At 49.2% G+C, this 57,671-nt stretch carries 56 protein-coding genes and 7 pseudogenes (2 of these 63 only partly in view); 17 read left to right on the top strand and 46 right to left on the bottom strand.

Annotation, left to right across the window (positions count from 1 at the left end; all coding sequences use genetic code 11):
* The 3 genes and pseudogenes from L0M14_RS01110 to L0M14_RS01100 form a co-directional block, all read right to left on the bottom strand.
* A protein-coding gene (locus tag L0M14_RS01110) for a phosphotransferase enzyme family protein (protein ID WP_235120280.1) crosses the window boundary here: on the bottom strand, window positions 1-846 show its 5' portion. Its footprint begins 102 nt before the window's first position; only the first 846 of its 948 coding nucleotides appear in the window; it begins with the start codon at window positions 844-846; its stop codon lies off the left edge, out of view.
* A gap of 355 nt (window positions 847-1,201) precedes the next feature.
* Window positions 1,202-3,525, bottom strand: a pseudogene (locus L0M14_RS01105) (ATP-dependent helicase).
* 17 nt (window positions 3,526-3,542) lie between these two features.
* The gene (locus tag L0M14_RS01100; protein ID WP_235120279.1) at window positions 3,543-3,947 is read right to left on the bottom strand and encodes a GNAT family N-acetyltransferase; all 405 of its coding nucleotides are present in this window, start codon (window positions 3,945-3,947) and stop codon (window positions 3,543-3,545) included.
* A 235-nt stretch (window positions 3,948-4,182) separates the two neighbouring features.
* Here L0M14_RS01100 and L0M14_RS01095 point away from each other — a divergent pair, with 235 nt between their 5' ends.
* Window positions 4,183-5,310: a phosphatidylinositol-specific phospholipase C/glycerophosphodiester phosphodiesterase family protein gene (locus L0M14_RS01095; RefSeq protein ID WP_235120278.1), complete on the top strand. Its 1,128-nt coding sequence runs from the start codon at window positions 4,183-4,185 to the stop codon at window positions 5,308-5,310.
* 264 nt (window positions 5,311-5,574) lie between these two features.
* On the opposite strand, the gene L0M14_RS01090 is transcribed toward L0M14_RS01095, so the two are convergent.
* Entirely contained in the window at window positions 5,575-6,192 is a 618-nt protein-coding gene (locus L0M14_RS01090; RefSeq protein ID WP_235120277.1) for an MBL fold metallo-hydrolase, read from the bottom strand.
* Window positions 6,193-6,331: 139 nt separating this feature from the next.
* On the opposite strand from L0M14_RS01090, the gene L0M14_RS01085 reads away from it, so the two are divergent.
* A complete protein-coding gene (locus L0M14_RS01085; RefSeq protein WP_235120276.1) occupies window positions 6,332-6,928 on the top strand; it encodes a TetR/AcrR family transcriptional regulator in 597 nt (198 codons plus the stop codon).
* Between the two features lie 123 nt (window positions 6,929-7,051).
* Here L0M14_RS01085 and L0M14_RS01080 read toward each other — a convergent pair whose 3' ends face one another.
* The gene (locus tag L0M14_RS01080) at window positions 7,052-7,465 is read right to left on the bottom strand and encodes a MarR family winged helix-turn-helix transcriptional regulator (protein ID WP_235120275.1); all 414 of its coding nucleotides are present in this window, start codon (window positions 7,463-7,465) and stop codon (window positions 7,052-7,054) included.
* A 136-nt stretch (window positions 7,466-7,601) separates the two neighbouring features.
* Between L0M14_RS01080 and L0M14_RS01075 the strand changes: the two genes are divergently transcribed.
* Window positions 7,602-9,056 carry an MDR family MFS transporter gene (locus L0M14_RS01075; RefSeq protein WP_235120274.1) on the top strand — a complete coding sequence of 485 codons (1,455 nt, stop codon included), beginning with the start codon at window positions 7,602-7,604 and terminating at the stop codon, window positions 9,054-9,056.
* Window positions 9,057-9,204: 148 nt separating this feature from the next.
* On the opposite strand, the gene L0M14_RS01070 is transcribed toward L0M14_RS01075, so the two are convergent.
* Both L0M14_RS01070 and L0M14_RS01065 read right to left on the bottom strand, forming a co-directional pair.
* The gene (locus L0M14_RS01070) at window positions 9,205-10,026 is read right to left on the bottom strand and encodes an alpha/beta hydrolase family protein (RefSeq protein ID WP_235120273.1); all 822 of its coding nucleotides are present in this window, start codon (window positions 10,024-10,026) and stop codon (window positions 9,205-9,207) included.
* A gap of 53 nt (window positions 10,027-10,079) precedes the next feature.
* Complete coding sequence (locus L0M14_RS01065; RefSeq protein ID WP_235120272.1) at window positions 10,080-10,502, bottom strand: MarR family winged helix-turn-helix transcriptional regulator; 423 nt, start codon at window positions 10,500-10,502, stop codon at window positions 10,080-10,082.
* Between the two features lie 259 nt (window positions 10,503-10,761).
* On the opposite strand from L0M14_RS01065, the gene L0M14_RS01060 reads away from it, so the two are divergent.
* From L0M14_RS01060 to L0M14_RS01045, 4 genes are all read left to right on the top strand, one after another.
* Complete coding sequence (locus L0M14_RS01060; RefSeq protein ID WP_235120271.1) at window positions 10,762-11,451, top strand: helix-turn-helix domain-containing protein; 690 nt, start codon at window positions 10,762-10,764, stop codon at window positions 11,449-11,451.
* Window positions 11,448-11,876: a toxin-antitoxin system TumE family protein gene (locus tag L0M14_RS01055; RefSeq protein WP_235120270.1), complete on the top strand. Its 429-nt coding sequence runs from the start codon at window positions 11,448-11,450 to the stop codon at window positions 11,874-11,876. The genes L0M14_RS01060 and L0M14_RS01055 overlap by 4 nt, the downstream gene beginning before the upstream one ends.
* A gap of 244 nt (window positions 11,877-12,120) precedes the next feature.
* Window positions 12,121-12,498 carry a GNAT family N-acetyltransferase gene (locus tag L0M14_RS01050; RefSeq protein WP_235122768.1) on the top strand — a complete coding sequence of 126 codons (378 nt, stop codon included), beginning with the start codon at window positions 12,121-12,123 and terminating at the stop codon, window positions 12,496-12,498.
* Between the two features lie 69 nt (window positions 12,499-12,567).
* Window positions 12,568-13,440 carry a hypothetical protein gene (locus tag L0M14_RS01045; RefSeq protein WP_235120269.1) on the top strand — a complete coding sequence of 291 codons (873 nt, stop codon included), beginning with the start codon at window positions 12,568-12,570 and terminating at the stop codon, window positions 13,438-13,440.
* 287 nt (window positions 13,441-13,727) lie between these two features.
* Here the strand turns inward: L0M14_RS01045 and L0M14_RS01040 are convergent, their stop codons facing one another.
* From L0M14_RS01040 to L0M14_RS01000, 10 genes and pseudogenes are all read right to left on the bottom strand, one after another.
* On the bottom strand, window positions 13,728-14,792 hold the full coding sequence (locus tag L0M14_RS01040; RefSeq protein WP_235120268.1) for an NAD(P)-dependent alcohol dehydrogenase: 1,065 nt from the start codon (window positions 14,790-14,792) through the stop codon (window positions 13,728-13,730).
* 311 nt (window positions 14,793-15,103) lie between these two features.
* A complete protein-coding gene (locus tag L0M14_RS01035) occupies window positions 15,104-16,732 on the bottom strand; it encodes a response regulator (RefSeq protein WP_235120267.1) in 1,629 nt (542 codons plus the stop codon).
* Window positions 16,733-16,848: 116 nt separating this feature from the next.
* A complete protein-coding gene (locus L0M14_RS01030; RefSeq protein WP_235120266.1) occupies window positions 16,849-18,159 on the bottom strand; it encodes an ABC transporter substrate-binding protein in 1,311 nt (436 codons plus the stop codon).
* Window positions 18,160-18,215: 56 nt separating this feature from the next.
* Window positions 18,216-19,130 carry a sensor histidine kinase gene (locus L0M14_RS31320; RefSeq protein ID WP_311198886.1) on the bottom strand — a complete coding sequence of 305 codons (915 nt, stop codon included), beginning with the start codon at window positions 19,128-19,130 and terminating at the stop codon, window positions 18,216-18,218.
* A complete protein-coding gene (locus L0M14_RS31315; RefSeq protein WP_311198809.1) occupies window positions 19,127-19,996 on the bottom strand; it encodes a hypothetical protein in 870 nt (289 codons plus the stop codon). Before L0M14_RS31315 ends, L0M14_RS31320 begins: the two co-directional genes overlap by 4 nt.
* A 101-nt stretch (window positions 19,997-20,097) precedes the next feature.
* Window positions 20,098-20,938, bottom strand: a pseudogene (locus tag L0M14_RS01020) (carbohydrate ABC transporter permease).
* Window positions 20,935-21,911: pseudogene (locus L0M14_RS01015) on the bottom strand (carbohydrate ABC transporter permease). The pseudogenes L0M14_RS01020 and L0M14_RS01015 overlap by 4 nt, the downstream one beginning before the upstream one ends.
* A gap of 134 nt (window positions 21,912-22,045) precedes the next feature.
* Window positions 22,046-22,849: a Nif3-like dinuclear metal center hexameric protein gene (locus L0M14_RS01010; RefSeq protein ID WP_235120265.1), complete on the bottom strand. Its 804-nt coding sequence runs from the start codon at window positions 22,847-22,849 to the stop codon at window positions 22,046-22,048.
* 9 nt (window positions 22,850-22,858) lie between these two features.
* Window positions 22,859-23,512 carry a polysaccharide deacetylase family protein gene (locus L0M14_RS01005; RefSeq protein WP_235120264.1) on the bottom strand — a complete coding sequence of 218 codons (654 nt, stop codon included), beginning with the start codon at window positions 23,510-23,512 and terminating at the stop codon, window positions 22,859-22,861.
* 164 nt (window positions 23,513-23,676) lie between these two features.
* Window positions 23,677-25,762: pseudogene (locus L0M14_RS01000) on the bottom strand (alpha-glucuronidase family glycosyl hydrolase).
* Window positions 25,763-26,156: 394 nt separating this feature from the next.
* Between L0M14_RS01000 and L0M14_RS31770 the strand changes: the two are divergent.
* The gene (locus tag L0M14_RS31770; protein ID WP_350340487.1) at window positions 26,157-26,291 is read left to right on the top strand and encodes a cyclic lactone autoinducer peptide; all 135 of its coding nucleotides are present in this window, start codon (window positions 26,157-26,159) and stop codon (window positions 26,289-26,291) included.
* 250 nt (window positions 26,292-26,541) lie between these two features.
* Here L0M14_RS31770 and L0M14_RS00995 read toward each other — a convergent pair whose 3' ends face one another.
* From L0M14_RS00995 to L0M14_RS00975, 6 genes are all read right to left on the bottom strand, one after another.
* Window positions 26,542-27,234, bottom strand: a complete 693-nt coding sequence (locus L0M14_RS00995) for a CPBP family intramembrane glutamic endopeptidase (protein ID WP_235120263.1) — start codon at window positions 27,232-27,234, stop codon at window positions 26,542-26,544.
* A gap of 13 nt (window positions 27,235-27,247) precedes the next feature.
* Window positions 27,248-27,679, bottom strand: a complete 432-nt coding sequence (locus L0M14_RS00990; protein WP_235122767.1) for an accessory gene regulator B family protein — start codon at window positions 27,677-27,679, stop codon at window positions 27,248-27,250.
* Between the two features lie 90 nt (window positions 27,680-27,769).
* Entirely contained in the window at window positions 27,770-28,570 is an 801-nt protein-coding gene (locus L0M14_RS00985) for a hypothetical protein (protein WP_235120262.1), read from the bottom strand.
* Window positions 28,571-28,572: 2 nt separating this feature from the next.
* A complete protein-coding gene (locus L0M14_RS31765; RefSeq protein ID WP_350340503.1) occupies window positions 28,573-28,755 on the bottom strand; it encodes a helix-turn-helix domain-containing protein in 183 nt (60 codons plus the stop codon).
* The gene (locus L0M14_RS00980) at window positions 28,703-28,936 is read right to left on the bottom strand and encodes a hypothetical protein (protein ID WP_235120261.1); all 234 of its coding nucleotides are present in this window, start codon (window positions 28,934-28,936) and stop codon (window positions 28,703-28,705) included. The genes L0M14_RS31765 and L0M14_RS00980 overlap by 53 nt, the downstream gene beginning before the upstream one ends.
* Window positions 28,937-29,009: 73 nt before the next feature.
* Window positions 29,010-29,924, bottom strand: a complete 915-nt coding sequence (locus tag L0M14_RS00975; protein WP_235120260.1) for a DMT family transporter — start codon at window positions 29,922-29,924, stop codon at window positions 29,010-29,012.
* A gap of 230 nt (window positions 29,925-30,154) precedes the next feature.
* Between L0M14_RS00975 and L0M14_RS00970 the strand changes: the two genes are divergently transcribed.
* Window positions 30,155-30,454, top strand: coding sequence for a hypothetical protein (locus L0M14_RS00970; RefSeq protein ID WP_235120259.1), 300 nt, complete (start codon window positions 30,155-30,157; stop codon window positions 30,452-30,454).
* Window positions 30,455-30,553: 99 nt separating this feature from the next.
* Here the strand turns inward: L0M14_RS00970 and L0M14_RS00965 are convergent, their stop codons facing one another.
* Both L0M14_RS00965 and L0M14_RS00960 read right to left on the bottom strand, forming a co-directional pair.
* Entirely contained in the window at window positions 30,554-30,799 is a 246-nt protein-coding gene (locus L0M14_RS00965; RefSeq protein ID WP_235120258.1) for a hypothetical protein, read from the bottom strand.
* 146 nt (window positions 30,800-30,945) lie between these two features.
* A pseudogene (locus tag L0M14_RS00960) lies at window positions 30,946-31,745 on the bottom strand (helix-turn-helix domain-containing protein).
* Window positions 31,746-31,972: 227 nt separating this feature from the next.
* On the opposite strand from L0M14_RS00960, the gene L0M14_RS00955 reads away from it, so the two are divergent.
* Together L0M14_RS00955 and L0M14_RS00950 are read left to right on the top strand one after the other, a co-directional pair.
* On the top strand, window positions 31,973-32,380 hold the full coding sequence (locus L0M14_RS00955; RefSeq protein WP_235120257.1) for a VOC family protein: 408 nt from the start codon (window positions 31,973-31,975) through the stop codon (window positions 32,378-32,380).
* Between the two features lie 318 nt (window positions 32,381-32,698).
* Window positions 32,699-33,979 (top strand): ArsB/NhaD family transporter, encoded by a 1,281-nt coding sequence (locus tag L0M14_RS00950; RefSeq protein ID WP_235120256.1) that lies wholly within the window; start codon window positions 32,699-32,701, stop codon window positions 33,977-33,979.
* 12 nt (window positions 33,980-33,991) lie between these two features.
* Here the strand turns inward: L0M14_RS00950 and L0M14_RS00945 are convergent, their stop codons facing one another.
* The 9 genes and pseudogenes from L0M14_RS00945 to L0M14_RS00905 all read right to left on the bottom strand — a co-directional run bounded on the left by L0M14_RS00945 (window position 33,992) and on the right by L0M14_RS00905 (window position 39,378).
* Window positions 33,992-34,468: a ferritin-like domain-containing protein gene (locus tag L0M14_RS00945; protein WP_235120255.1), complete on the bottom strand. Its 477-nt coding sequence runs from the start codon at window positions 34,466-34,468 to the stop codon at window positions 33,992-33,994.
* A gap of 358 nt (window positions 34,469-34,826) precedes the next feature.
* On the bottom strand, window positions 34,827-35,213 hold the full coding sequence (locus L0M14_RS00940) for a rhodanese-like domain-containing protein (protein WP_235120254.1): 387 nt from the start codon (window positions 35,211-35,213) through the stop codon (window positions 34,827-34,829).
* A 23-nt stretch (window positions 35,214-35,236) separates the two neighbouring features.
* The gene (locus tag L0M14_RS00935) at window positions 35,237-35,497 is read right to left on the bottom strand and encodes a metal-sensitive transcriptional regulator (RefSeq protein ID WP_235120253.1); all 261 of its coding nucleotides are present in this window, start codon (window positions 35,495-35,497) and stop codon (window positions 35,237-35,239) included.
* Window positions 35,498-35,608: 111 nt separating this feature from the next.
* Window positions 35,609-35,689, bottom strand: a pseudogene (locus L0M14_RS32305) (DsrE/DsrF/DrsH-like family protein); the annotation flags it as partial.
* Between the two features lie 300 nt (window positions 35,690-35,989).
* Window positions 35,990-36,301 carry a hypothetical protein gene (locus L0M14_RS00925; RefSeq protein WP_235120252.1) on the bottom strand — a complete coding sequence of 104 codons (312 nt, stop codon included), beginning with the start codon at window positions 36,299-36,301 and terminating at the stop codon, window positions 35,990-35,992.
* 18 nt (window positions 36,302-36,319) lie between these two features.
* A complete protein-coding gene (locus tag L0M14_RS00920) occupies window positions 36,320-36,535 on the bottom strand; it encodes a hypothetical protein (protein ID WP_235120251.1) in 216 nt (71 codons plus the stop codon).
* 120 nt (window positions 36,536-36,655) lie between these two features.
* Window positions 36,656-37,642 (bottom strand): vWA domain-containing protein, encoded by a 987-nt coding sequence (locus L0M14_RS00915; protein WP_235120250.1) that lies wholly within the window; start codon window positions 37,640-37,642, stop codon window positions 36,656-36,658.
* Between the two features lie 113 nt (window positions 37,643-37,755).
* Window positions 37,756-38,871: an AAA family ATPase gene (locus L0M14_RS00910; protein ID WP_235120249.1), complete on the bottom strand. Its 1,116-nt coding sequence runs from the start codon at window positions 38,869-38,871 to the stop codon at window positions 37,756-37,758.
* A 27-nt stretch (window positions 38,872-38,898) separates the two neighbouring features.
* Window positions 38,899-39,378: a DUF6530 family protein gene (locus L0M14_RS00905; protein WP_235120248.1), complete on the bottom strand. Its 480-nt coding sequence runs from the start codon at window positions 39,376-39,378 to the stop codon at window positions 38,899-38,901.
* A gap of 268 nt (window positions 39,379-39,646) precedes the next feature.
* On the opposite strand from L0M14_RS00905, the gene L0M14_RS00900 reads away from it, so the two are divergent.
* The gene (locus tag L0M14_RS00900) at window positions 39,647-40,675 is read left to right on the top strand and encodes a potassium channel family protein (RefSeq protein WP_235120247.1); all 1,029 of its coding nucleotides are present in this window, start codon (window positions 39,647-39,649) and stop codon (window positions 40,673-40,675) included.
* Window positions 40,676-40,894: 219 nt separating this feature from the next.
* Here the strand turns inward: L0M14_RS00900 and L0M14_RS00895 are convergent, their stop codons facing one another.
* The 3 genes from L0M14_RS00895 to L0M14_RS00885 are packed head-to-tail and all read right to left on the bottom strand — an operon-like array spanning window position 40,895 to window position 43,673.
* Window positions 40,895-42,076, bottom strand: coding sequence for a cation:proton antiporter (locus L0M14_RS00895; protein ID WP_235120246.1), 1,182 nt, complete (start codon window positions 42,074-42,076; stop codon window positions 40,895-40,897).
* Window positions 42,077-42,095: 19 nt separating this feature from the next.
* Entirely contained in the window at window positions 42,096-42,374 is a 279-nt protein-coding gene (locus L0M14_RS00890; RefSeq protein ID WP_235120245.1) for a hypothetical protein, read from the bottom strand.
* 18 nt (window positions 42,375-42,392) lie between these two features.
* Entirely contained in the window at window positions 42,393-43,673 is a 1,281-nt protein-coding gene (locus L0M14_RS00885) for an ArsB/NhaD family transporter (protein ID WP_235120244.1), read from the bottom strand.
* A 231-nt stretch (window positions 43,674-43,904) separates the two neighbouring features.
* On the opposite strand from L0M14_RS00885, the gene L0M14_RS00880 reads away from it, so the two are divergent.
* The 4 genes from L0M14_RS00880 (at window position 43,905) to L0M14_RS00865 (ending at window position 48,192) form a co-directional block, all read left to right on the top strand.
* Complete coding sequence (locus L0M14_RS00880) at window positions 43,905-44,615, top strand: hypothetical protein (protein ID WP_235120243.1); 711 nt, start codon at window positions 43,905-43,907, stop codon at window positions 44,613-44,615.
* A gap of 199 nt (window positions 44,616-44,814) precedes the next feature.
* A complete protein-coding gene (locus L0M14_RS00875; RefSeq protein ID WP_235120242.1) occupies window positions 44,815-46,818 on the top strand; it encodes an ABC transporter transmembrane domain-containing protein in 2,004 nt (667 codons plus the stop codon).
* A 174-nt stretch (window positions 46,819-46,992) separates the two neighbouring features.
* Window positions 46,993-47,502, top strand: a complete 510-nt coding sequence (locus L0M14_RS00870; RefSeq protein WP_235120241.1) for a hypothetical protein — start codon at window positions 46,993-46,995, stop codon at window positions 47,500-47,502.
* A 210-nt stretch (window positions 47,503-47,712) separates the two neighbouring features.
* A complete protein-coding gene (locus tag L0M14_RS00865) occupies window positions 47,713-48,192 on the top strand; it encodes a hypothetical protein (protein ID WP_235120240.1) in 480 nt (159 codons plus the stop codon).
* 139 nt (window positions 48,193-48,331) lie between these two features.
* Here the strand turns inward: L0M14_RS00865 and L0M14_RS00860 are convergent, their stop codons facing one another.
* The 6 genes from L0M14_RS00860 to L0M14_RS00835 form a co-directional block, all read right to left on the bottom strand.
* Window positions 48,332-49,579, bottom strand: coding sequence for an MFS transporter (locus tag L0M14_RS00860; RefSeq protein ID WP_235120239.1), 1,248 nt, complete (start codon window positions 49,577-49,579; stop codon window positions 48,332-48,334).
* A gap of 175 nt (window positions 49,580-49,754) precedes the next feature.
* On the bottom strand, window positions 49,755-49,976 hold the full coding sequence (locus tag L0M14_RS00855) for a hypothetical protein (RefSeq protein WP_235120238.1): 222 nt from the start codon (window positions 49,974-49,976) through the stop codon (window positions 49,755-49,757).
* 520 nt (window positions 49,977-50,496) lie between these two features.
* A complete protein-coding gene (locus L0M14_RS00850; RefSeq protein WP_235120237.1) occupies window positions 50,497-51,360 on the bottom strand; it encodes a formate/nitrite transporter family protein in 864 nt (287 codons plus the stop codon).
* Window positions 51,361-51,588: 228 nt separating this feature from the next.
* Window positions 51,589-52,695, bottom strand: a complete 1,107-nt coding sequence (locus tag L0M14_RS00845) for a PAS domain-containing sensor histidine kinase (RefSeq protein ID WP_235120236.1) — start codon at window positions 52,693-52,695, stop codon at window positions 51,589-51,591.
* A complete protein-coding gene (locus tag L0M14_RS00840) occupies window positions 52,688-53,341 on the bottom strand; it encodes a response regulator (RefSeq protein ID WP_311198808.1) in 654 nt (217 codons plus the stop codon). The genes L0M14_RS00845 and L0M14_RS00840 overlap by 8 nt, the downstream gene beginning before the upstream one ends.
* Before the next feature lie 81 nt (window positions 53,342-53,422).
* A complete protein-coding gene (locus tag L0M14_RS00835) occupies window positions 53,423-53,914 on the bottom strand; it encodes a GAF domain-containing protein (protein ID WP_235120235.1) in 492 nt (163 codons plus the stop codon).
* Between the two features lie 334 nt (window positions 53,915-54,248).
* Here L0M14_RS00835 and L0M14_RS00830 point away from each other — a divergent pair.
* Window positions 54,249-55,000: pseudogene (locus L0M14_RS00830) on the top strand (Crp/Fnr family transcriptional regulator).
* 297 nt (window positions 55,001-55,297) lie between these two features.
* Here the strand turns inward: L0M14_RS00830 and L0M14_RS00825 are convergent.
* From L0M14_RS00825 to L0M14_RS00815, 3 genes are all read right to left on the bottom strand, one after another.
* The gene (locus L0M14_RS00825) at window positions 55,298-56,866 is read right to left on the bottom strand and encodes an IS1182 family transposase (RefSeq protein WP_235120234.1); all 1,569 of its coding nucleotides are present in this window, start codon (window positions 56,864-56,866) and stop codon (window positions 55,298-55,300) included.
* Between the two features lie 203 nt (window positions 56,867-57,069).
* Window positions 57,070-57,297, bottom strand: coding sequence for a hypothetical protein (locus L0M14_RS00820; RefSeq protein ID WP_235120233.1), 228 nt, complete (start codon window positions 57,295-57,297; stop codon window positions 57,070-57,072).
* A 178-nt stretch (window positions 57,298-57,475) separates the two neighbouring features.
* Window positions 57,476-57,671 carry the 3' portion of a hypothetical protein gene (locus L0M14_RS00815; RefSeq protein ID WP_235120232.1) on the bottom strand. 92 nt of this gene lie beyond the right edge of the window, so only the last 196 of its 288 coding nucleotides appear in the window; its start codon lies beyond the right edge, outside the window; it ends in the stop codon at window positions 57,476-57,478.

Below are 57,671 nucleotides of genomic sequence, written 5' to 3'. Positions count from 1 at the left end.
AACCTCCGTGCGCAGCCACCAGATGGATTCGATCAAGTAGAGCATTCGCATGGCTCGGTCGAGTACACTTTGATCCAGCTGTACATACTGCCGGTATCCGTTCATGAATGCTGCGGCTGTTGCCGAACATAGCTTTCCATCTCTGAGTGCCCCCGACAAAATAGCGCGGGCCACATCGACTTCCGGGTAGCCCATAGCCATCCGATCAAAATCAACAATACCAACCAAGCCACTCTCATGAAGCAATACATTATCCACCCATAAATCCCAATGCAGCCACCCGGTTGGAGAAGCGGCAAACATGGTAAAGTCTAGGGAATCCACTATGCTGCGCGACCGTTCAAGCCATCCAATTACAAGATGATCCTCTGCCTCTTGCGCTTTCTCCCAGTTCTCCTGCCACTCCTTCATATAGGCTTCCTTATCCGGCACCCAGGCAGGTCTATCCAGAGGAGCAATGCGCTGCAGCCACTTATGCATATGACCGGTCGCCATCCCGAGCTCATACATCTGGTTCTCATTCATGCTCCCGGCTTCCACTGTCCGGCCGTCTAACCAATCCGATACTGCATAGCATAAGCCCGATGGTGTTTCTTGCATACATTGGCCGTTAAAAAGGAAGATGTCCGGACAAGGGACACCGGCACTGCTTAACCCATGCTGCAGCTGCAAGGCATGCTCAAGTGCTTTTCTCCTGCGGGAGTTCACGTGCAGCTTGTACCTATCCGGATGATAATACTTAACGAATACAAGGCCGTTATCCGTCTCCATTCTCCACTTGAGGTTAAGCCAGCCTTGATCATTCAATACTGCAGTTCGAACTGTTGCTCCGAAACATGCTCTCATATGGGCACTTATCTCCTCAACTATACCGTCCATGCGTTGCACCCTATCCTTCCTGCACCTCATTGAAGATCCAAACTTTCGGATCTTGTTATTCTTTAGACACGATCAGCTGCTGCTCCATCACGGTATTGGAAAAATCAACATGCAGGAAACTACCCAGAGCGGTGTCTCACCGATAAAAAGCAAGAAGGATAAGAACTTCAAACATACGGGGTCGTAAAAAAGAAAACAGCGGGAGTCCGGGATCACTCAGGCCCCCTAAGACTGCCGCTGTTATTCAAGCGCGATGCGCCGCCTACGCTAGGCAAGATTCAAAATCAAAGAATGACGCCCATGGACCTGGCCGAACGCAGGTCTAACTGGCATGCCCCGAGCCGCCAGGCTCCAGCAACCCTCTCTCCAAGCAGGCGTTGACGGACAGCTTCTTGAGACCCGATTCGAAGCGGATCTCCACCATATCCGCCCCCAGCATGCTGACGACCCCGTCGCCAAAGGCGCCGTGTCTCACGGCGCAGCCCACCTGCAGGCCGGACAGCTCCCGAATCGCCCGCGGATTCACCGGAACGATCGGCTTGCCGCCGCTCCTGGCTCTCGGCCTGCCGCTGGAGCCAGCGCTGGCGCTGCTGCCGGTTGAACTGCTGCCACGCGCCGCCGCACCAGCGAAGCCATCGCCGGCAGCGCTTCCCCGTGCCCCCGCCCCGGCAGGCACGTCCAACTTGGGCGGGCTGATAATCAGCCGCACGTCGGTCACAAACTGAGACTCGGCGGTCTCCTCACCGTCTCTGGACCTGTACGAGAGCAGCTCCAGATGCTTCCGCGCCCTCGTCATGCCCACGTAGAAGAGCCTAGCGGATTCTTCCATCTGCTCTTTCTGCCCTTTTGCGAACTTCTGGATATCGTCGGACGCCGGAAGGACTCCTTCAATCAAATCGATCATGTACACCCGATCGAACTCCAGACCCTTGGAGCTATGCAGCGTTGATAGCGTAACGGCATTCTCATTTTTGTTAAACTTGGAGGTTTTCAAAGCCCCTTCCAAATGCTTGAGCCTTGCCGCGAATTCCTCCATCGTTTCGAGCGTTTCGGCAATTGCTTCCAGCGTGTTAAGAATGCCGATGAGCAGATCCCGGCGAAACCCGAACTTCTCGCACATTTTATCAATCGACTTCTCATAGCCGAGCTTGCCCCGAATTGTCCGCAGTGCTTGCAGAGGAGCCATGCCCCGCATCTGCTCGAACGCTTCCTTGCTATCCTGCAGCTGCTTCACCTGATAATCCTGCAGAGGAACATGCTCGACCAACAGATCAAAGACCGATTTGCCGCTAAGCGGCAGCTCCATCAGCGCAGCCATCTGCTTCTTTGTAATATAACCGCTGCACTTGGTATGAATCTTCTGGAGCAAATCCGGACGCCGGTCATTAAAGCTCATCCGCATGAAATTCAGTACATCCTCCACGACCCAATGAGAAAAAAAGCGGTTATCCGTATCCTTCATGTAAAAAGGAATGCCCGCACGGTCGAACTCATTCATCAGCATAATGGACGAAGCATTGTTGCGATACAACACGGCAATCTCGCTAAGGTTCACCTGTGTGGCAATTTGCCCGACGACATATTTGGCTTGAAACTTGTAATCGGTCAAATTCTTAATTACGATCGGCTTATGCTTAGGATTGTTGGTGAACATATTTTTATCATAGCGGTTCTTATTCCGCTTGATAAAACGGTTCGCCGTCTCCACAATCTCCTGCGAGGAACGATAATTCTGCTCCATCATCAGTGTCGCCGCCTGCGGATACACCCTCTTGAAATTCAGCAAATACTCCGGCTCCGCCGCCCGCCACGTATAGATCGACTGATCGTCATCGGCCACTACGCACAAATTGCCGTGCGAGCGAACGAGCTTCTCGATGATGGCATGCTGTACGAGAGACGTATCCTGGCTTTCATCGGTCAGCACATAATCGTAGCGGCGCTGGTACTTGGCCAGCAGCTGCTTATCACTCTCCAGCGCCTGATTGCCGTAAGTCAGCATGTCGTCGTAATCGACGAGCAGCTTGTCCGCTCCGGTGCGCTTGAACGATTCGTACTCCTTCAGCACCCGCTCCGCCTGCGGAACCTCACACTTGACGTCAGCCCACTGCGCCTCCGGCAGCAGCTTGTTCTTTACGAAGCTGATGTACGTCGTCAGCTCCTCCATTTGATCATCCGTGATGTTCTCTCCGGTAACGGTCTGAAACAAATGACGCAAAATAAACTTCTTATGCAGAGGCATCTGATCAGACGCCAGATCCTCCATCTCCTCAGCGCTCACTTCGCCTTCAATCAGCTTGTAAGCCGTCCCGGTCTTGCGAAAATGCTCCCGCATCACTTCAAAGGCAAGACTGTGGATCGTCGAAAAATCAACCGGCGGCAGCCCGGGAAACAGCTTTTAAACCGCTGCTGCATATCCCCTGCGGAGGCCCGGCTGAACGTCACCGCCTTGATTCTCGCGGGATGGACACCCTTTTGCTCGATCAGATAGCCGATCCTCATCATGAGCGTCGTCGTTTTCCCTGAGCCGGGCGAAGCCAATAGAAGCAGCGCTCCATCCGTGTGCAGCACCGCTTTCTTTTGGGCCTCGTTCAGATCGACGCCATTTTCTCGTTTTTTCCTATCAAAATACGCTTCGCTTGCCATTGCTCTGCCCTCTCCACTTACAAAGCTTTTTCCATGATCACATACGATACATCTTCTTTAACAAAGACCTGGCCGGTCGGGATCATCCCAAATCTCTGATAGAACGGCGCTTTATCCTGTCGCGCATTGCACCAGACTCTTTTGATACCTCTATGCTCTAGCTCCTTTAATATGTAAGCCAGCAGCCTGCTGCCATAGCCTTTTCCCTGCTCCTGTTCGAGGGTCGCGAACTTGCGAAACTGGGCTTCCTCGCCCTCTACGAATAGCGAAATCACGGAGACAAGCTCCTCTCCAAGATAGACGCCGTAATGCACACCCTGTGCATCTTCCTCCAACTGAACATAGGCGATATCTTTGCTCGGCCAGAGCACTCGCTGCCTGATCGACCATGTCATTTCTTGGCCAATTTGTTTGATTTCCATGTATGTCCCACCTGCTATCCAAATCTCTAAATATCGTATTCTTGCATGATACTTGCACCAAATGCTACTCCGTAACATTGGATAGTATAACATGCTTCACCCTACACGTACCTCCCCATGAAATTGGAAATAGCTTGATCTCCGGTAATTTCAGCAAGTATTCAGGATATACACGCAACATGATCGATACCATGTAGGGTAGCAGGTTAACCGCACAGAGAGAGGAGAAGATCGTATGAAACGACTCTTATGCTTTGTGATTGCCGCTGCACTTAGCGGAATGTTGATCCTGTCAAGCTGCTCAACGGCCCAAGCGCAAGCGCAGGAAGTGCAGGGTTCACCTGAATGGACATCTAATCGGATGATTGCTCATGGCATGGGCGGAATTAGCGATACGGCTTATACGAATTCGTATGAAGCTTTTGTGTTGAATTATCAAAAAGGGCATCGCGTCTTCGAGGCTGATTTGATATTGACGGAGGACGGGAAGTTGGCTGCTCGGCATGACTGGCTGCCTTATACCGCAGAAAGGCTGAAGCTTGACTTACCCGAGTCCCAAATCGGTGAGCCTCTGGATATGAACGAATTCAAGAAAGTGAAAATATTAGGCAAATTTATGCCGCTCTCCTTCCGGGATATCGTCAGGCTCATGCACCTCTATCCCGACATCTACTTCGTCACCGATACGAAGGAAACGGATCTGAACCTCGTGCGAAAGCAGTTCGAGCAAATCAAACAAACGGCCGACCGTATCGACCCTTCCGTTCTGGACCGGATGATCCCCGAGCTGTACACACAAGACATGTACCATGAGGTCATGGACATTTATCCTTTTCCAAACAAGCTGTATTCCTTATATTTATCCAATGAATCCCAAGAAGAAACGGTCAAGTTCGTGAAGGAGAATGGCATTCAGACGGTAGCGATGCCTGTAGAGCGGGCGCAGATGATGCCTGAGTTGGTGAAGGCTTTAAACGAGGAAGGAGTCCGCACGTATGTGCATACCGTGAACGCACAGGAAGATATCGATGCCATGCTGAAGCTTGGTGTGTACGGCATCTACACGGATTATTTGCCCAATGACTCAGATATGTTCGGTGAGGGCAGCAATGGAGAGATGCAAGGCGGCAATCTGCAGGCAGGAGATTCAAGCAGTTCTTCACCAGGAGCAAGCAGCACGGGAGCTTCGAATTTGAGCAGTTCGAAAGCTGAAGCAGCGAATTTGAGCAATTCAAAAACCGGAGCTGCTCTTCCCAGCAAGTTGCTGGTTATGAATCTCTTGCCGATCCTGATTGCAGTAGGCATATTCATAGTGCTATGGATCATGGAGCATCGCAGGAACCGTAAACGTAGGGGGCGTTGAATAGAGAATCGATAAGTGTGAAATTCGATATCTATGGAAATTTGGAGCTAATCGGGCTTCAGCGGCTTTTCTCCGAGCGCGGTTGACTACTGAAGCCCCTCATCTTCCTTTATCAACAATCAGTAACTACCTACTGTCTGCGGGTCAGCTATTTGTTTGCAGGAAGTTTCGCCAGCATCTGGGCATGACGCTTCACCTCACGAGCATGTAAAGGACCGCCGTGCCCCATATAAAAAGTTTCCACTCCTGATTCCAATAGACGGTTTAGTTCACGCGCAACCATGTGAGGGTCATCTTCAAAAGGCGGACGTATCGCACGTGAGGTTCTGACAATCCCCCTAGCAAGATGCCCGAAGCAACCAGGTCTCCGACTAGCGCCTGATTCGACTCAAGCTCTACCGAGATGGAGCCTGCGGTGTGCCCGGGCGTATGTCTGATCTTCCCCGGAATCCCGTATCGGTCCAAGCTAATCACGGACTGTCTTGTCACTTGGATATCGGCTTCAAAAGGTACATACGGTTGAAAAATAAACGGTGTCTTGATAAACAAACGGCTCACCCACCCCGTAGGGCAGAAGGTCATAGGGGTTTCCCGGCTAAAATGCTTGGCATCCCCCTCATGAGCCAGTATCGGCGCTCCCGATTTTTCGCGGAGCACTGCCGCACTCCCGGCATGGTCCACATGCGCATGAGTCACAACAATAAGCTTAATATCCTTGAAGGTTAGCCGTTCCTTAGCCAAGGCTCTCTCGATCTTATGCTCGGAACCGGGCACCCCAGCATCGACAAGTATGCATCCGTCAGGTCCGACAATGAGATGGGCATTCACCATGTACATGGGGAGAATCGGAATACGAACAATTTTGATATGACTCATCATCATAAATAACCACCCTTCTTCTTTTGAAAAACCGAACCGAACCGTTCGGTTCGGTTTCATCTTACTTGATTATGTCTTTACATGCAAGAGAAATGTTACAATAGATTTCAAAAAGGAAAACGGACTTACACGGAGGATTCCCATGCGTAAAGACGAAGCGACACGGAAACATATCATTATGAAATCCGCAGAGCTATTTAATCAAAAGGGATATGCAGGTTCATCGATTCAAGACATTATGGATATCACGGGCTTAACAAAAGGGGGCCTCTATCGAAGATTCTCGAACAAGGATGAAATCGCCGTGGAGGCATTTGAATACGCGGGGCGGGTATTATTGGAGCAGATGTCTGCAGCCATTCAAAACTCAGATACGGCCATAGACAAAATCATGTCCGTCTGTCAGGTTCACATCGATCCCGTCCACAATCCGCCGATTAAAGGAGGGTGTCCTCTGCTCAATACGGCTGTCGAAAGTGACGACACATTTCCGCTGCTTCGGGAGAAAGCTTTGGCTGCCTATGAGTACATGCTGCTTCTTATTGGGGATATTTTAAGGGGAGGCATCTCTTCCGGGGAGTTCCGGTCTGATCTGGACGTGGAATCGGTCGCGTCCTTCATCGTCTCCTCTCTGGAGGGCAGTGTCATGGCGAGCAGATTAAGCAGAGACGGCAAGCATGTCCGGTTTATCATGGAGCAGCTTCAGGTTCTGCTGCATACTTACCGCAGTGTTCATTAGATCCCCCTAAGAGCAGCCTGTTAGCTTCGAAGCTAATTCAGGTATGCTTTAAGGATCCCGATTTTAATAGAGAAAAGGACTGTTCCCGTAAACGTCTCTGTGGGGACAGTCCTTTGTATTTAGCTAAAAGGTGCGGTTCAACCTAGCCAAAAGCTCACCAAATTGCCGCCGCTCCGCATCCGTCCAATCTTGAAATAGCTGCGCATGCCTGGCAAGCCGAGCTTTTTTGGCCTCTTCCAGCTTGCGCATCCCTTCCTCCGTCACTTGAAACTTGCTGGATCGACCATCTGTGGGATCTTGAAGCCGCTGCACATACCCCTTGCTCTCCAGGACAGTTGTTTGCCTGCTGATCGTTGACACATCCAATCGAAACTCGTCAGCCAGAGCTTTGACCCCTGCCGGTCCACCGCTCTTGGATAGCTGCGTAAGCAGCGTATATGTCGACCTGTCCAAGCCCCCTAGCTCCTTATCCAAGGAACATCTGCGTATAAAAACAACGAGTTCGTAATCGATCAGCTCCAAATCCTTTTCATCCATAGCGATTCACTCCCCGTCACTTCTCTAACTTCTATTGACTTACAACTATATAGTTGTATAATACAAGTACCGTTAATTGATTGTATCATACAACTATATATAAAAAAAGCTTTTATACAGAAGAGGTGGAGAGGCAGTGGCAGCAAAGAAAGGCAGTACATCAACGTTCTGGCTTGTGATGTTAGCAATTTTTTTCGGCAATTTCATGTCCATTCTAAGCTCGACAACAATTAATGTAGCATTCCCAATCTTCCTCAAAGACTTTCATGCCGAATTGGGCGAAGTCCAATGGATGATAACCGGATTTTTGCTGGCAACAGGCGTAATCGCTCCGGTCGTAGGTTATTTTGGCGACAGATGGACCTACAAACGGCTGTATATTTTCGCGTTATCCGGCTTCACCTTGTTCTCTGCGCTCTGTACGCTAGCATGGAACATTGAAGTTTTAGTGCTTTTTCGAATTTTGCAAGGTGTGTTCAGCGGTCTGATCATACCGACTACTTTAACCATGGTCTACCAATACATTGAAAAAGATCGGCAGCCGTTCGCAATGAGCCTATGGAGCTTATCCTCCATGCTTGCTCCTGCCTTTGGCCCGACACTTGGAGGCTGGATGACCGAGTATTGGGGGTGGCAATCCTTATTTCTTCTGAATGTGCCGATTGGCGTGGTCGCTATCACTGTTGCTGCCAAATGCCTGCCCCATCAGCAGGCCAAACCCTCAAAAACATTCGATCTTCCCGGCTTCGTTACGGTTTTACTGAGCAGCACCTTGTTTATTTTATCGTTTACAGAAGGAAACAGCTGGGGCTGGACCTCCTGGAAGACGATCGCTTGTCTGCTTGTCGGGGCCGTAACGCTTGTCTACTTTATTAGACGCGAGCTGTCCCTGAAGGAGCCTCTGCTTAATTTGAGCGTCTTTCAAACAAGCCGGTTTACGTACAGTCTAATCATTAATTGTATCATTACCGCTTCCCTCTACTCCGGTACCTTTCTAATTCCTGTATTTCTTCAGGACGTTCAGCATTCAACACCTTTGAATACCGCGCTGGTGCTGCTGCCTGGTTCCATCGTCATGGCCGTATCTTCGCCTATCATCGGTAAACTTTACCCGCGTGTCGGTCCATTTTGGCTCATTATGGGCGGAATCGCACTGCTTGTTCTTTCCAACTGGGAGCTTAGCCGCCTGAACCTGCAGGCCACCCATTTGTATGTATCGGCATGGATGACAATCCGTTATGTCGGAATTGCCTTGTCCTACATGCCGGTCATGAATGCAGGAATGTCATCCATTCCTAAGGAACGATCCGGTCACGCCTCGGCAGTGACGAACTGGATCCGGCAGGCTACCGGCGCATTGTCGATCGGCGTATTCAGCTCCTTGCTCGCCACCAGATCGCTCACTCACCAACAGGAGCTTAGCGACGGATCCGCTTCCGGCCTACTAGCCGTGAAGGAGCAAGGGATGACGCTCGGTGTGCAGGACGTTTTCCTAGTGGCCGTCATCATCTGTTTATTCGCCGTGCCGCTAACCTTCATCCTCAGAGATCAGCGCAAAAAGACCCGCTCCTTAGCGGAGCAAACGGGATAACATATACAGGCTTCCGATCTAGAATCGGGAGCCTGTTGTCGTTAAAGCCGCGTCCCTTACAAACTTAAGTAGATGTTCTCCGAAACTTCTCAGCCCTCCATTCCGCTTTATCGACAGTTGCGAATTTAGGCGAAAGTGCTGCAGCCGCTCAGAATCTTTTCATCCACTCCAAGATGGCATCGACAGCCTCTGTATATCGCTGTCCTACGAGCACACCCGTATGAGTCGTGTTCCAAATCCCTGTATACGCTGCGCGAAGGAGCTCCGCTGACACCTGGCCCCGAAGGTCATCCTCCTCACAATTGACTGCTTTGACAACCAGACAAGGGCAAGTAATGAGACTGCTGTCAACGGCAATGCCTTTGGAATCATGGGTATAAGCAAAAGCGTGAACCGCCTTCCATGACTCCATGCTCAAGTACTTCTTTTGAAAAGCAATGTCATCTGCCGTTTCATCGATGCTTAAATGCTCTTCTCGCTCCGGCGCGGGCAATATCAGATTAGGCAGCATTCGCTCCAATTCTTTGTAAGGCACTCTATCAAAAACTTCCCTGCTTATCACCGAATCAACCAGCACTAATCCTGCAAGCTCAACTGTTTCGGCTAGCTTCTGACCCAAAATCCCTCCCATACTAAACCCGATGAGGATCGGGGGAGCGCCACACGCCTTGATAACCTCCTTGACATCCTCCAAGTAATCCTCGAAAGTAACCTTCGTCAAATCTAGCGATCTGCTTTTATAGTGACTTCTCAAATTCATAACATGGCATGACCAGCCTTCGCGGATAAAGTGAGGCATGTATCTGCTCCACATCCAACTACCTGTATAAGCACCGTGTACGAACAGTAACGGAGGTCTAGGTTCTATCACGTCCTGTCGGTCCAATCCCTCGAATATCTCTACAAACAAGTCGTTCTCCCCCATGTGCTTTTCAACATGCGCCGGTAAATCTTTCGTGTAATCTTTCATAATCAAATTCCCCCTTTATTTAGTTTTATATCAAACTATATGAGTAAAAAAATTTAAAAGTTGCTGTGAATCTTTTTTAGAATCGTAAGCAGGTCTTCCTTTTCCTTGTCCGTGATGTTGTTGTAAAACTGTTCTAACAGTTCTTCCGAAATGGATTCGAACATCGGCTGTAGTTCAATCCCCTTTGGGGTTAAGGCTACATAAACTACCCTCGTGTCCTCTCTATCCCTTTCCTTGGTCACATATCCCAGCCGAACCAACTTGTCAACAAGTGCCGTTACGGTAGATTTATCCTTATGAATGACCTTGGAGATCTCAGCCATGGTGAGTCTGGAATGGTTCGCTAAGGCATAAATGATATCACCATGCGAAGTAGCTATACCTTCTATGCCGCGCTTCGTCATCTCCGCTACAAGAAAACGGTTTACTTTCTCTCTAATTTTTGAAATGAATGAAATGACATCTCTAGTTTCCATATTTCCATTATAGTTTGATGTCAAAATAAATGTCAACGGCACGATAAAATAACAATCAGGAGTTGCCGCATCTACCCATCAGATAATCTTGTCTCTAACTGTAGGAATCTCTTGAGAATGTCCCTCCCATGAAGCATTCCCTAAATGTACAGAATAATTTACTACATTTGGGCCTATACTAATTTTAAGTTTACTTTATATTTATTTTAAGTTTAATTGAACTTCAACTTTTACATATGTTAAAATAGGCGGTGAGGTGATGTATATGTTTGATCTCGCCAAAAAGGAATTCGCCATTACAGAAGCAATTACGATTTCCGAATTGGTTAAAAATCTACCGGAGATAGAAAATAACAAGTTACCTTTTTTGATTATGGCTCTGGCAAACTACATTGAAAAAACGTCTTTCCACAATCCAAACTCTCTTCTGCAGGATGTCCAGCGTTGTCTGACCGAGCAGGACCCGCATCGCGCGCTGCAACGTATGCTTGTACATATGGTAACCGTGGGTACATCAGAAGACGTATTAAATGTGCGCATGTACTCGACTGGAGAAGTTGCTCGCTTTTTTGGCGTCAGTGTCGCCACGGTTAATAACTGGGTTAACCAAGGACGCTTTCACGGAGTTGAAAAAGGGGAACGGTTTAAACAGGTGCGCATACCGGAAAACGCGGTTTACAGCTCCCCAACAGGTGTACAATCAACGGTCGCAGAAGCCGCAGAAGCGTATGCCTGTGAGCAATCTCGTCTAAACCGAACCCAGCCTATGACGGATGCTGAAGAGCTCGCCGAACTCGTGAACGCGGTCGTTCATTTTGAGAAAAAGTATGGCGGTACCTACGAGAAAACGCTTGGCATAAAGGCGAAACCCACACCTGATGAGGCTCGTGATGCCCAGCAATGGGAGGGCTTACTGCGATCAATCGAAGTGCGGGGAGCGAACACTTGAACTCACATCAAGCAGCGAGGCCCCCTTCAAATATCATTCAATTAGAGAGAAATTACGCCCATATCATCATAGATACGAGAGATGGTGATGGGTCAGGCTTAATGTCTTCCCGCAAATTTACTCGTCATACGTTCGTCTTCATTGATGGCTCGCGTTTGCTTATTACCGAAGAATTGAGTGCTGCTGTCATAGATGTTTCCTACTACAACTGGGTGGACCCAAGCGGAAACACGATTCTATCCTTTCATAGCGAACCGCATGATCGGGACTTACGTTACCAAACGGCAACCGAGCCCTATCACGTTCATCCCCCCGACGATGCTAAAATGACCAACATCACACGGTACCCGAATTTCCACCATCAAGATCTACATACAATTATGGAACATATTTTTTTCTCGCTTATTGCAGCGAAAAAGATATAAGGAACGACACATCTAACGCACAATGGTAAAACACCATTCTATAAGAAAGCAGTGAACCGGCCATGGACTCATTCGAATTTCACATAACAGAAACATGGGACGAGGCGCTCTGGAGTGCAGTTGAGCCCATCTATGAGCAAGCCTTCCCCCTTGACGGCAAGAAAAATAGCAGCATCATTCGTCGAATGTTTGAAAGGGGCTGTGCCAGCTTCATACGATGAGTGCGGGCTCAGACATAGTGGGTATGGCACTGACGGGTGTGGATCAAGAAGCGAAAGCCTTACTGATCGACTATATCGCTATTCGTCAGGATGCCCGCGGCAAAGGCTGCGGAAGGCTGATGCTGGATCATATCAAGCAATGGGCACGGGCAGCTGCCGGTTGCAAAGGAATGATTGTTGAGGTGGAATCCGAGCCAACGGACGAGAATACGCGAAGAATTCATTTCTGGGAATCGGTCGGATTTCATCTAACTCCATATGTGCACCAGTACATCTGGGTTCCCGAGCCGTATCAGGCCATGTATGTAAATTTCAATCAGGAAGATCCCTTGCCGGAGGACGGCAAAGCTCTGTTCAAGAGCATTACCGGCTTTCATGAGAAGGCTTACCGTCGTAACTGATTAAATAGCTTAATGTGCATGGCGCTATCACTTATATACATCGAGCTTCTAGCAGACAGGAGATGCGAAATGGGTTCTCGTTATTTGGCAGGGTGGGAAGTTGATTTTAGAAGTACAGATGAAACGGTACGATTCTTGAAGACGCAGGGTGTGAACAAGAAGGATTTTGATTTTTTCCGCAAAGTACAAGGGGCACTTGAATTAAAGGTACATGATACGTTGATTAAAAAGCTGTACGAGCATCACGATTACGGGGATGGAATTGAGAAAACATTGCTAGACGAAAACATTCCCTTACCCCTACAGGATTGGCCGGAGCATGAGGTTTTCTTTCTGCAAAAGTCCAATGAAGGCAACCACCGATTAGGCGGTAAGAAGCCTTCCAGTCTTAAACTTCCTGTAAGTCCGCAATCGAAGCTCCCCTTTCAATACCTAGGTACGATTGACGGAACGGATGAATCATTTTCTTGGTTGAATGTTCGTGAATTGCATCTCGTATATCCTTTGTATGAATGCAATTTCGGAATTTATCTGGATTATTCCGATCCTGTACAACCAAAAATTCTAGAACCCATCACGTTAACAGATGACTGGAAATTCGATGATCTCGAACTAAGAGCACACGTAGAATTTATGGAAACTCGCTATCAATGTACGAAGAAAGTAAGAATCACTGATTTTCTGGATGAGGATTCCGATGATATTTTGCTTTGTGGAGTCCCTCTGTGGATTCAACAGCCCGAAATCCCTGTATGTCCAGTCACTGGTGAGTGCATGAATTTTGTTTGTACGTTACATTCCGATTTTGAGCTTAAGGTATCCGATCAGGTGCTAGGTGAAAAAATGGGAAGCGATGCAAGTCTATCCTTTGGAGACCACGGGCACTTGTATATCTTTTATCATCCAGGATCAAAAGTCATGCACCTGAGAGCGCAATGGTGAGCTAAGGCCTACTTGAACGCAGTGGCGGTCTATACAGCATTGAGATACGGGAAAAGGTACAATTGACAGCATTGGACACCTAACTTTGAACAAGTCCCACCCCTCAACGACAAGAAGGATTACCCACGCAGACCATGACCCCGAAACTGATTCAGGTCATTTAGAATGCGCCCCTGATAAAACATGACCTGCCAAAAAGCGGCCTAACCCAGATGATCTATCATCCGGATAAGCCGCTTTTTGCTATCTAGTCGTACTTCTTCCCGTTCTTAACCTCGCCTTCGCCGTTACTCGTTCGGATACACCATAACCTTCAAGCTGCCGCTTTTGTTATGGATGGCCCGCTCCATCGCATCCTGCGTCTGGGCCAGCGGGTAGCGGTCCGTGATGAGCGACTTCGCGTCGATTTGGCCAGAAGCAAGGAATTCAATGCCGCTCGGGTACGTGTTCGCATAGCGGAAGATCCCATAAATATCGACTTCGTTATCGGCGATAAACGGAACGTTCAGCGCGATCTCGTCCTGCGGCGGCAGTCCGACGATCGCGAGCTTCCCGCCGCGGCGCAGCGAGTAGAGCGCAGACTGCAGCGCTCTCGGGTTGCCCGCGGTCTCCCAGGCCGTGTCGACGCCGATGCCCTGCGTCAGCTCCTTGATCCGCGCGACAGGGTCCTCCTCGCGGACGTTGATGACCTCGGTCGCGCCCAAGCGCTTCGCCGCGTCCAGACGAACCTGCTCCAGATCCGTGACGATGATCCGGCTGGCACCGAACGACTTGGCCGCGGCGACGGCCATGAGTCCCACCGGGCCCATGCCCATGATGGCCACGGTCGTCCCTGGCTGCAGGCGGCTTCGCTTCGCCGCATGAATCCCTACCGAGAACGGCTCGTTCAGCGCCGCTTCTTCAAATGAGAGGTGATCCGGAATCGGAAATACCATATCCTCCCGGATCGCCATGTACTGCACGAACGCGCCGTCTACAGGCGGCGTCGCCAGGAACTGCACATCCGGGCACAGGTTGTAGCGCCCTTCTTTGCAGGCGCTGCAGCGGCCGCAGGTCACGCCCGGCTCAATGGCCACTCTGTCACCTACGCTTACGCGGGTGACAGAAGAGCCCACGGCTGCGATGATGCCCGCGCATTCGTGGCCAAGAATGATCGGCTTCTCCACGACGAACCGGCCGATTCGTCCATGCTCGTAATAGTGGACGTCGGAGCCGCAAACCCCCACAGCCATCACTTGAATCAGAACTTCATCTGCCTGTACCTGTGGAACAGGACGTTCCTCAATACGGATTTCCCCCGGCTTCGTCATAACAGCCGCCTTCATCGTTGCTGGTACATTTCGTTCGCTCATCGTTCATTTCCCCTTCCCCAATTACGATACACGGATTACCATTCACAAATTACGATAAACAGAATGCTTATTGCTTTATCTGTATCATAACGCTTCCACTTACCAAGTGCTTGTTATTTGAAAGGATGTTTGGTGTGTAGAGATCTATGTCTATGGTTTCGTACTTATGGTTTCGTACTTATGGTTTCGTACTTATGGCTCCGTATTTGTAGTTCCGTACTTATACTTCCGCACTTCCAGTTCTGTGTTTATAGCTCAATTTCTAGCTCTGTTTCTATCGTTTATTTCTATCGCTTATCTTTGTTGCTAAACTACTTCACCAGCTCCGTAGGATTCATCCCCGTAAACTTCTTAAACAGCGTACTGAAGTACGGCACATTTTTGTAGCCGACCTTCTCCGCAACCTCATAGACCAGCATCTTTCGGTCGAGCAGAAGCTCCCGCGCCTTCTCTACGCGCACACGGGTCAGATACGTATTGAACGTCTCGCCGGTGACATTTTTGAAGATGATCGACAGATGGTTTCGAGAGATGTATACCTTGTCAGCCAGGTCTCCAAGCGTAATGTCCTCGGCATAATGTTCATGGACATACTGAAGCATAAAGTCCACAGCCTGTCTATGCTTGCTGTTACCCTTCCACTGCCTGCTGCTGCAGATGACCGAAATTTTATCATTCAACCACTCAGCTAACTGGCTTGGCTTGGTCAGTCCCGTCATTTCTTTGGCAATCTGGTCATTAGCAAAAATATCGTCGAGCATCATGCCAACCTCGTACAAGCAATAGGCGAATATTCCCCAAAGCTCCCCAGCCAAGCTCTGAAGGTAATCCGGCGAAATACTTCCCTGCCGCTCCAACAGTGCGATATATTCCGAAACAATTTCCTGAGCCTGCGTTTCCTGGGATGCTTTAATCGCACCGGCCAGCTCGAGGTAAAACTTAACGGGACGGATACCCGCCGCGGACCCGGAGCTGTCACGCTCCAGCTTCAGCGCTTCTCCGCCATACATGTAGAGATCATAGGCCGGATCCATCCGCTTTTCTTTCAGATCAATGGCGCGGAACGCTTCCTCGGTGGAATCCGGAATGTCCTCCCAGCTGTCTTTCAGGTTCCCGATCCCAACCCGAATGACCAGCTTCAGGAAGCTTCCGATATTCTCGATCAGCTTTTTACCCAGCTCCTGCAGAGCATCTGGCTGAAGCTCCTGATCTGGAGCAGGATGAAGAACTAGCGCCGAACGCGTGCCGTGCAGTTCCGTGTATTCGAACGATGGATAGACTTCACGGGTAATTTCGCAAACAATATTACTGACAGCAAATCGAAACAGGTTCCAATCGGACAAAGTCAAGCTGCTCGCTCTAACGTCACGAACCAGATCAAGGCCGATCACGAGATGCCGGGAATCCAACCAGAAGCGATATGCAGGCGGAAGCAGCTCCTCGCTTCGGAAGGACGCTTCCAGCGTACCGGCAACAGCAGATTGAACCCACTCTTTTTCGATAAAGGGCTCATAGAGACTAAGCTTCTGCTCCATTTCATCCTGTTTAATCCGCTTCTCTTCTTCTTGAGCAAGCTCTTCAACAACCTTCCCCAAGACAGTAGTCAGAGTAGGCAGGCTGACGGGTTTGCTCATATAGTCGCTTACATTCAGGCGCAGGGCTTGACGGGCATACTCAAAATCCGAATATCCGCTAAGAATAATGATTTTGCCGGGGAACTCCTCCTTGCGGAGCTCCTCAATCATATCCAGCCCATTCAACACCGGCATATAAATATCGGAAATAACAATGTCAGGCTGCATGTCCCGAATCATCTGGAGGCCATCTCGGCCGTTCAAGGCCTCGCCTACCCAGACCGCTTCCAGTTCATCCCAGGGGATCGCCCGCTTCATTCCTTGCAGGACCTGCCGGTCATCGTCAATAATTGCGATCTTCCACATGTCGTATCCACTCCTTACGAGTAACGGACCGTAAGCAACTACTTCTTCGTCCGGCTACCTTCAATTAAAACCTTAGCCCGGAACATGAAAGCATGTCCGGGCTTCGGGTCATCCTATTATTTTTCGTAGGCTTCTGCTGCTGTTTTCAATGCTTCAAAGGCTTGTTCCGGCGTCGTTTTGCCGAAGCTCAATTGGTCGCGCACCAGCGGCCAATCTTTATCGATAAAGTTCGTCCAGCCTTTAGGGCCCGGGCTCCAGGTTTGTCCATCTTTTTCGGTTTCATGCAGGAGCGCTAAGCCGACTTTGTCTGTTTCGCTCATTGTTGATTCAAGCGAAGATGCAATATCTTTGTTAACTGGAAGACCGCGTACGGTTTTCAGAATCTTACCCGCTTCCGGATCGTTCAGGAACCAGTTCACAAACTTCTTAGCTTCTTCCGCCTTCTTGGAGTTAGCCGATACTGCGAAGTACATGGAAGGCTTCAACCAGCCGCCCGCTTCTGTCGAGCGAGGCATGGTTACAAGTGCGTAAGCACCTTTTTTCAAGCTGTCCCAAGCGCCATAGTTATTGGAGAAGCTCAGGCGAAGCATGATTTTGCCGTTTACCATCAAGTCCATAGTAGGATCAAACTCTTTGTCCGATGTGTTCACATCCGCCGGAGGTACGATCCCGTCCTTGCGAAGCTCTTCAAAGTTCTTGGTCCATTCCAGGAACGTAGCTTGGTCGATGTTGAATTTACCGTCGTCTGTCATGACCATGCCTTTACCTTTACTGTACTGGTAGGCGGTGTATGCAAAATAGTCGCCTGCATAGTCTTTCGTAAAGTATTGTCCGCTAGGAAGCTTGCCTTTCGTTGCTTTCGCCATCGCAAAGAAGTCATCCCAGGACCAGCCGTTTTGCGGAGTAGACATACCCACTTTTTCCATCGCGGCTTTATCATAAATCATGCCGTAAGCAACGGAACCCAGCGGTACCGCGTACTGCTTGCCGCCGGATTGGCCGCCTTTAAGCACCTTAGGATCCACTTTCGATACGTCAACGGTAGGATCAAGCTGAGCTAGCTGATTGCGGCCCGCCCAATCGGATACCCAACCCGGATCGAGTTGAATCACGTCTGGCGCATTGTTAGCCGCTGCCTGCGTGGACAGTTTATCCAAGTATCCGTCCATACCGGAATATTCCGGCTCAAACGTTACATTCGGATTCTTTTCCGAGTACAATTTCAATGCTGCTAGTGTCGCCTCATGTCGCTCTTGAGAACCCCACCACATAATGCGAAGCTTTACCGGCTCACTGCCTGTAGCTGCTGCACTCGGGCTTGCCTCGCTGCCGCTTTTAGGTGCCGCACCGCCGCTCGAACAAGCGGCCAAAGATCCTGCTAACGCTGCTGCAATTATAACGTTCAGAGAACGCTTCCATTTAAACATCGTGTATGTTCCCCCTGTTTCAATCATTATTTTGTGCACATTCATATCGTACCAATTCAGGAGGATGGTTTGTATAAGAGAGATGCACGATTTATTTTAAAATTGTCCGAATCTGCTGCCGGGGGCTCCATTAAGATGGGCAGCGTGATCTCGGCACATGTTCCGCCAGCTTCCCGTTCGCTGAGCTTAACCTTATAATTCTCTCCGAAGTATCCGTCAATACGCTCCTTCACATTGCGGATCCCGTAGCCTCCGGTGTGTCTCTTTACACTTATATCAGCCGCCTGTTTAAGCCCTACACCATCATCCTCAATCGTAATGCGAATATCCCCATCAAGCTTCTCCATTCGTATCCATATATGTCCCCTGCTTCTCGTATTAAAGCCGTGCACGATGGAGTTCTCGACAAAGGGCTGGAGCGTCAGTTTAGGCACATAGAGCTCTCTGATTTCCGGGGAAGCTTCAATTGTATAGGCCAATCCTCCATCCCAGCGAAGCTGCTGAATTTCTAGATAGGATTCGATATGCAGGATCTCCTGCTCCATCTTGATGAAGCTCTCTCCGCCTGACAGCCCGATCCGGAACATTCTCCCCATTAATTCGAGAATCCGGCTCATCTCGGCCTGACCGTTAGCGATAGCCATCCAGTTGAGCTGGTCAAGAGTATTATACAAAAAATGCGGGTTGATATTCGCCTGAAGCGCCTCAATCTCTGCCTTCCGCTGCTGCTCATAACGACGTTCAAGGGAACGATACAGCTCCTCAATTCTCTCATTTTGCTTCCGGTATCCTGCGAACAGGTAACCAAATTCGTTCTGATAGTCCCGCGGCAGCCTGTCCATGCTCCCTCCCACCGTATATGCACCCATAACTTGCACAAGCCGCTTGATTGGCTTCGTGAATTGACTGCTAAGCCAGTGTGTCAGCAGCAGCGTAAGCATAATCGCCGCGACACCGATAATCCCGATCACCTCCGCCAAGCGGAGCCCCCGGCCGTTACCAGCTTCCAGGGTGATACTTCGACCAGTGTCCAGACCGAATTCTGAGGCTTGGAGTATACAAGCAGCGAGTCGGTTGAACTGTTCGCCCCCTTAATGTGAGCAAAGCCGGATTGCATCGCCTCATCTACCCAATCGGATAACTGGATTCCGCTCGGGACCTGACCTGTGGTAAGCACTTGCTTGCCTTCATTGTCGAGCATGACCCTGTTGGCCTCGGAAGAATGGCCTGCCAGCATGGAACGGATACCGCTTGCCTTCACATGGATCACGAGTGTGCCGTAAAATTTATCGTCATATACGATTTTTCTCACAAAGCTCAAGACAGGAACATTCCCCTGTATGCTGGGGATATCATGCTCGCTGGACCAAGCGTAATCGTTCATTTTTAAAGCGGAAAACCACAGCTCTTTTGAAGCCTCTGATTGATCTCGAAACTGAATATAGCTCGTTGAATCTCCTCGAAGAGGTTGGTCCATATAGAGGTCGATGCCTTGAATAACGGGAATCGAATAGGTGAGATTCGCTAATGCCTTCTCTACGTTTTTGGACTTCTGATAACGTTCATACTGATCCTGCTTTCCCGTCAAAAAATTAATGAGCTCATTATCACGCGATGTAGACAGCGAAATCTGCTCGATGGTCACAAGCTGCGCTGTAATTTCGTTATTCAATTCATCGAGAAGCTGCTGCTGATAGTATGATGTCGTTTGCGCCAATTCATTCGAGGATGTCCGGAAGCTTGCCCATACCGTGCACGCCAATACCACGATAATGAATCCGGCAAAGCTGCGAAAGAACAAATGGTCGATACGATACGTTTTGAATGGATTGGTCACTACTACTTCTCTCCTCTGCCAACATACTGGAATGCCCGCTTAACGCTGAAAAACACAAAGCAACGAAAGGAATCGTCGCTTTGTGTCCTATTTTACCCATATTATCCTTTAATCCCTGTCGTTGCAATTCCTTCGACGAAATACTTCTGCAAGAACATGAATACGAGCGTCGCAGGCACGATGGATACGAGCGACATCGCTAGCAGCTGTCCCCACTGCTGTCCGGCTGGGAGTCGTTGATCATACGCAGCGCCAGACCGACCGTATACTTATCAACGGAGTTGATATACAGCAGGTGGCCCAGGAAATCATCCCAGTTCCAAAGGAAGCAGAAAATCATCACCGTCGTAATCGCCGGCTTCGTCAGCGGCATCACAATACGCAAGTAAATGCCGAACCAATTGCAACCGTCCATCTTGGCCGACTCATCGAGCTCCCGCGGAATGCCGCGAACGAACTGAATCAACAGGAAGACGAAGAACGTGCCGCCCGCACCGCTGGCAAGCAGATGAGGGACGATAAACGGCAGATACGTATTGACCCAGCCCAGCTGATGGAACATCGCATACTGTGGAATGATCAGCACCTGTCCAGGCAGCATCAAGGTTAGCATCAACAGCGAAAACCAGAATTTTTGAGTGGAAAATCCAATCGCCCGAAGCCGAACGCCACAAGCGTGCTTGAGATCAACGTCGCCAGCATGACGGCGATTTCAAGTCCAAACGTATTGAGGTAAAAATCCGTAAAGGAATGGCCCGGAATCGAGTTCCATCCATCCACAAAATTGCTCCATTTCGGAACAGAAGGGAATAGTCCGGGTGAAGCGAGCTCTTCATTGGACTTTAAGGAGGCGCCAATCCACCAAATCACAGGATACACCATGAGAAGGCTGAAGGCGATCATGAACAGATGCCGGGTTCCTTGCTTCCAGGTTGATGTCATTTGCCCTTCCCCCTCCCCGATTCGGTTTCATAGAACACCCAATATTTCGAAGTTCCTGCAATAATAACGGCCACAACGACGATCATCAGCAGCATGATCCAGGCAAGTGCGGATGCGTAGCCCAGCTGGTAACGGCTGAAGGCGCGTTCGTACAGATAGAGCGCATATACATAAGTCGAGTTCATCGGTCCCCGTTCGTAATGACGAAAGCGGAGGTGAACATTTGAAAGGCATTGATGATGCCCATGATTAGGTTAAAATAAAGCGTCGGCGAAAGCATGGGCAACGTAATTTTGAAAAATTGCGTGAATTTGCTTGCGCCGTCTACGGACGAAGCTTCATAGAGATCATTCGGAATTTGCTTAAGTCCTGCCAGGAAAATGACCATGGAAGAGCCGAACTGCCAAACCGTCAGTAAGATCAGTGAGCCCAACGCGGTGTTCGGATTCGTGATCCATCCTGTACCCGCAATTCCGAACACGGCCAAGATTTTATTAAAAATACCATCAACGCCAAAAATATTGCGCCACAGCAGAGATACGGCGATACTGCCACCGATCAAGGACGGGAAATAAATAGCCGTACGGTAAGCGGAAATCCCGCGGACCGCTTTATTCAGCACCATAGCCACGAGAAGCGCAGCAATCAGCTTCAGTGGAACCGATGCCAGTACGTACATGAAGGTGACTTTAACCGAAGTCAAAAACTTGGTGTCAGCCGTGAAAATCCGTTCGTAATTACGAGTTCCAATCCATTGGATCGGCTCCATTAACGTATAATCCGTGAACGAATAATATAGCGACAGCAGCATCGGATAAGCCGTCAGCCCGATAAAGCCAATCAGCCATGGCAAAATAAATAAATATCCGGCAACGGGAGCATCCCATCGTTTTAAGAAAGAACCGCGCTTCGCCTTCGTCTTGGTGGCCCCTCCTGAATGTACCGAGGCTGCCGCCGAAGAGGAACGTTCCATATATGATCACCTCTGCAATTAGTCTCTGTGTCTTGTCTGCTATAAGTATACCCTGTTGGACGAGACAGCCTAAATGAGAGGAATGATCGAATTCTTTTAAAAAATAACGAATTATTTGAGGCATGCGGTGAATTTTACAGAAGAACCTGAAAGATCGGCTCATCACGAAGAAAACGAACCGGAACGGAAGGGTAGACGGTTTTCAATTGCTCCGCGCATGCAGCCATCCCTGGCTCTTCACTCTCAGCATGGCCGATAACCAGCAGTGCTTTGCGCTTTCCTTGGTGAACGGCATCACGGACATATTCCGGCGTCTCCCACTCCGGACCTTCGCCGGCGATGATCACATCCAGCTCCTCCCGTTCGTACAAAGGAATAGCGACGGAGCCTCCGCCGCGATAGCCCACCAGAATGCCGATCCGTTCGCACGGCATTTCGAGATCGCCTACCGCCCGCATATAAGGGATGCCCAGCTTCTTCTTTACGTGTGCCGCAAGGTCACCCAAGCTCGACGGGGCTGGCAGCTTCACAATCGAGGCGGCTTGTTGATGCTCCAAAACATACGGCTGCCACTCCAGCGTTCTCACTAGTTCAGCTGTTATGGCATCAGGCTGGTAACGATGGATGTAATCATGAAAGCGAAATACAGCAATGCCCGCTTCCTCTAACAAGCTGCGCTTGGTTTGAAACACAGGATCCTGCTCAAGAATCTCTGGTTGAAAATGGTGGCTGTAGGCAAGTCCCTCATGAGAGATCAGCAGGTTCGCTCCGATCTCGATCATTTGCTCAATGACGCGCTGAGTCGGCATGAATGCGACGGCAATGCCAGTAACCTTCGCATCAGGATCTCCCACCAACAGACGATCGACCGTCTGTTCCAGCTGTCCTACAGGCTTAATAAGATGATCGACAACATCTTGAATTGTGAGTCTAGACATCGGATTCCACTACCCTTCTGTCGAAGTTTCGTTGGCGGGGTCCGCCATGCCCAGCAGCTCGCTCACCGTTACCATTTCATAGCCCTGCTCCTGCAGCTCCGAGACTAGAATACGCACCGCTTCGACCGTCTGGGAACGATCCCCGTAGCCATCGTGGAACAGGAAGATGCTGCCGCTCTTCACTGCCTTGCGGGTCTCTGCAAGAATATGCTCAACACCCGGCACATCCCAATCTCGCGCGGACGTGTTATTCGCACCGATAGCCGTGTAGCCCATGGAACGGACAAGGTCAGACGTTTCCTGATCGTAGTCAAAATAAGGCGGCCTAAACAGAAGTGGCTTGCTCCCGGTTATTCCCACGATGGAGGCCTCAGCCCGCTCAAGCTCCTCCGCTCTCTTGGCACCATCCACCTGCGTCAAAAAGGGGTGGGTGAACGTATGATTCGCAAGCTCATGACCTTCGGCATAAGCCGATCGGGCAATTGCAGGATGAGCCTCTACCTGCTCGCCGACTACGAAGAACGTTGCCTTCGCTCCCGCCTTCCGGAATATCTCCAGCAGCTGCGGCGTATAGGACGGGTCCGGCTCGTCGTCGAAGGTGAATGCAACCGCTTTCCGGTTTGTTGCTACCTCTGCAATAATAAGTGTCATCTTATCTGTCATTGTAATTTGCCTCCTCTTTATGTAAATAGCCACTCGGCTAGAGAAGCTAATGTAACTATAGCAAAGAAGCGGCATTCAAGCCGCTCCTTCTGTTGTTGATACATACCGCCCACTCGTTTTACCGGCAATTTCGCCAGCTACAAACGTCAGCGGATAATTCTGAATTAATAAATCTTACGTCCGTGCTGATCGGCAATGCCGCTCTTTCGGAAGAAGTACGTATTGATGATGTCACGCCATTCGCGGGCGTGAGCGGCTTGCTCGGCTAATCGATCCGCGACCTGCTGGTAAAGTCCCGGCTCCATCGCACCCGCCAAGCTGCCCCATGCTTCTGTTAGCTGCTCCGCACGCTCCACACCATCAAAATGCGTGTCATAGATGTGCTGAATGACCGTTTTGCCGGAATGCAGCACATGTGTGTAAGGCACATGATGGAAGAACAGCAGCAATTCGTCCGGGCATGTTTCCACGGACTCGTACATTGCTACGTTCGGCCCCTGGTATTGGGCCGCATAGCCAGTGCCTGTCGCCACCGTACGGTCTACGCCGATGCCGCGGCAATCCGCAAAGTGGTAGGTACCCCACTTGGAATACTCATAACCGTCCACGTTCGGTCCGTAGTGATGGTCAGGGTTGACCATCCAGCCTACGCCAAGTGGGGACGTATAAGACTCATAGATGCTCCATGAATTCATGAGCATATCCAGAACCGTCTGTACGAGGTGCTTGTCGCTGCCCAGCGTCAGACGAATCCACTCCCTCCGCGATCTGTGCCGCGGACAGGTCGGGATTCCAGGCGAGTCGGCCAAAGCCGTACAGATTCGCCTGTGCCAGAAGATGCCCCGTCCAGTTGGCATCGTTACCGATGTTGGAGACCGCCGCGAAGCCGTTCAGGCGGTTGCCGTACAGCGAGCCGTCGACGATGCGCTTGACGGTGGAGCCTTCGCCTTTGGCGTAGGTTTCAAAATCAAGCACCTCTTTCCACTGCGGAACGAGATAGCACAGATGGCGCTGCTGACCTGTATATTCCTGCGTGATCTGGAATTCCATCACCTGATTCGTTGCTTCCATGGCGCCAAACAGCGGGGATACGCCTTCCCTCACCTGGAAGTCCATCGGACCGTTCTTTACCTGCAGGATCACGTTATCCTTGAAGCGTCCGTCCAGCGGTTTAAAGTGATCGTAAGCGGCACGTGCTCGATCTGTTGCACGGTCGCGCCAATCCTGCTTGCAGTTGTACACGAAGCAGCGCCAGATGACAATGCCGCCAAATGGCTCAAGCGCTTCAGCCAGCATGTTAGACCCATCGGCGTGGTCGCGTCCGTACGTGAACGGACCCGGTCGGTTCTCCGAATCGGCTTTAACCAGATAGCCGCCGAAGTCCGGAATTGCGGCGTACACCTCTGCCGTTTTCTCACGCCACCATTTGCGTACACCCTCATCCAGCGGGTCGGAAGTGCTGAGTCCGCCGATTTCAATCGGGCTGGCATAGTTGACGCTAAGGAACAGCTTGATACCGTAAGCCCGGAACACGATAGCCATAGCGGCTACATGGGGCAAATAATGGTCAGTGAGGAACATACTCTCATATTTATGAACATTGACATTGTTAATCGCAATAGCATTGATTCCCGTAGATGCAAGCAGTCTCGCATAGTCGCGGATGCGGCCCAGGTCCGTCGTTATTTCATTGTCTGCGAAAAAAATCGACCTGCCGGCATAGCCGCGTTCAATACTTCCGTCGATGTTATCCCATTGATTGATCATGCGCAGGAACCCAGCTGGATTTTGCACAACATTCAAAGAATCGATCGAACCTTCTGTTCCGATCCATCGAAGCAGATGAAACGCGCCGTAGAGCACGCCTGAGGCCGAAGCCGCACCGATTGCGATAACATTTTCTTCCGCATTCAACTTGATTGCGAAGCCTTCAGACTTTACAGCCGCTTTTTCAGGCTCACTAAACGCACGGTCTACCAAGGCATTACCGCCGCCAAACGTACCGATTGCCACGCACGGAGCGCCTTCGGCTTGCTGTACGACAACTGTTTGAACGCCTAACATGGAAGATAGGCCGCTTACCAGCTCCGCTGCTGCCGAGCGAATGACTTCATGGTCCTCGACTACGGCGATTTTGCCACCATATTCTCCATACTGCTTCAGCGCTGAAGCCGACATCAATCGATTATATCCAAGCCAGGCTCTATAACCGGAACCCGGTTGATCTAGCAAAATTGCACTCACGACCATTCCTCCTTCGGACTTATCCTACCCCTATTCGCAGCTTGTACTTGTATCATCATTACGAATTCCCTCGGCCATCAACCGTTTCTGGCAGATTACTTGCTGTCCTGCAGCTTCCCGTACATCCTAGCACAGGCCCAAGCATAAAGACCATTGACAAATCAACCATGAATTTACCCAAATCAAACATTGAGCCATACCTGATATCTTCGCTAATTCTCATGAGAGTTTCTGTAATCGTTCTATAATTTTTGTAAATTTCGCCCAGATTATTAACTATATTTTCCCATTTTTAACAACATATATTCTATGAACTTGCACGACTAAATGGTAGAATAATCCTTGTTAGTGCTTCAATTTCATTTCAAAAACTATGAGAATGAAAGGGTGCTGAATTATTATGAAAACTTTTATCGCCAATCTTGCCAACCGTCTTTTGAATGCATCGGCACGAAAGCAAGCCAAAACAGGATGTTTCTTCAGCTGCTACGAGCAAGAGTTACCGGAAGAATTGCAGAAATACAGAGTCAACTAGATTGGATTGACATGAATATATAGGGCTGGGCAACGGGTACCTCTCATTGAACACTTTGAACAAGTGTACAGTGCAGGGGTACTTTTGTATTCTGAGATCACGCTCAAGTATGAGTAGAGCGCCCATCAATGAAGACATCGCCATGGATAATATAGTGAAAGACCTGCACGCTGCATGGGCTTGCTCCGGTCAGGAAGTAAATAGCAATGCAAACAGATGACTCCGCGCCTGCGGGTCATCTGTTTGTTTTCTATGTCCCCTTCGTGACCTGCTCCAGGGACTCTGCTTGGGGTTTATTTTGCTGCAGCTTGCTTATCAATACGAGTCGATAATCATAAAGCGCATGTAGGAGTATCGGAATGACCAAGCTGCCCGTCATGACATACAGCATGGTGAACATGAGCGCCAGAAGCGCTGCATTGGCAATCCCTCGCCAGCCCTGCAGAAAATGCCCTACGGCAAAATGTAGTCCGGCGACCACGAAGCCCAGCCAGTACGGGAGTCCTCCATCCTGCAGCAGCGCCGGCAGCATCCCTCTTGAGATCAGCTCCTCGCAGAATCCGACGGTAACGGCTACAAGTAGAAACATGCTGCGCTCAGCTGCTGTAACCGGCATCGAATCCGTGATGTCCAGATTCGCAGCGACCATCTCCCGATATCTGGGGCTTACTAGCGACATTAGGATCGGAAGCAGCTCCCACAGCGCCCACACTACGATAACCGTCCATACCATCCACTTGAGCATGAGCGGCAGGGAGACAGGAGTCGTCTGGAGCACCTGCTTCTGACTATGAGCCGCGAAAAGATATCCGGTCAGCAACCAATACCAAGCGATCATGAACAGATAGAATTTGATTCGTCCCCATTGCGGAAGCTGCCTGTAGCATATCCAGCCAATCACCGGCAGCAAGCCAATGAGAAGGATCGAAATCCATAGAGTCAATCATCATCCCTCCCTACAACTTACAAAGTACGACCGCTTTTTGAACCGTCCTTAACAGCGTAACCGCTTGCAGTAAATAGATGGTAGCAAGCAGAGGAGATTGCAGCCAGAAATTGCTCAAGATGACCACGGCTGCAATGATTTTTAACGCAGGATACTGACTTTCTTTGAATCTGCTAATGTTGGTAGGGGCTCTAAGAAGAACGATGAACAGTGCAATCGCATTGAAGGCAAGTCCTACATGAAGGAAGTCGATAGGTACGTAGAGGGACGTCAGCATGAACAGCGCAGTGACCACGTTGCATGTCATCGGGTTTTTGAAGTGCAGTCCGCCGGTGAAGTAGCGAAGAAGAGGAAAAGCAATTAGCGGGATGAAGGAACGCAGGAAATCTCCGGTTGCAATACTCAAAATTTCTACCAGGGAAATAATGATGAAGTAGTTGATGAAATTGACTAACGCATACCTTAATACATGGACGGATGACTCTTCATCTGTAGAATTTTTTGTATGGCCACCGCTACTCTTTCTGCCAACCTATGTACGATCATCCTTTCCTTCCTCCTTCATCTCTAAAATCTTTCTGATTTGTCCCGCAATTTCCGGCGAAACATCCTCAGCAATGCTATATCTTGCTTTGACATGCTCTCTGTTTCGAACATAGGCATAAATGAGAGCTGCAAGCATGAACACAAACATACCGATAAAAATGACGATATAGAGTTTAGAAAGATTTAAGTTCAATCCGAACCAGGCAACCTGTAAACTTACAAGCGTACATATAAAGAAGATCATCCATATAAAATAGTAGCCCTTAAAAGCCGTTCTCCCCCTGAATCTGGAGTTAATAAAAGAAAATCGAAACCCGGTGATTCTCACGACATAGGCCAGCGCCAGCAAGATGATGGCGACGATCATATGAGCCGTTGCATAGTGCACCAAGTTCATATTCATCAGCTCGTCGCTCGTAATGTGCAGCATACTTCCGGTCAATAGTACGGCCATATCTACCGTTCCTGAGAGCAGATACCCGGTTCCAGCTACAATCAGCGCATACAAGATAGGGTAATTTCTGATCAGGATTATGAAGGTCATGAAGGAGATCACGGTAATAATGAGGAATAGCGGGCTGTGGAGAATTAGCTTTGTATAAAAGAATATAAAACCGACGGAGAAAGACATGAGCAGGATTTTGAGCCCATACAGCCTGTCCTGCACAATCCGGCCATCGGCGAGATAGTAGCTTCTGGTTACCGGGATTTGAAAGAGTGTGAACGTCACGACGATCATCGAATAGTAAGTCAAGAAAGCCATAAGCAGTTGTATAAAAGAACGCATTTCTATTTCCTTTCTTCTTCGCTGTCAAACTCCTCTAGAACCATCAGTTCGTGGATGGCTATATTCAATTCCGAGCAAATAGAGACAATATTCTCAACAGGGATTTGCTTCGTCTTTCCATTGCACATGTCATTAATGAAAGCTTGTCTGAGCCCTGTGGCCCGTGCAAATTCCCTCTGGCTCACCTGTCGCTGCGATAACAATTCGGATAATCGGAATACCAACCTTAATTGCCGGGTCACTAGCAGCTTCCTCCCATGAGTGATACGATATTCGTTTCATCGTATAGGTAAATGTTACGATATCCGTAACGATGGCGTCAACAGCTATTTTGCCATGTATCCTATTTGGGATATACACAAACATCTCTTAGACGCCCTGCCCTAAGGCCCCTTTTCCTCATGGCGTGTTCTAAGAGATGCTTCTTCGTATGATGTGGTTAAATCTGGCTCCGCAATCGAGCTGCCCGCTTCATGGCAAGATTCGTGGCATACACACCGGCAACGATCAGAACGGCTCCAAGCAGATGATACAGATGCAGCGACTCACCGGTAAATCCGGTAGCGAATATAGCACTGAATAATGGGATCAAGTTCAAAAATCCGGCGCAGCGCTGCGGCCCTGCCAGCTCGATAGCCCGGTTCCACGATAGGAAAGCGACAATCGAAGCGAACAAGCCGACGTAGAGCAGCCCTGCTAGTAACGAGGGACTCCAATCAATAGACGCACTTGTAAGGAGCAGCTCCCCAGCCGATAGCGGAATCAGTACGATCAGAGCGAGCGTAACCTGTATAAGCAAAAAAGGACTTGCCGGGAACAGCCTGCCGGCCCTCTTCATGCCAACCGTATACAAAGACCAGCAAAGAATAGCGACCAGCATCCACAGATCCCCTTTGTTAAAGGATAGACCTAAGATGGCACCGAGGCTTCCCCGCCCGATAATCCAGCATACACCCGCCATCGACAGGATGATGCCCGGTAACGCGCTCCAAGCGATCCGTTCTCTATACATCAGCCATGACAAGATGACGACCATAATAGGCGTTGCCGAGTTCATCAAGGAAGCGTTGATCGAGCCCGTGTACTGCACGGCTACATAAGTTAACGTATTGAAGCCGGCCACACCGGTTACAGCCAGGAACAGGATCATTTTATAATGGCGCAGCGCTTCCTTTCTTAGCTGCCACGCTTCCTTGCCGTAGAAGGGCAGCAGACATACAAAGGCTATGCACCACCGCAGCGCGGCCAGCGTAAGGGGCGGCATATGCGTCACCAACGCTTTGCCGGCAACAAAGTTACCTCCCCAAATGCAAGTTGCCAGTACCAGTAACAAATATGGTGAATTTCTGAGCATTGAATTTCGACTCCTTGTGCAGCATCATGATAAAACGTACAGACAGTATATGCGTATGTATGATTGTCGCATGACCAGTCACGATCTTCGATATAACGAATCTAACTGATACTGACTAGCAACTTGTATAATCTCTTTTTTTGAGAATAAATGCAATAGGTTCCATGGCTGGAGGTCGTCTTTATCAACTCAAATATGCTATACTGATAGCAAATATTGGGGGGGACTGCATGGACACGGAGGCTATTGTAAATTTTAGTGCACTGATACTTGCGCTTGTTATCTCGATTGGATTTGTACTTGTAAAAGTCAGAAAGTCTTACAAACGCTCGACACTTATCCTACAATCGCTTGGCTTAGGGTTTCTGCTATTTGCCGCTGCTTCTTTATCGGCATTTTTCGTATATACCGATGCTCTGAACATACTTGTTTTCTGGGTTATTTACTTGATCGCTTATGTCATTAGCAGTCTGATTAATGTAACTGTTATCTGGATCAAGGACAAGAAGCGTCCGACCCTTCAAATGTAAATCCATCTCATTTCTGCTTCAAAAATAAAACAGACGACTCTGTAAGAAATCTACAGCTTCGTCTGTTTTTATTTGTATGTCTTAATTCCTCAAGCTCGGCTAGTCCAACCTGCCAGGTTCCCGATTAACCTCGAAATTCGTCGTGTCGCTGTAGCTCTCTCCCATCGCCTGATAATTGGATGGAACTTCGCTTTGGCTGCTTTCTATGCCATCGGGGATATGATTGTCGACACCTTTCGTTGACGAAGCAGAGACATCGTTGCCACTCTGTTCCTCATCCGGATTTTGAGTCATAGCCCAACTAACCGGTCTACCTAACTTTTCGTGCAGTTCTTTTTGATCCATAGCGCACAAACCTCCCATACATGTTAGCGGATTTATCTGCATTTGGGGATAGTTTGCTCCAGCTTGGCTGCTATCATGCGCTTGTGAGTGAATACGGAACCGATTGGTGCTATATACTTGGCCACATCATGCCCCTAGAATCTTGCCTATGGAGCAACGGATGATTGGCGAGTCATTCTTTTGAGAAAGCCGTCCATGATGAGAGGAAGTGAAATTAATATCGGCGGGTCGTCTTGCCGCGGCTCATAAAGTGTGACTTGTTGAGGAGGTACAGGCAAATTAGGCTTTACGATGATAGGCTCCCTGGACCTAGTGCGTAAGGTTGTATGCGGAAGCAAAATATCAATAGCTGACATATTCCACGAGATAGAGGTAGCCATGAGGAAGTAGGTTCCGGGCTTTACGCCGGTAAGTCTAAAATCTCCTAAAGAGGTCAGCAGGGTTCCATACAAGGAAGGCCTTCCGGAATCGGCTTGGCAAACAGCCCTAGTAAAATAACCCCCTCGAAAGGCACCTCAGCACGAACGATTCCGTATACCGTGTCGTTGGCATGTTCTGGTGGAAGAGGCCTAGGCCATGCATTCAGCTGCTGTAAGGAATGAATATGACTGCTAGCGGACCCTACTGATTTGCGAAATTGCGATGGCGTTACTCCTACACGCTCCGTGAATCGGGATGTGAATGTGCCCAGGCTTTGCTGTCCGATCTCCAAGCAGATGTCCCGGATGCTCATATTCGTTTGAAGCAGCAAATCCTTGGCCTTCTGCAAGCGGAGAGAAGACACGTAATATAAAGGAGGAAGCCCCACTCGTTCCTTAAATAAGCGGGTAAAGTGATACGGGCTATACGCTGCATACTGAGCCAACCGTTCCAACGGAAGCGGCTCGTTAATATGTTCATGAATGTAAGCAACGACAGCATCGATCTCGGCGTATTTCTCCGTCAGCAATTGTTCCGCACCATCCCTTAAATTAAATGAGCCCCCCAATAGGAACAAGGGTTCGCATAAGTATATTACCATATTTTTCATGTAATTGGAACAGGAATATGGTTGAATTTTGATGTACATCCGACACTGCCAGCATAGCAATCTGTAAGAAATCCCTCCTGATTTCCTATGGTATGATCATGTCATCAAGACATTCACATTTACATGGAAAGGATGCTGCACACATGGCTAAGCATACAACTTACTTTTTCTCAAAGGACGCTAGAGCCCAAGCCGAATTTTATATCCATGCGTTAGGCGGGGAAATTGTATCTATCATGACTCACGGACAGCTTCCCGATGCTTCCGAGGAGATGAAGGATAAAGTCATGCACCTCAGTCTGGTTGCCGCAGGCGCTACCTTCTACATGACCGATGAAATCTTCGGTTCCGTACAACCGGGCAACAACATCTATCAATCGTTAGAATTCGCTACCGAAGAAGAAGCGCACCAAGCATTTAACCGGCTAGCCGAAGACGGCACCATAAGATATCCGCTGACTCCTGCCTTCTGGGGAGCCCTGCATGGACAAGTCCAGGACAAATTCGACGTATTGTGGATGATCACGACGGAAGCGAAGCCACAGTCCTAATCCACTCATGGATAGAAACTACGGAAGCGCTTTGGATCCATACATGGTCATCAAAGCGTAAAGCTGCCGGACTTTAGCATTCCGGCAGCTTTTGGCATTCACTTGACACCAGTACCCCGGTCATTGTAAATTTAAGTCGCCGCGAATAGCTTGCGGCATTCAGTCATACACTGAAGCAACTGCATACTTTGCTTTATAACGGAGGAGCCTGTCACCAAGGGCTCTTTGTGTCTATTTCCAGCAAAAAGAGCCCTTGGTAGGGCTCTTTTTTTATGCCGTAAAAAGCATCCAATCTTTTGTACAAATGGAGGAGGGAACATGGAACAACAAGCGATTCTAGCAATCGGCGTTTTTCTGGTTACGTACGGCATGATTATTGCTGAAAAAATTCATCGTACGATCGTTGCCATGATCGGCGGCATCCTTATGGTGGTTCTCGGGATTGTCGATCAAGAGGCGGCTCTGCATCACATTGATTTCAATACCCTTGGACTTCTCGTCGGCATGATGATCATCGTCAGCATCACAGCAGAGACAGGGCTGTTCAAATACATTGCCTTGATAGCGGCCAAACGGGCAAAGGGCAGCCCGGTTCGAATTCTAGTTGCTTTGGCGCTGATTACAGCCGTCGGCTCTGCTTTCTTGGACAATGTAACTACTGTGCTGCTTATGGTTCCTGTCACATTCAGTATCACCCGGCAGCTCCGCGTGAATCCCGTCCCTTATCTGATTACGCAAATTCTTGCTTCCAACATCGGCGGAACGGCTACCCTGATCGGGGATCCCCCCAACATCATGATCGGGAGCGCGGTAAAAGAGCTTACCTTTATGGCGTTTATTACGAATTTGGCCCCCATTGTAGCGATGATAATGGCCTGCACGCTGCCGATTTTCGTCTTCTTATTCCGGAAACAAATCCAAACTACACCCGAACTGCAGAACAGTATCATGCAGATGGATGAAAAAGGAATCATAACGGACCGAACCTTATTAATAAAAAGTGTGTCGGTGCTGGGCTTGACGATCATCGGTTTTTTCCTCCATCAGCTGCTGCATCTGGAGTCGGCTACAGTCGCCTTGGCAGGCGCCTTTGCTCTGCTGCTGCTCACCGGCGAGCATGCGATGGAAACGGCCTTTACGAAGGTGGAATGGACGACGATTTTCTTCTTTGTCGGACTCTTTGTCCTGGTCTCCGGGCTCGCTGAAACGGGCGTGATTGCCAGGTTGGCTGCAGCGGCCATTGATTTGACAGGAGGGCATCCGGTCGCAACCTCCATGCTCATTCTATGGCTAAGCGCCATCGCATCCGCTTTCCTCGACAATATCCCGTTTGTGGCCACAATGATTCCCATGATTCAAGAAATGGGCAATATGGGAGTCGAAGATTTGGAACCTCTGTGGTGGAGTCTGGCGCTTGGAGCCTGTCTGGGTGGCAACGGAACCTTAATTGGAGCCAGCGCCAATCTGATCGCAGCAGGCATGTCGGGCAAAGAAGGTCATCCGATTAAATTCGTGACGTTTATGAAATACGGCTTCCCGCTTATGCTGCTTTCCGTTTCGCTAGCCAGCATTTATGTGTGGGCAAGATATTTGATTTGAGGTCATATAGGACTATTTTCTATTTTTTGCATACAGCCAGTTGTAATAGCTTGCATGCTTGATTTCATCGGTCATAATTTCAAAAATCATATTGCGATACTCCGGACGAATGTTCAAATAGATGGTGCGGTATTTCTCGAATGCCTTAAGCTCGCCCATGAGCGCATCCTCGATCCCGCTAACATAATCCGCTACATGCTCCGCAGGCTCCATCGCTTCCTGTACAGCAGGCTGCATGCCTGTAAGCTGTGTATAGATGTTGCGGAACATCTGCCTGTGTTTTCTTTCATCGTCTCGAATACCGGTAATAACCTCTTTCTCTTTGTCCGTAGGGGCTAACTGCAGTAATTCTTGATAAAAAAGTTCATCATTCCGCTCACCTGCAATCGACTGCAGGATGAGATTTATCACCAGCTCTTCAGTTCGCATCATATAGCTGGAATAGCCGCGAATCGGAACATACATGGGAGTTTGCAACGGGTAATACATGTCAGGGCACTTCTCCTTTGTGAATTAGTCTCCTAACATGGTATTCGCCTACTCCCGTTCGGTTACATCCAGAAAATGTAAAATAGTTCCTAAAGCAAAAACCGTCAGGGCACTTTCCTGACGGCCATGAATGTCGATAAAGAAAGTGCCATTACGAGCTTCAGCAGCTTTTCTCCGATCGCTGTTGACATTTTGTTATTCGATTAAATAAAAGCTGCTAAGGTGATAACAAACTGTCAAAGGCGAACGCTACGCTTCTCCGAAAACTACTGAGCTCTGCATTCCCTCTTTATCAGCTGTCAAACCGTCAGGGCACTTTCCTGACGGTTTTTGCTTGTTCGGAAGGCGAAGGCGGGTTCTACTTCGTCACTTTGCCCTTCCAGGACATCATGCCGCCCTGAAGGTGAGCAAGCTGGGAGAAGCCCAGGCCCTTTAACACTCTGGCAGCTTGTCTGCTGCGCATGCCGCTCCGGCAATACAGATAGACACGGGCATCGCGAGGGATTTCCCCTGCTCTGCGTTTGATTTGAGACAACGGGATGTTCACAGCACCCGGAATGAAGCCTTGTCTCACTTCGCCAGGCTCTCTAACATCAATCAGCTTATAGTCTCCGGGGTGATTCAATTCTTCCTGGAGCTGGTCGGAGGTTACATTCTTAAGTCCCCTTACACCGGCGAATCGGGTAAAGATAAACCAGACAAAAAAAGCAATCGCGACAATATCGACTATCGTTCGAATTTCCATAGCTTACCTCATCTCCGAAGCGCTTAGCGGCTCTTTACAAGCAGTTCAACAGCTTGCTTCACCATCTTGCTTGAATCCCGCCCGGCTTCCTTTTCTTCCAGAATACATTGTTCCAAATTTACGGCGACAATACAAGCGATGGCCTTGTCGGCAGCGCTGCGGACCGCGGATATTTGACTGACTACATCCTTACAGTCCTGCTCTTCCTCCATCATTTTCAAGATGCCACGAATTTGTCCTTCCATGCGTTTCAATCTCTTCTTCACATCATCATCATATTTCATGATCAGCCACCCTTTCTAAATACCCGGTTAGGTATATTATTACTGATGTACGGATCGAATACAACTAGAAAGAATGAGCCATTTATCAACAGTCACTGACCGGCCTCTGCGTTAAATAAACAAGTTGACCTTCGCGTCCGCAGCATCGCCCAAGTACGCGGCAACACCAGCATAATCGATGTCCTCCAACAAGAAGATCCCTCTTTTGCAAACAACCAGCACTTCTTCATCATCGGGGATCAGGTGCTCAATCTCTTCCACACCGTCCAACAGCTCAAAATAAGGCTTTTATCGTCCGAACATGCTGGCCTTGAATTCTCCAATCATTAAAATCTTGTTCATTACGAACATCCAGAATAAAAAGCGGAGTGAGGAAACCGCCCAACACTCATATACACATACTCATATAGGTATATGGATACTATATTAGAACTTAAGTATTTCGACAATCCCCCTTCTGAGCAAAAAAAGAAGCCCTGTAGGAGCTTTCTTTTAAGATAAGATATTCATCTTCTGAATGTGTCTCTTCGTTTCCTCGGTTCCCAACTCGTTAATCAGACTATAAGTTTGTCTCAGGTAATAATCGTACCCATCATTCGTTTCGTCGTGATGATACGCAATGGTAAGCGCAGAGGCAGTCTGAACAGCCGTAGCCTGGTCAAAGTTTTCCAGCTCTTCAAATAGCTCATCCAAACGGTCTATCTCATCCTCCGTCGCTACGATCTCCAGCTCATATGCAGCATCGCCTTGGTTCTCCATAATCTTGCCGGACTGCACGGACACATAATATTTCTTTTTCTCCATATCGATTCTCCTCAACACTTATTGATGTTTGATCGCAAAATACCCGATAACCAGAATGGCAGCCACTATGATCGATGCGTATGCAATAAATCCTGGGTTCGCCAAGACACGATGCTTATAAGTGGTTTCACTCATACTTTTATCCATTTCATGGTTTTGCTGCTTCTTTGCAAAGACGAACGACAAAACCAAAGCAACTAGCAAAATACCAATTCCAATGATGTAATAAATCATGCTCTGTCCTCCTTGGATGTTCTGCTTCTTGTAGTATCTTCTCGACTAGTTATGATTATTCCATGAGACTTACGGACAAAGTGAAAGCGAGCCCGAATGAATCGGACTCGCTTTCAATCCCTATATATAACGCGCTATCATACGAACCAGCTTCGCAGGCAGCTCTCTTAAATCAGTAATATCCATAAATCTCTCGCTGCCGTAAATATCGCTGATAACATCTTTATCCTGACCGATCGCAGCGGCTAGAAAAGCTATTCCTTTTCGTTCATATTCCAATATCGTCATCTGCATATCGCTAATCGCATGATGTCCCGTATAGTCATCCATCGCCTTGGGCTGTCCATCACTTAAGCTAATGAGCAGTTTGGTTTGCTGTGGCGATGCAGCCAGTCGGTCTGCCATAATTCTAAGTGCCATTCCGTCACGGTTATTGCTTCTTGCCCGGATTCCCATCAACCTGTATCGATCGTTCTCATCTTCCATAGCGAAATCCGAATACGCATATATGGACATCTGCTCGATTCGGGACACATCCGCCGTATCCCCATATATGAGAATAGGGATTTCACACATGCGGCAAAATTCATACACAGCAATAACGGCACGCTTCGCCGCCTCTAATCTGCCGAATGCGGACATGGATGCAGATTCATCCACTCTTAAGCCAACTGCAAGAGAAGGAGATTCGCTTGGCGGCCTTTTTTTGGCAAAATACCTGTAGTCTTGATAAGCTACGGAAGATGCTTGAAATTTACTGCCATAATATTGATGCCTTGCAAACTCGGAACTCGTCTCATGCTCCAGAAGCGGAAGCGTCTTTCTTGCGATTTCCCGGACAATGGGCATCAGCTCTTTGCTTAATGCCGCGTATTCCTTCTCGTTACTCTCGTCATGCTCAGGCCGATGCACAATGAGCTTGACACCCTTATGAATAGAAGCAGCGGCAACCTCCCGCGCATCCCGATTTAATTGCTTGCGAAACTCTGTCCGCTTCTGTTTGTGCATGTCATCCATAGGCTTCAAATCAGGATTAGCCTGATGATATTGAGGAGCGCCTTTCTCCCCTTGGTCTGTGCTTTCCATATCGGATGCTTCGTCCGACATGATGGTGGAGCTTTCTTCGCTATCAGCGGATTTCCTTAAGGCAAGGCCATCTTCATCGGCTGATTGCTCTTGTTCAAACTCGGATGTGTCAATGGTACCCCATGTCCTGATCTCTAAGACGTCAGCATGCCGTTTTTTTTTACTTCGCTTTCGAGTTCATCGAGAGCTGATAGCTTACCGCTCCTCTGGAGCGCTTCTTCCAACAAACGAATTTCTTCCGAGTCCGTCGTGATTTTATAAATAACTTTATGATACAAGGATTCTTTCACAGAAGCTCCCGTTGCTACAGCATCCGCCCAATAAAAATAAGAACGCATTCCAGCTACACCTTTGATCGCATTAGCTCTGGCCGCTTGATCCAGAACGATGATGGTGTCTGCCAACGTATCCAGTACTGGCTTATTCGCGCAGCCGATCTTGGAAACGGCTCGTTCGATCATGACTTCCTTGCTAGGCAAATCCATCTTCTCTGTATGCTGGACCCTGTCGCGCAGAGCTTCATTCAACGGGCGTGAACCCGCGTAGTCTCGGTTCGTCGTTATAACCGCAATAAAATCCGGATGCCTGCGTATCACCTGTGTAGGTAGATTAATGCTCCCATCCAGCTCTAAAGCAGAATTGAGCGCCATTAAAACTGCTGCATCCCGAATGACAGTCGGCTCCTGGATTTCCAATAGATAGCCTTCTTGATATGCCCTTACGATTTCGGAAGGATAGAAGCGATATTCCACAGCCTCCTTGCCGGCGCCTTCCTCCACCTGCTTGACCAGCTGTTTCAACCTGGTAGCAGCCTGTTCACGGGTTACACCTAATACATCCATCAAGATAGAGGCAGCGCTCTGAAAGCCGTCGCTCTTCTGCAAGGCTTCCCACACAAAACGATCTGATGTTTCCATACTCTCCAACTGGTCGGAAGACAGTACCGGCAGAATCGAGCCGATAACATCCGATTTATCCATGTCCGCAAAACAGGTAACCTTCGTATACGGAAGTCCAAAATCAGCAGAAAGCGCCTTAGCTAGCTGCGTTTTCCCCGATCCTGCGTCGCCTTCCAGCAAAATGTTGGCGATTTTCATTTCGCCGCGGTTCCAGTTGCGTTTAACTTCCCTGCAAATACGCAGCTCCTCTTCGCTGACTTTGTGGGAAGCCGGCTTCCTCCACACAAGCCCCTGCTCGGTATCGGTCAACTGCCTTGCCGGCGACAGCACATATTTTTTTTGTATCTCCATTAGAACACAGCTCCTTTTTCGAGCGCCTCAATATCCCATTTCCTTTAAAAGGCGGGATAGGACGCGCAACCGTTCTCCAAGCATCTCCCCATCCTCACTCAGCGCTTGGGAAAATATTCGAATATCTTCATCAATCATCGGATTTTCCGTACATACGGACACACTCATCGCATCTCCTTGCAGCCCGATCCGGTCAATCAAGGTTTGGTCCGGGTCATACATCTTGGGGAATCGATAAGCATCCTGAAAATACAAGCTGGTCCTGCAAATGAGAATCGCCAAATCCAATACACGGTGCATAGGCAACTCTTCGGATTGACGGGACCATTTCTCCCCGCTGTAACGCCAAACCTTAGCGGAGATATCCAACTTGCCTCTGTCATTCCACTGAGCAAGTCCCAGTGAAAGTCCCTTGGCATCGGTTTGATTCGCTTTACGTCCATCGATCTGTTCATAGTTCTCTGAAATAATGACTGGTTTATGTTTGAGTGATGTAGGTATTTTCATAAAAATAAATCCTCGCTCTCATTTTGTGATTTGATATGCCGTTTTCCGATTTACCTATTTGAATCATGATTAATTTATTACATAAGTAATTTACTGAATTACTAAATTACTAAATTACTAATTCAAAAACTAATATTACTTCTTACTATTTCCTAAGTCAACTGGTAATCCGCCCACAAGCGGCGCACAAGATATACGTATCTCCGTTCCCATGTTACAATGACCAAAATGAAGGCGTTTCAAAAAAACTGGAATCAAGGAGGAGTCTATGATCTTTTTTACCAAATTCTTTCTTCGTATTATTCGGATGAACAACAGCTTCATATTCGGTGTAGCCATCTGCTTTATTGCTTTGAGCGCCATATTAGCTTATAAGCTTGAACCGCAGACTTTCGAGAGCTATTTCAACGGGCTATGGTGGGTGATGACAACCGTCACGACGGTCGGCTACGGGGATTATTACCCTCAGACTGTCGCAGGGAAATGTCTAGGCATCGTCGTTTACATATTCGGTATCGGCATTATATCCGTGACGATCAGCAAGATCGTCGATTCATTATTCATGTATCAGCGAATGAAGGAGGAAGGTAAATTGCGCTATACGGGAGAGAACCATTTTGTCATTATTGCTTGGAGCAAGCATGCTGAGAATGCCATTAAGGAAATTCTGAACACGGATCCTACAACCGATATTGTCCTGATCGATACGCTGGACAAAACGCCGATCTCGCACAACCGTGTCCATTTTATACAAGGTAGTCCGCTTCAACCGGATACGTTGGAAATGTCCAATATATCCAAAGCCAGAGCCGTGTTCATATTCGCCGACGATACTGCGCTCGAACAGCATGCTCTCAAAGATCCCGCCTTTGTAGACGGGAAAACACTGCTGGTTGCGACAGCTATCGAACGAAATTACAACCACGTGTATACCATTGTTGAAGTTCGAAATAAGGAAAATTTGGAGAACTTCAAGCATATCAAAATTGATGAATTCATCTTCGGCAGCGAGACGATCTCCCAATTGGCCGTTCGTTCCGCTTTCAATCCCGGAAGCTCCAAAATCCTCTCCCAGCTGCTAACGCGGACCTATGGGGAGGATCTCTACGAGATTACCAAGGATGAGCGCTGGGTAACCTACCATGATGCGTTCCAGGACCTGCTAAGGCAGGGTGCTACCTTAATCTCCGACGGCGAGAACTTGAATATTAACAAAAGACTGCATGAACCGATTCCACAGAATGCCCGGTTGTTCGTGATTTGCGACAAGGACACGTACCGGCAGCTGTGTTCTTAATTTCCTTGATCGGCAGCCTGCAAGCCGGACCCTTGGCAAGCCTTGCTGCCGATGGATCAGATCAGGCAAACGCGGGTGCTGTGCAGCTTGCAGTCTGCAAGCTGCTCGCACACCCTTCAGTACCGCAGCTAGCACAAGCACACTCAGCCGCGGCTAAGCAGGCTTGCAAATACAAAGACCGCACGGCGTCATCACGCATGACGCTCGTGCGGTCTTCTGTTACTTCACGTTCAGCTTGGCGACCAGCTTGCTGATCGTTGTGCCCTGCACCAGCAGGGAGAATACGACATTGCTGAATGTCATCGCTAGCAGCAGGTCGCGCCCTTCAAAGTCAGGCGCGACGCTCAGCAGCAGCGCGATGGAGAGCGATCCCTTCAGGCCGCCCCAAGCAATGATCGGCTTCCAGACGCTCGGAATTTCTTTGTCAAAGATAAGGCTGACATAGACGGCGATGAATCTGGCTGCGAGCACGATGAGAATGCTGCCGCCGATTTCCAGCCATTTGTCGGTAAAATTGATGTTCGATATCTCCAGGCCCACCATCAGGAAGATGAGCGCATTGGCGATAAACGCAATCGTCTCCCAAAAGGAATCCATTTTCTCGTGGGTTAAGTCCGACATCCCGATATTTTTGCCGTAGGTTCCGAGCAACAAGCCCGCAAACACGACTGAAATCACCCCGGAGAAATGATACGATTCGGCGATTTCAAACACTCCGTAAAAGAGTACGATCGAGAGACCGATCTCGACCAAATAATTGTCGATCTTGGAGGTAATCTTCGAGGCGACATAGCCTCCCGCGATCCCGATCACCATGCCGCCGACAACCACCTTGGCGAATTCGAATGTGCCGTGCAGAACCCCTGTCATGCTGAGTGCCGTCGTGACCAGGGCGATCTTGAACAATACGACGGCTACGCCGTCATTCGCCAAGCTCTCGCCTTCCACGATAATCGAGAGCTTCTTGTTCAGACCCATGGATTTGAAGATGGTCAGCACCGAGACCGGGTCCGTCGCGGCCATCAAAGCACCGAACACAAGCGCTTTTTGTAGGCTTAAACCAAGCAGCATGTAAGATAAGCCTGCTATAAGAATAAAGGTTAGAAAAGTGCCTAATAAAGCGAGTAATAAGATCGGCCGCTTATTCTCCTTGATTTCATCGAAGGGAAGCTTGAGCGCAGCCTCTCCAATCAGTGCGGATAAGAAGATCAGAATGACGGCGGTCTGGAAAACATGATCGGATACGACATAGGTTTTGAATTCATGCATTGCATCGACAGGTAACACCCCGAGCAGTAAGCCCGCCACAACCAGCAGGGTGGGGTACGGTTGCCTGATTTTATCCGCGATATACGCGATGGCGACGGCAATCGCCAGTAATACGAGCCAATAATGAATCATAACGGCAGCCTCCTACCTTCTACGTCCACTCCACCCGCTGAAGCAGCTTATGCTTCATGAGCGCGAGGATAAAGTCGTCGTAAAAGTCTTGTCTGACAATAATCTGATACTTTTGATTCGGGTACGTGTAGAACAGAACATCCGTCAGCACAGAGTCATGCTCAAACACATACTGGATTTGCTTCAGCTTCTCGCCAAGCTGAGGGTCTCCCACGATTTGAATATGAAACTCGACGTCCGGTTCATTCACCTTTTCCTGAATGTCGATGATCTGCTGATCGTACGTATACGTTAACATGATAATCCTTCACCTTCCTCACATGAGATATCGTACATAGACATAAATGCTTGATAAGACCATAGATAGAATCATGAGCGGGAATCCGAATTTCAAGTATTTCATGAATGTGATTGTGTACCCTTCTTTGCTTGCCAATCCAGCTACAATCAGATTGGCGCTGGCACCAATCAATGTGCCGTTCCCGCCCAGGCAGGCCCCCAACGCCAGACTCCACCACAGAGGCTCCAGGTTGCTGACCCCCATATTCCCCATCTCCTGAATCATCGGAATCATCGTCGCAACGAACGGGATATTATCGAGAAAAGCAGAGGCAATCGCGCTCAGCCACAGAATGAGCATGGAGCTGGTCGCCACATTGCCGCCGGTAAGCTCAATAGCTGCCGCGGCCAGCTTCGCAATGACGCCTGTCTCGACAAGGCCCGAAACCAGTACGAACAATCCGACGAAGAAGAAGATCGTTACCCATTCAACGCTGTGGAACGCTTTTTCCAGCATATGCTCTCCGGTTACAAGCAGAAGCAGAAAAGCACCGCTTAACGCTACAGTTGCCGATTCCAGATGGAAGGCTTGATGCAGGAAAAAACCTAGGATCGTTAAGCCCAGTACGAACAGGCACTTTCTGAGCAGCTTGTGATCCGTAATCATCGCTTTCTCATCCATTTCCATAATGCTTTGCTGAAGCTCTGGCTTGGATTGAATTTGCTTCTTGAACATCCAGATAAATATAGGCAGGTACACAAGAACGATGATGAGGATAATTGGCGTTAAATTATTGATAAAAGCCATGAACGTCAGCTCTTTCACAGCGCTGCCAATCATAATGTTCGGCGGGTCGCCGATTAGCGTCGCCGTCCCTCCCACATTGGACGCGACAATCTGCGTCATCAGGAAGGGAACGGGATTCACACGCAGCTGTCTGGTAATGCTGAACGTCACCGGAACCATGAGCAGCACGGTCGTCACGTTATCCAGGAAGGCTGAGCCTATCGCTGTGATGAGCACCAAGGCAATCAGAATCCGGTTCGGTTTGCCTTTGGCCAGCTTGGCTGCTTTGAGCGCTACATATTTAAAAAGTCCTGTCTCCGCTGTAATGCCTACAATAATCATCATACCGACAAGTAGGCCCAGCGTATTGAAATCGATGTGATGCAGCGCCGTTTCCTGATCCACAATACCAAACAGAATCATAATGATGGCGCCAAGTATCGCGACAATGGTGCGATGAATTTTTTCTGAAATAATCATGCCGTAAACAATAAGAAAAATTCCGATGGCTAGTATTGCTTGATGCTCCATAATTCCCTCCATGGCTCCCATTATTTCCAGTTATTATGCCCTAAACATGCAAAAAAGAGCCCTATGGTGACAGGCTCCTCCAAATGTAGCGCTTATGTAGTTGGCTAGTTTCACTATACATGCTTTCCTAATTGTTGTAAAGATTGCCCAGCAAATAAATGAGAGGTTCGCTCTGAATAAAGCGCGGGCGGAATCCAATAATAGGAGTAACAAACGTTGGAGGCGTTACCTATGAAATTGTTTACTAGAAAAAGGGGGTACTGGCTGGGCGCTAGCCTAGTCGCCGCCAGCTCTATATTCCTCGCCGCAGCAGGAGTCCCCAAGGATGCTCCAGGCGCTCTTCGGCAGCTGCAAGGCACATCCGGACAAGCTATGAAAATAGAATGGAATGAGGCTACCGGCACTCCCGCTGCTTTGATCGGCAATTTGACAGTTCCCTCGAAGCATTCGGTCCCCTATATCGCCTACGAGCTCATGGATCGTCTCAAAAACGTGTATGGCATTCGCGATCCCCACAAGGAACTGCGAATCGCGGAGGTGGTTACCTCAGCGGAAGGCGTGAGCTTTGTCCGCCTGCAGCATCTTCTCTTCGGGACTCCTGTATGGGGGGACGAGCTGATTATGGAAATCGATACACGCGGAGTCGTCAAACGGTTGACCGGCACCATCTATCCGAGCCTGAACAAGCAGCTGTTTAACCGACCCATGGTAGCAGCCATATCGAAACAGCAGGCCCTGCAGCGGGCAGCCTTGTCTTCGCCCCATCAGCTTGCGGCTTTCACCGACTCCAAGCCCGAGGTGTCCGCCTACTACCTCCCCACCAGAAGCGGCACACCGCTTGTCTATGTCGTCACCTTCTCCGGCGCAATATCTCATTCCGCTGCGCAGCCGATCATGATTCATGCGCTGACTGGCAACGTGATATCGCTGCAAACCCGATAATCGTCTCCTCTTCTAATGATAGGCTTGACAATCTTTTAACCGCTTCCACCTACGGGCATCGGCCGGATATGCAACGATTCGGAGCGATGTCCGTTTTCATTTTCAGTACGGCTTCTATAATCTAGAGTGCTAGGGTCTGAATCGTTTACAGCCCTAAGAATCTAAGGTAATCTAGGGATAATGGAAGGCGGAGATGACGATGAATTTTGTAAAGATGATGCTGCGCCATTTTACCCAATACAAGCTGCTGTTCAGTCTGTTTATCATTAGTATTCTGATTGAGGTCGCTTATTCAGTGGCTGCTCCGTTAAGCCTCAAATATTTGGTGGATGAGGCATTTACGCCCAAGAACTTTCAAGTGTTTATGATCATTTTAGGTGTTCTGCTTGTTGGAGGATTACTGAATATTTGTGCCGGCGCCGTTGGGGATTATTCGCTTGGCAAGCTAAGCGGCGGGGTCATTCGCAAGCTTCGGCTCGACCTGTTTCTCCACCTGCAAAAGCAGTCGCTCCCGTTTTACCAGCGCTATAAAGTAGGCGATTTGGTCACCCGGTTTTCAAGTGATATGGCTTCCATGGAACGAGTCGTTCGGGTCTCCTCTCCCTACTTTTTAAAAGAATCCCTTAGTGTTCTGCTTGGACTTATCATGTTGCTAACTATCCAGTGGAAGCTGACCTTGGCCATGCTTGTCTGTTCCACCTTGATGTTTGTCGGACCAAGGCTGCTGCAGACACGTGCGGAGAGAGCCAATATGAATTTTAAAGAAGCCCAGGAACGCTTCTCCAATACGATTGACGAGATGGTCAAAGGACATAGAACCATTAAAGGCCTGCATCAGCAAAAAAGATTCCAAGAGCGGGCACGCCAGCAAATTCAGGATTTGTTTAGCTTTGGCTTTAAGCTGCATATGACGAACTCTTTCATGGAACGGCTTCCTCTTACAGCGCTGCTTATTTTAAACGGGATGATGATCGGCTTCGGTGGCTATCTCATATTTCATGATCAGATGACCGTGGGCGGGTTTATGGCCTTTTTCACCCTTTTTATGAGTGTTGGGCAAGCTGGCTCTAATCTATCTTTCCTCATTCCCAATCTCATAGAATCAGGCATTAGTTTTCAGCGTGTAGGAGAAATATTGGAGCAGCAGCCGAGTGTTTCAGAAGCGTCTACCCCAGTAGAACTACCGCCTGCTCTAACCTCCATCGGAATGAATCAGGTTACCTTCGGCTACACCGAGGAATCCGATCAGTTGCGTGACGTTAGCCTGCACATTTCGGCTGGGAGCTATGTAGCCTTTGTCGGTCCAAGCGGTTCAGGCAAAAGCACAGCGCTTCAGCTGCTATCGCGTTTTTATGACCCGGGGTTAGGCACGGTAGAGATCAATGATTATGATCTGCGCACGGTTAGCGAGTCATCCTTCAGAAAGCTAGCGGTGCTGGTGACACAGGAGACCTTCTTATTCAATACGACGGTTCGGGACAATCTGCTGCTAGATGGAACCGAAGCTACAGAAGCCGATATGGTTGAAGCAGCCAAGCAGGCGAACATTCATGAAACCATTATGAGCTGGCCTGCGGGCTATGATACTTGGGTTCACCATGAGGGAGGCTCTCTGTCTGGCGGAGAACGGCAGCGCATAGCGATCGCCCGTGCTCTATTGAGGAATCCCAAGCTGCTGCTGCTTGATGAGGTGACATCGGCACTGGACCCTGCTACTGAAGCCGAGATCAATGAATTGATTCAGCGAATTCGCGGGGAACAAACGATCATTTCCGTCACCCACCGGCTAGCATCCGTCGTTCAAGCGGATCGGATTCATGTGTTTAAAGAGGGCCGAATTGCAGAATCGGGTACTCATGCGGAGCTTTTGCAGCAGAATGGTCTGTATACTTCCCTTTGGGAGAAACAGCATGGCTTTCACCTATCCCAGGACGGGCTTCATGCAACGGTAGATGTGGAGCGGCTTGCCAAGCTGCCCTTCTTCAAGGGTATCGAACTATCCGTTCTTCAAGGGATTGCTGCGCTGTTTACCACGGAGGTTTGCAAAGAAAACGAAGCCGTCGTACGTGAAGGGGAAGAAGGGAATACCTTCTACATCATCGTACGCGGCAAGTTTGAGATCGTGAAGCATATTCCGGATCAAGGTGAGAGAAGGGTGGCGGTTCTGCAGGACGGTGACCATTTTGGCGAGATTGCACTCTAAGGAACATTCCGCGAACTGCGACGGTTAGAGCCTTGGTTCCTTCCGTTCTGCTATCGATGAGGCGGGATTCTTTTCATCAATTAATGGCCGACCATCCGCAGATGTTGAAAGTATTGGAAGACACGCTGCAAAAGCGTTTATGAGGCTGTATGAAGATCGGGGGAGATGACGGGTATGCCCATTTATGTGAAACAATGCGAAAGTGATGAGGAATTCGCCAAGGTCAGCTTATTTTTTCTGACGAACAAATTTGGTCTGCATCCCTCTATCAGCACCATAGATGCGGTAACTTTGCTTTATTTATATATCACCCAAGGTTATTTGATCTACAGTTCAGACGACAGCAATCAAGTCATCGGCGTGTGTGCGTATTACCACGGGACTCCCGAACAGGAGTACAAGGACAAGCATGTTGCTTTTATGGACATGGCTCTCTCCGACAAGGCCCATCAAGGAACCCGCCTCTTCGTAAAAGGACTCATCTATCTGGTCGATCATATCGCAGAACATCATCCGGAAGTCGAGGACCTGCAGCTTGCCGCATTAACAGAAAACACCTACACCTGTAGACTCTATGCAAAATTTGCCGAAGTTAGTCATACTAGAGACGGTTATGTCGGACAAGAAACGGTATTTTGTGTGAAAATTCACCAAATACAGGGGTTCCTTAGGAAATATCGTTGAGGTATACTATAGGTAGTAAGATCTATGATGGAATCTCAAAAAAAGGAGGAGAATGGAATGTTTCCACCAATCGGATTTGGTAACAAAGATATCAAAAAAGGCAGTGGTTTCGGTAAGCTGGTCATCGTCAATGACGTTTTAAGGGTTCAACCTAAGTAATGTCGTTTGAATTTCGTCCCTGTGTGTTTGAAATGGATTTTTTTGCAATACGTGAAATACCTGCTGGAGCATGACCATGAACTAAACCTGCCGTATTCGTTTGCTGTGAAGCTCAGCTTTGTCAGCAGTCCGTTGGTCTTTGGAAAGGCTATGCTTATTTTTAGCGAAGAGCCTTACGAGATCGTCGGTGCGGCAGGTTTTGTTTATGGAACGGGTGCGAATGAATATGAGGACCGTGAAGTCTGCCAGGTAGAGGTTGCTTTTATACAAGAAGAATTCAGACACACGTCACTGTTCGTGCAAGGGCTGCTGGCCTTAGTTGAGATGATCAAGGAAGGCAACCCGGACGTGGAGCGGATTCAGTTCTGGGCCTCAGCTTCCGCTGAGAAAGAATCGGAACGGTTGTTCTCCAAGTTAAGCGTATTGCAAGGCGGTACGAAATCTGTTGTCAATGACTTGGCGCTGTATACAGTACCTTTTCACGCATTGGAGACTTACTGCCGGCGCTGGGATCGTCGTTATAAGAAATAGATGAAGCTGCTCATATGTTACGGAATGGGAACATGCACATGTCCGCACTGGGCAACGGAAATAGCACCATGCTGCAAGCTGGCGCCGGTATGTAACCGGTGTCGGCTTGTTTTGTTTTCGGCTGACGCCTATTGACAGCTTAGCTCTCCGACAGCGACTTCAAGCGCCGCAGCGACGGGAACAGCACCATCCATAGTCCAGCTACAACAATGGTCCCAATGCCGCCTATGAAGGCGGCATTCGCGGCTCCGACCCAGCCGGCCAGCGTCCCGGACTCAAACTCGCCGAGCTGATTGGAGGTGCCGATAAACAGGGAGTTTACGGCATTCACTCTGCCTCTCATTTCATCCGGCGTTTGCAATTGTACTAGAGACGAGCGGATGACGACGCTGATTACGTCCGAAGCGCCGATGAGGAGAAGGGCGATCAAGGATAGCCAGATTTGCTTCGAGACGGCAAAGAGCATGGTAGCAAGACCGAAGACAGCCAGCGCTCCGAACAAGGTCGGTCCGTACGCCCGTTTGAGCGGGAAGTACGCGAGGATCATCGACATCATCAGGGCTCCGACCGCCGGCGCCGTGCGCATCACACCCAGCCCCCAAGGGCCTGTGTGCAGGATGTCCTGAGCGAAGATGGGCAGCAGCGCTGTTGCTCCTCCTAGCAGTACCGCGAATAAGTCAAGCGAAATCGTCCCCAGGATCACGGGATGCTTACGCACAAAAACAAGTCCCGAGAACAGGGACTGAATAGTAACCGGCTCGGGCTTTTTCACGGTGAGCTCTGTTCGGACACGGATGAAGAAGCTCAAGCCGCCTGCCGTCAAGAGCGCCAGTGCAGCCGTTATGTAGACATAGACAGGCCCAACCGAGAACAATAAGCCGCCGAGCGTCGGGCCAAGTATTTGTGAAGTTTGACCTGCCGAAGTGGTCCAAGCTATTGCTTTGGGCAGCAGCTCCTTCGGAACCAGCATGGGCAGCAGCGCCGATGAAGACGGACCTTCAAAAGCCCGGCAGGCTCCTATGATGGCAGCCGCCGCCAATATTTCCTCTCGCCCGAGCCAATCGGCGATCGTGCCGATTAGCAGAAGAGCTGCGACCATGCCTTCGATGATTTGGCAGAGAAAGACGATCATACGCCGGTCATAGCGGTCTGCGACCTGACCGACGATCAGCGTCAGCAGGACCATCGGCACGAACTGCGCCAGACCGACAAGACCCAGACTGAAAGCATCATGGGTGATCTGATACATTTGCCATCCGATGGCGACGGAGAGCATTTGGAATGAGGTGGAAGAGAGCGTTCGCGAAACCCAATATTTTGTAAAGGAGGGTTGCTTGAGGGTTGACTGGTTCGCTTGCAGCATCGAGTATTCACGTCCTTGTTGCATTCTTACTACGCATCTTACTCGCCCTGCATGCAGAATTCAAGCTTCCCCTGCCCCCTTGGTTTATTTACTTCTCTTAACCGCTCGAGGTTCTACGCTCAATGCTCTTATCCATCAACTGTATTTGCCATTGGGCAAATTGCTTTCACGCATCAGCTCCATTTGCCGCATATTAGGACTACTGTCTGTCCATACCGAGGCCATTACCATTCTTAAGCTGGGTGCCTTGCTCCCTGTCAGGCTGGACCCCATGCGGAGAATTACCTGCAGCAGTATGTCCGCCAGATGAAAGATTCCCTATTTTCTTACGCACCACACCGACTCTACAATCCTCACAAAGCCAATTGGACCCGAAAGCCCCCTGACCTGCCGTCCGTTTGCAGCATTCACATGTAATCATGCTTGCTCCTCCTCAACAATTTCATTTAAAGTGTTGCAAAGCTGGTGACTGTCGATAACGAGGCAATGAAGGCTCACTAGTTTTGAAAAAAAGCGATATCGGCTGCCTCTGACAGGTTGTTATCGCCTAACAGCAATTGGAGATGTAATCTCCCTTCTCTCTCAATGTACTAGCAAACGCAGACATCAGCCGTGAGATTTATCACACTGAGCGGAGGTGGTTATTCGTGCAACGAACGTGCGTCGGTCGTGTGTAGGTCGGTCGTCGATCGTTCGTCGGTTGCTCATGACGCTGCTCTGCGTATAAAGATATAAGGAGAGCAAGCTTGGTACGGCTAGCTCAGTTCCCTCTCCAACAAAAGCTTTGGAATTGTTCATCCTATTCCGTTATAGTAATAGAATGGTGATTCAACAAGGAATCTAGAAGAAAGGAGTGCTGCAACAATGGTAGGTACCATCATCATAGCTGTCATCGTTCTTATTATCGTATTGGGGCTGACCTTCTGGGCAACCAAAAAGGCTTACTCCCGCAAATGGGACGAGGAAGATCCGGATTGAATATGAGAAACGGACTTGGTGGAGGAGGAGGATTTCAGTGAACTGGGTGATGCCCCTGTCCACAGCTTCCGATCCGCTAACCGGTACAACCCTGCAACGAACAGCGCACCTCCGAGCGCATTGCCTATATATACAGGAACGAAGTTATTCAAATACTCCAGCCACGTCGCTTGCCCGGCAAATATTGCGGCCGGAATGATAAACATATTGGCGACTACGTGCTGGAAGCCGATAGCGACGAACGCCATCGTCGGAAACCAGATGCCAATGATTTTGCCCGCGCCGTCTTTAGCGCCATAGCAGAGCCATACCGCAAGACCGACGAGCCAGTTGCAGCCGATTCCCGATATTAAGGCCTGGAGGAATGGCTCCGCCGTCTTGGCATGAACAATCTTGACCAGCTTGGCGAGATAGATGCCATGCTCGGTCAGCCCCGCTTGATGTCCAAACATATAAGCAACGAATAATGCCCCTGCAAAATTACCAAGCGTAATGATCAGCCAATTGAGCATAAGCTGCCGCAGCCCCAGACGGCCTGAGAAGCAGGCAGCGGCAACGGCCATCATATTCCCGGTCAGCAGCTCTCCTCCCGCGAGCAAGGTGGCAATTAACCCGAGCGGAAAGAAGAGCGCACCGAGTACACCTCCGAAATCGCTCCATGCAGGGGGAACAGCGGCGCTGACCCGTATATACAGAAGAAAGCCGAGCGAGATATACGCTCCGCCTAGAAATCCTAACACCAGCTGGCTGCGAATAGGCAGATGAACCTTTCTCAAACCCGCTTCTACGGAATGTTCCCATATTTCCTCCTGCTTCATGAATCCCATAGCCGTCCCCTCCCTTATCGTACTGCGCGTTCTCCTTCTTGCATGCCACACTCGTACGCCTTTGGATCCATTGTAGACGATGCTTGCAGGATTGTAAGTGAAAAAAATCACAAAGTATGCGGGGTTTTCCCTAAAGAAAAATACGAAAAGGCCTCCTCCCCACTTTACTGTGGAGACGAGACCTTCCAACATCTAATCTGGACGGTGTTAGCTAACGAAGCTCACCCTCTATTTTGCCGGAATCGTTAGAGTCACCGTTGTTCCCCGGCCCGGCACTGAAGCAATATCCAGCTTGCCGCCGATGCCCTTGGCCCGCTCTTCCATGCTAAGCAGCCCGACTCCTTTTGCACTGCCCGACCTTTCGAAGCCCTTGCCTTGATCTCTGATTTGCACTTCAATATACGACTGCATATCCCGTACGGCAACCTCCGCTTCGGAGACATCCGCATACTTGGCGATGTTCGTAAGTGCCTCCTGTATGACCCTGTAAATCGTTGTTTCCTCTACAGCACCCAACCGCTTGCGCAGGCTGTTCTCCAGCTTGACCGCGATACCGTAATGGTTCGTATAGTTTTCAATGTAGGTGCGAATCGCAGGAACGACGCCCAGGTCATCCAGAACGGACGGACGAATTTGCCATGCCAGACTGCGAACTTCTTCGATGATCGAGGAGACATGCTGGCGGAGATCACCCAATTCGGATTGCGGATTTTCACCAATCAGCCGATCCATCTGAATGAGCAGCGAGAACAAGCTCTGCCCGATACCATCGTGCAGCTCGCGCGAGAACTTCCTCCGTTCTTCCTCCTGAATCTGCAATACCTGTGCCATCAAAAGCTTCAGCTCTTCCTCCGCACGCTTAAGCTGCGTCACTTCGTTACGAATCGCCAAATACTGATAAGGTTTCCCTTGTTCATCCACGAAAGGAACAATGGTCGTATCCACCCAGTAGTAGGTTCCATTCCTGGCTTTATTCTTGATCTCTCCGCGCCAAACCCGGCCCGAGGATATCGTTCTCCATAAATCGGACATGAATTCTTTATCATGGTAGGAAGAATTAATAATCCGGTGATCCTGCCCGAGGAGCTCCCCACGGGGGTACTTCGATATTTCGCAAAACTTATCGTTCACATACTGGATCTTTCCCTTGGCATCGGTAACAGCCACAATGGAGGATTCATCAAGAGCAAACTTCACATCTGACAGCTGTTTCAGCGATTGCTTCAGATCCTGCAGCACATCGGCGTCTGAGATTTGTTCGTCTAATCGCGACAGGAGCTGTGCAACGTTCTCTCCAATGACCTCAGGATATATTGGTTCCTGATCCTTATTCAAAGTTCAGCAGCCCCTTCTTCGCGGCGTATTTCACCAGCTCCGGTCTAGTCCGAAGCCCCAGCTTTTCCATGACGTTGCTTTTATGGGATTCCACCGTTTTTACACTAATGATCAGCTGTTCGGCAATTTCTTTATTAGAAAAGCCCTTCGCAATAAGGGCAAGAATTTCTCTCTCCCGCTCGGACAGCGCCTCATAGGTATCCGTATGCTCCCCATTCTTCATTCTTTCCATATATTCATTCATGAGCCGCTTGGTCGCCGTTGGATACAAGTAAGCATTGCCGGCTGCAACGGAACGGATTGCTGTCAGCAGCTCATCATGCGGCGCACTCTTCAATATGTAACCCGATGCCCCGACATGGATGGCTCTGAACAGATACTCGTCATCATCGTGCATCGTTAAAATAAGGATCGCCAGATCGGGCATCAGCTGCCTCAGTCTCTCCGCCGCCGTTAGTCCGTCTATACCGGGGGGCATGCTCAAATCCATGAGCACAACGTCCGGCTTCAGCAGCTGCGCGGCTTGAATACCTTCTTCACCACCTGCAGCCTCGCCGACGACCTCCATGTCATGCTTGCCATGAAGCAGCATCATAAGTCCCGATCTTACCACTGCATGATCATCTACGACCAGTATCTTCAGCATATCTAGCCTCCCCTAGCAGCCTATCCCCGCTGCTTATCTTAGTATCATCATAACAAAAAAAATGAATTCCAGTCATGGAACTCATTTCGCGATTTTCTTGATATCCTCCTGCATATAACGCAACAGCTTACCGATATTTTCCTGAATGGGCTTCGTTTCATTATCTTCGTACCTGGAATGGTTACGCTTGCCGATGTAAAGAAGCCCTAGAATCTCCAAGCTTCCTTCTTCCTTGATCGGAAAAGCGGCCGCCGCTTGTAAACGCTCGGCCAGCATAAGAGGACATTCGCCTCTCGCCTTAGCTGCGTTAGAAGTTGTATCATCGAGCTTCACCCATCTGCATGTGCGAAGTGCCGTTCCGCCTAAACCCTGTCCCGGTTTGATCATCATTTGTAAGTAACGTTCATTCGTATTGCCCCAGGCATAATTCCAACGCTTAGGGGATAGAGGATCTATGAAAGAAGCCAGCGCGGCGAAATCGCTGGAGGATAAGCGTCTTAGCTGGTCCAGATAGTCTGTTAGCTCCGCCTGATTATTTGCCATTTTCGCCACTTCCAATCTGTAAGAGTCCATGAATGAATCTCCTCAAATCTATTGTAGACGATCCCTCCCTTGCTGTATGTCAGGGAATACCCTGATTTTCTTGTCAGGGAGGAAGGCCGAATAAATCGGCTTATTCTGGCTTGCTTCGGCCTTTTCCCCTACCAGGGACGGCAAATGCCCCAATAAAACTAGCCTTATGCGGAGTTGGTACATGAGTTTAGAACACTTGCCGGCATTTATGTGTGATTTTCCTCACAGCGGTATAGGGAATATTCCCTCCAAAAGATCAGTGGAACTCCCGATAACCAAAACCAGCAAAACACTTTATGATGAAATCAACAAGAAACGCTAAGGAGTTGGTCCCATGGCCACAAATTGTTCGACTCAAAACGATAAACAAGTTTGCGCGAAGGCAGAAGCCAGTGCTCAAAAAGGGATTCAGGCATTTTTCTCGGAAACGAATTTCGATAAATTGAAAAGCAGCATGTACGTTAAGCAAGCCAAAAAAGGCGACCATCTATTCTGGGAAGGTGATGCGGCGGACCGGCTCTATTACGTGATCAAGGGCGGGGTTCGGATTACGAAGATGGCGGAAACGGGCAAAAGCTTTATCCTATATCTGCATCAAGCGGGAGATTTGTTCGGTCAAATCGACCCTTTCCAGGATTCTGTGCAAAGCTTCAGCGCGGAGGTCACCTCCGATTGCGAGGTAGGCGTCATTCTCCGTAAAGACCTGGAAGTGCTGCTCTGGCAGCACGGGGATCTGGCCATTGAGTTCATGAGATGGATGGGTCTGATGCACCGGATGACAGAAACGAAGTTTCGCGATTTGATGATGTACGGCAAGCCAGGTGCGCTCTGCTCCCTGTTGATCCGACTGAGCAACTCCTACGGCGTTCCGCAGGGAGAGCACACGCTGATTAACTATAAAATCAACAATTCCGAAATGGCCGACATGATCGGCTCCACGCGCGAGAACGTCAATCGGATGCTTAGCGATATGAAAAAGAAGATGCGGTGGATTATCACAATGGGATGATCGTCATTAAGGATGCAACTTATCTGCGTGATATTTGCCATTGCGAGAATTGCCCTGTAGATATCTGCCGAATGTAGGTATATGAAAACCCTCCTTATCCGTATTCACGGTAATGAGGCTTGAGCTTAATGATAAAGCAGGATCATTGCGAGCTTCAGCAGCTTTTCTCCGAGCACTGTTGACATTTTGTTATTTTCCATTGAAATAAAGCCATCTAAGGTGATAACAAAACTGTCAAAGGTGCCCGCTACGCTTCTCCGAAAACTACTGAGCCCTCCATTTAGCTTTATCAACTTGTCGAGAGGGTGTCCCAAAAGTAAACTTGGAGACACCCTCAGGAACAAAATAAAATGACATTTGCAAAAACCAAGGAGCTATGCGGCCTGTTCTCGCATAGCTCCTTGGTTTTTAGCATCTATTGCAGCTTTCTTAAGTAGATTGTGGGCAAGGGAAAGCCATCCGACCTCCAGACTTACTTTTGGTAAGCCACGAAGCAGAAATCTTTTAAATCCTCGGTTGTGCTTCATATCACCAAACACGGGCTCTGGCTCGATCATGCGCCTTACAGCCAGGGCATAGCCTTCTTCGCTGCGGAGCTTTTGCCTTGCTTGGCCCTTTAACCGCAAGTACTTCATACTGACTTTGACCTCACGGTTACCTTGGGCTTTCGTACATTGCGGCTTCAGCGGGCATTCCTCACAGCTGGTGCTTCGGTAATGTCGGTATTCGATTTCATACCCACTTTCCGTTTTTTCCTTACTCACCCGACGAAAATGGAGCGTTTGTCCCGCTGCGCATGTCCACGTATCGTGCTCGCTGTTGTAGGACCAGTTGTCGATCTTGCTAATGTCCTTTTGCCATGCCTTGCTTTTTTCGCGATGGTACGTGCTGTACTTCACAATGGCTTCGACTTCGTTCTGCTCCAAATAGTCATAATTCTCCTCGCCGCCATAGCCTGCATCTGCGATGACGGTGTGTGGCAGCTTGCCGAACTGTGATTTTACTTTCTCCAGATGAGGGATGAGGCAGCGCGTATCGGTCGGACGCTGGTGAACGCTGTAGCCGAGAATGAATTGATTTTCAGTGCCAATCTGTACGTTGTAACCCGGCTTGAGCTGGCCATTTCGCATGTGGTCTTCTTTCATTCGCATAAATGTGGCGTCATGGTCCGTTTTGCTGTAGCTGTTTCGATTTCCTAAGATGATCTCATGTGCCTCATACTTTTGGAGGCGCGGAAGCAAGTCCTTGCGGAGCGCACGCACCGCCTTTTTTAGCGGTTTATCTTTAGGCTTCTCCTGCAGGCGCTCTTCCAACTGCTTGACGGCATGTTCCAGCTTTTCACTTGTGATGGCAGATGACTCTCCCAGCTCGTGAAGATCCCTGCCCTCATGTGCTCCTTCTTCTTGCCTCTCGGCTTCTTCAATGGCAGCGAACAAGGTCTGGACTTTCTCCTGGAGCTTGGCCTTGTGCTTCACGACAGCCTTTCCCCAAACAAACGTATAGCGGTTGGCATTGGCTTCGATCTTCGTGCCGTCCACAAAGTAATGCTCCAACTGCACATAGTTCTCCTCTGCGAGGAATTGAAGAACGGCCGTAAACACAGTCTCCAGTACAGTTTTCATTCGTTCCGAACGAAAGCGGTTGATGGTACGAAAGTCTGGGCGCTGCCTGCCTGCGATCCACATAAACATGATGTTTTCACGGACAGCCTTGGCAATCTGGCGAGAGGAGTAGATGCGTTGTGTGTACGCATAGATGATGATTTTGGTTAACATCTTGGGGTGATAGCTATCTCGTCCGCCTCCGGGGTAAGCCGCGTCGAAGACAGCGTCGTCGAGACGGTTGACGGCAGCGTTTACCACGCGAACGAGGTGATTTGCGGGAATGTCCTCTTCTAAATCCATTGGCAGGCAAAGTTGATCCATGGTATATTGAATGTACAAAAGAAACCTCTCCTTTATGTGAATGGTTGGTGGTACTTCCATTTTACCAAAGGTAGGTTTCTTTTTGTTGTACAAAAAAAGAGGGCGTCCCTCAGTCATTTAATGACTTTTGGGACACCCTCTTTCCTATTATGGGGGGAGGAGAGCATCCAGGCCAGCGCGGCCAATTGCCAGCCACCAGGTTCGCCAACCCGCCGTGGCCGCTACTGCTTCAGCTGCTTAAGCTCATCCAGCAGCTGCCGGGAGCGCTTGGCATTCCCCTCGGCGAAGTTTTGCAGCCTGTCTTTGAGCTGCTCATTCCCATGCACTCTCTCCGAAGTGATCGTATACGTGCGAAGGAGCTCCGTTTCCGTCTCGAGCGTCTTTTCCAAAACCTCTTTAAGTGCCGCGGCATCCATCCCGCACTGCATGTCTTTCTGATCGCAATCCATAGCTTCAGCCTCCTTATGCTCCTATTTTCGCCCGAAATCGCTGAATTATCCCGACCCGCACCGTGTTAAAACAGCAAAACCGCCAACGGCCTGAAGAAGGCTGGAGACGGTTATCTCATGCAAGCGTAAGTGTTAAGTCGGGGAAAGAGAGCTATACGGGGAAACTGCTGCCTCTCTCCTAAACGCCAAAATGAACTTTGTACACAAGCTGCGCCTCGAGGTCGGAGGCATGAAGAACAGCCCCCTCTTCCGATGTCACATAGCTCGTATGCTCCTCACCTTTAAGAGGAATCGCGAGAAACTGGTGTTCATTCATGTAGATTTGCAGGTAATTGTCGTCGGTCATACGAATTTTTCCTAACGTCATCTTCTTC

Source organism: Paenibacillus hexagrammi, assembly GCF_021513275.1.
Classification (GTDB): domain Bacteria; phylum Bacillota; class Bacilli; order Paenibacillales; family NBRC-103111; genus Paenibacillus_E; species Paenibacillus_E hexagrammi.
The sequence above is the reverse complement of the archived record's forward strand: the minus strand, read 5'-3'. Positions and strand labels throughout refer to the sequence as shown.

Coding starts and splice junctions, on each gene's coding strand:
- L0M14_RS01100 (WP_235120279.1), bottom strand. CDS start 3,947: ATGGAAATCAAACAAATTGGCCAAGAAATGACATGGTCGATCAGGCAG.
- L0M14_RS01095 (WP_235120278.1), top strand. CDS start 4,183: ATGAAACGACTCTTATGCTTTGTGATTGCCGCTGCACTTAGCGGAATG.
- L0M14_RS01090 (WP_235120277.1), bottom strand. CDS start 6,192: ATGATGATGAGTCATATCAAAATTGTTCGTATTCCGATTCTCCCCATG.
- L0M14_RS01085 (WP_235120276.1), top strand. CDS start 6,332: ATGCGTAAAGACGAAGCGACACGGAAACATATCATTATGAAATCCGCA.
- L0M14_RS01080 (WP_235120275.1), bottom strand. CDS start 7,465: ATGGATGAAAAGGATTTGGAGCTGATCGATTACGAACTCGTTGTTTTT.
- L0M14_RS01070 (WP_235120273.1), bottom strand. CDS start 10,026: ATGAAAGATTACACGAAAGATTTACCGGCGCATGTTGAAAAGCACATG.
- L0M14_RS01065 (WP_235120272.1), bottom strand. CDS start 10,502: ATGGAAACTAGAGATGTCATTTCATTCATTTCAAAAATTAGAGAGAAA.
- L0M14_RS01060 (WP_235120271.1), top strand. CDS start 10,762: ATGTATATGTTTGATCTCGCCAAAAAGGAATTCGCCATTACAGAAGCA.
- L0M14_RS01050 (WP_235122768.1), top strand. CDS start 12,121: ATGGCACTGACGGGTGTGGATCAAGAAGCGAAAGCCTTACTGATCGAC.
- L0M14_RS01045 (WP_235120269.1), top strand. CDS start 12,568: ATGGGTTCTCGTTATTTGGCAGGGTGGGAAGTTGATTTTAGAAGTACA.
- L0M14_RS01040 (WP_235120268.1), bottom strand. CDS start 14,792: ATGAGCGAACGAAATGTACCAGCAACGATGAAGGCGGCTGTTATGACG.
- L0M14_RS01035 (WP_235120267.1), bottom strand. CDS start 16,732: ATGTGGAAGATCGCAATTATTGACGATGACCGGCAGGTCCTGCAAGGA.
- L0M14_RS01030 (WP_235120266.1), bottom strand. CDS start 18,159: ATGTTTAAATGGAAGCGTTCTCTGAACGTTATAATTGCAGCAGCGTTA.
- L0M14_RS01010 (WP_235120265.1), bottom strand. CDS start 22,849: ATGTCTAGACTCACAATTCAAGATGTTGTCGATCATCTTATTAAGCCT.
- L0M14_RS01005 (WP_235120264.1), bottom strand. CDS start 23,512: ATGACAGATAAGATGACACTTATTATTGCAGAGGTAGCAACAAACCGG.
- L0M14_RS31770 (WP_350340487.1), top strand. CDS start 26,157: ATGAAAACTTTTATCGCCAATCTTGCCAACCGTCTTTTGAATGCATCG.
- L0M14_RS00985 (WP_235120262.1), bottom strand. CDS start 28,570: ATGCGTTCTTTTATACAACTGCTTATGGCTTTCTTGACTTACTATTCG.
- L0M14_RS00980 (WP_235120261.1), bottom strand. CDS start 28,936: ATGTTTGTGTATATCCCAAATAGGATACATGGCAAAATAGCTGTTGAC.
- L0M14_RS00975 (WP_235120260.1), bottom strand. CDS start 29,924: ATGCTCAGAAATTCACCATATTTGTTACTGGTACTGGCAACTTGCATT.
- L0M14_RS00970 (WP_235120259.1), top strand. CDS start 30,155: ATGGACACGGAGGCTATTGTAAATTTTAGTGCACTGATACTTGCGCTT.
- L0M14_RS00965 (WP_235120258.1), bottom strand. CDS start 30,799: ATGGATCAAAAAGAACTGCACGAAAAGTTAGGTAGACCGGTTAGTTGG.
- L0M14_RS00955 (WP_235120257.1), top strand. CDS start 31,973: ATGGCTAAGCATACAACTTACTTTTTCTCAAAGGACGCTAGAGCCCAA.
- L0M14_RS00950 (WP_235120256.1), top strand. CDS start 32,699: ATGGAACAACAAGCGATTCTAGCAATCGGCGTTTTTCTGGTTACGTAC.
- L0M14_RS00945 (WP_235120255.1), bottom strand. CDS start 34,468: ATGTATTACCCGTTGCAAACTCCCATGTATGTTCCGATTCGCGGCTAT.
- L0M14_RS00940 (WP_235120254.1), bottom strand. CDS start 35,213: ATGGAAATTCGAACGATAGTCGATATTGTCGCGATTGCTTTTTTTGTC.
- L0M14_RS00935 (WP_235120253.1), bottom strand. CDS start 35,497: ATGAAATATGATGATGATGTGAAGAAGAGATTGAAACGCATGGAAGGA.
- L0M14_RS00925 (WP_235120252.1), bottom strand. CDS start 36,301: ATGGAGAAAAAGAAATATTATGTGTCCGTGCAGTCCGGCAAGATTATG.
- L0M14_RS00920 (WP_235120251.1), bottom strand. CDS start 36,535: ATGATTTATTACATCATTGGAATTGGTATTTTGCTAGTTGCTTTGGTT.
- L0M14_RS00915 (WP_235120250.1), bottom strand. CDS start 37,642: ATGTCGGACGAAGCATCCGATATGGAAAGCACAGACCAAGGGGAGAAA.
- L0M14_RS00910 (WP_235120249.1), bottom strand. CDS start 38,871: ATGGAGATACAAAAAAAATATGTGCTGTCGCCGGCAAGGCAGTTGACC.
- L0M14_RS00905 (WP_235120248.1), bottom strand. CDS start 39,378: ATGAAAATACCTACATCACTCAAACATAAACCAGTCATTATTTCAGAG.
- L0M14_RS00900 (WP_235120247.1), top strand. CDS start 39,647: ATGATCTTTTTTACCAAATTCTTTCTTCGTATTATTCGGATGAACAAC.
- L0M14_RS00895 (WP_235120246.1), bottom strand. CDS start 42,076: ATGATTCATTATTGGCTCGTATTACTGGCGATTGCCGTCGCCATCGCG.
- L0M14_RS00890 (WP_235120245.1), bottom strand. CDS start 42,374: ATGTTAACGTATACGTACGATCAGCAGATCATCGACATTCAGGAAAAG.
- L0M14_RS00885 (WP_235120244.1), bottom strand. CDS start 43,673: ATGGAGCATCAAGCAATACTAGCCATCGGAATTTTTCTTATTGTTTAC.
- L0M14_RS00880 (WP_235120243.1), top strand. CDS start 43,905: ATGAAATTGTTTACTAGAAAAAGGGGGTACTGGCTGGGCGCTAGCCTA.
- L0M14_RS00875 (WP_235120242.1), top strand. CDS start 44,815: ATGAATTTTGTAAAGATGATGCTGCGCCATTTTACCCAATACAAGCTG.
- L0M14_RS00870 (WP_235120241.1), top strand. CDS start 46,993: ATGCCCATTTATGTGAAACAATGCGAAAGTGATGAGGAATTCGCCAAG.
- L0M14_RS00860 (WP_235120239.1), bottom strand. CDS start 49,579: ATGCAACAAGGACGTGAATACTCGATGCTGCAAGCGAACCAGTCAACC.
- L0M14_RS00855 (WP_235120238.1), bottom strand. CDS start 49,976: ATGATTACATGTGAATGCTGCAAACGGACGGCAGGTCAGGGGGCTTTC.
- L0M14_RS00850 (WP_235120237.1), bottom strand. CDS start 51,360: ATGGGATTCATGAAGCAGGAGGAAATATGGGAACATTCCGTAGAAGCG.
- L0M14_RS00840 (WP_311198808.1), bottom strand. CDS start 53,341: ATGCTGAAGATACTGGTCGTAGATGATCATGCAGTGGTAAGATCGGGA.
- L0M14_RS00835 (WP_235120235.1), bottom strand. CDS start 53,914: ATGGACTCTTACAGATTGGAAGTGGCGAAAATGGCAAATAATCAGGCG.
- L0M14_RS00820 (WP_235120233.1), bottom strand. CDS start 57,297: ATGGATTGCGATCAGAAAGACATGCAGTGCGGGATGGATGCCGCGGCA.